General features: G+C 53.3%; 42 protein-coding genes, 1 rRNA gene and 1 pseudogene (2 of these 44 only partly in view). 12 read left to right on the top strand and 32 right to left on the bottom strand.

Annotated features, from left to right (window positions below):
* The 5 genes and pseudogenes from D3H35_RS20660 to D3H35_RS20640 form a co-directional block, all read right to left on the bottom strand.
* Positions 1–116 (bottom strand): 16S ribosomal RNA (locus D3H35_RS20660); it reaches 1,437 nt to the left of the window's first position.
* A 425-nt stretch (positions 117–541) separates the two neighbouring features.
* Positions 542–1,795 (bottom strand): MFS transporter, encoded by a 1,254-nt coding sequence (locus tag D3H35_RS20655; protein WP_119151033.1) that lies wholly within the window; start codon positions 1,793–1,795, stop codon positions 542–544.
* A 117-nt stretch (positions 1,796–1,912) separates the two neighbouring features.
* Positions 1,913–3,159: pseudogene (gene efeB, locus D3H35_RS20650) on the bottom strand (iron uptake transporter deferrochelatase/peroxidase subunit).
* A 17-nt stretch (positions 3,160–3,176) separates the two neighbouring features.
* The gene (efeO, locus tag D3H35_RS20645; RefSeq protein WP_119151032.1) at positions 3,177–4,358 is read right to left on the bottom strand and encodes an iron uptake system protein EfeO; all 1,182 of its coding nucleotides are present in this window, start codon (positions 4,356–4,358) and stop codon (positions 3,177–3,179) included.
* Between the two features lie 16 nt (positions 4,359–4,374).
* A complete protein-coding gene (locus tag D3H35_RS20640; RefSeq protein WP_119151031.1) occupies positions 4,375–5,886 on the bottom strand; it encodes an FTR1 family iron permease in 1,512 nt (503 codons plus the stop codon).
* A gap of 414 nt (positions 5,887–6,300) precedes the next feature.
* Between D3H35_RS20640 and D3H35_RS20635 the strand changes: the two genes are divergently transcribed.
* From D3H35_RS20635 to D3H35_RS20610, 6 genes are all read left to right on the top strand, one after another.
* Entirely contained in the window at positions 6,301–7,608 is a 1,308-nt protein-coding gene (locus D3H35_RS20635; RefSeq protein WP_119151030.1) for an ABC transporter substrate-binding protein, read from the top strand.
* Positions 7,609–7,700: 92 nt separating this feature from the next.
* Positions 7,701–8,582, top strand: a complete 882-nt coding sequence (locus tag D3H35_RS20630; protein WP_119151029.1) for a carbohydrate ABC transporter permease — start codon at positions 7,701–7,703, stop codon at positions 8,580–8,582.
* The gene (locus D3H35_RS20625; protein ID WP_325050116.1) at positions 8,579–9,361 is read left to right on the top strand and encodes a carbohydrate ABC transporter permease; all 783 of its coding nucleotides are present in this window, start codon (positions 8,579–8,581) and stop codon (positions 9,359–9,361) included. Before D3H35_RS20630 ends, D3H35_RS20625 begins: the two co-directional genes overlap by 4 nt.
* Before the next feature lie 44 nt (positions 9,362–9,405).
* Complete coding sequence (locus tag D3H35_RS20620; RefSeq protein ID WP_119151028.1) at positions 9,406–11,193, top strand: sensor histidine kinase; 1,788 nt, start codon at positions 9,406–9,408, stop codon at positions 11,191–11,193.
* On the top strand, positions 11,165–12,781 hold the full coding sequence (locus tag D3H35_RS20615) for a response regulator (RefSeq protein WP_119151027.1): 1,617 nt from the start codon (positions 11,165–11,167) through the stop codon (positions 12,779–12,781). Before D3H35_RS20620 ends, D3H35_RS20615 begins: the two co-directional genes overlap by 29 nt.
* A 173-nt stretch (positions 12,782–12,954) precedes the next feature.
* Entirely contained in the window at positions 12,955–14,634 is a 1,680-nt protein-coding gene (locus D3H35_RS20610) for a M28 family peptidase (protein ID WP_119151026.1), read from the top strand.
* Here D3H35_RS20610 and D3H35_RS20605 read toward each other — a convergent pair.
* Together D3H35_RS20605 and D3H35_RS20600 are read right to left on the bottom strand one after the other, a co-directional pair.
* A complete protein-coding gene (locus tag D3H35_RS20605; protein WP_119151025.1) occupies positions 14,604–15,731 on the bottom strand; it encodes a HupE/UreJ family protein in 1,128 nt (375 codons plus the stop codon). The genes D3H35_RS20610 and D3H35_RS20605 overlap by 31 nt on opposite strands.
* Before the next feature lie 102 nt (positions 15,732–15,833).
* Entirely contained in the window at positions 15,834–22,448 is a 6,615-nt protein-coding gene (locus D3H35_RS20600; protein WP_158594207.1) for a lamin tail domain-containing protein, read from the bottom strand.
* Positions 22,449–22,748: 300 nt separating this feature from the next.
* Between D3H35_RS20600 and D3H35_RS20595 the strand changes: the two genes are divergently transcribed.
* Genes D3H35_RS20595 through D3H35_RS32670 form a run of 3 tightly spaced genes read left to right on the top strand, consistent with a single transcriptional unit; the run spans position 22,749 to position 26,648 of the window.
* On the top strand, positions 22,749–25,001 hold the full coding sequence (locus tag D3H35_RS20595; RefSeq protein WP_119151023.1) for a helix-turn-helix domain-containing protein: 2,253 nt from the start codon (positions 22,749–22,751) through the stop codon (positions 24,999–25,001).
* 5 nt (positions 25,002–25,006) lie between these two features.
* Positions 25,007–25,891, top strand: coding sequence for an extracellular solute-binding protein (locus D3H35_RS32675; RefSeq protein ID WP_233568024.1), 885 nt, complete (start codon positions 25,007–25,009; stop codon positions 25,889–25,891).
* A gap of 55 nt (positions 25,892–25,946) precedes the next feature.
* The gene (locus tag D3H35_RS32670) at positions 25,947–26,648 is read left to right on the top strand and encodes a type 2 periplasmic-binding domain-containing protein (protein WP_233568023.1); all 702 of its coding nucleotides are present in this window, start codon (positions 25,947–25,949) and stop codon (positions 26,646–26,648) included.
* Between the two features lie 12 nt (positions 26,649–26,660).
* On the opposite strand, the gene D3H35_RS20585 is transcribed toward D3H35_RS32670, so the two are convergent.
* Positions 26,661–27,218, bottom strand: coding sequence for an SLOG family protein (locus D3H35_RS20585; protein ID WP_119151022.1), 558 nt, complete (start codon positions 27,216–27,218; stop codon positions 26,661–26,663).
* A gap of 141 nt (positions 27,219–27,359) precedes the next feature.
* On the opposite strand from D3H35_RS20585, the gene D3H35_RS34940 reads away from it, so the two are divergent.
* Complete coding sequence (locus D3H35_RS34940; protein WP_158594206.1) at positions 27,360–27,557, top strand: HTH domain-containing protein; 198 nt, start codon at positions 27,360–27,362, stop codon at positions 27,555–27,557.
* Positions 27,558–28,490: 933 nt separating this feature from the next.
* Positions 28,491–29,297, top strand: a complete 807-nt coding sequence (locus D3H35_RS20575; protein ID WP_119151020.1) for an alpha/beta fold hydrolase — start codon at positions 28,491–28,493, stop codon at positions 29,295–29,297.
* Here the strand turns inward: D3H35_RS20575 and D3H35_RS20570 are convergent.
* From D3H35_RS20570 to D3H35_RS20525, 10 genes are all read right to left on the bottom strand, one after another.
* Positions 29,294–29,704, bottom strand: coding sequence for an SRPBCC family protein (locus D3H35_RS20570; protein ID WP_147355905.1), 411 nt, complete (start codon positions 29,702–29,704; stop codon positions 29,294–29,296). The genes D3H35_RS20575 and D3H35_RS20570 overlap by 4 nt on opposite strands.
* Positions 29,705–29,864: 160 nt before the next feature.
* Positions 29,865–30,206, bottom strand: coding sequence for a DUF1801 domain-containing protein (locus D3H35_RS20565; RefSeq protein WP_119151018.1), 342 nt, complete (start codon positions 30,204–30,206; stop codon positions 29,865–29,867).
* Between the two features lie 69 nt (positions 30,207–30,275).
* A complete protein-coding gene (locus D3H35_RS20560; protein WP_119151017.1) occupies positions 30,276–31,205 on the bottom strand; it encodes an NADP-dependent oxidoreductase in 930 nt (309 codons plus the stop codon).
* Positions 31,206–31,212: 7 nt separating this feature from the next.
* On the bottom strand, positions 31,213–32,043 hold the full coding sequence (bioC, locus tag D3H35_RS20555; RefSeq protein ID WP_119151016.1) for a malonyl-ACP O-methyltransferase BioC: 831 nt from the start codon (positions 32,041–32,043) through the stop codon (positions 31,213–31,215).
* A complete protein-coding gene (locus tag D3H35_RS20550) occupies positions 32,033–32,800 on the bottom strand; it encodes an alpha/beta hydrolase (RefSeq protein WP_119151015.1) in 768 nt (255 codons plus the stop codon). The genes bioC and D3H35_RS20550 overlap by 11 nt, the downstream gene beginning before the upstream one ends.
* A complete protein-coding gene (gene bioF / locus D3H35_RS20545; protein WP_119151014.1) occupies positions 32,797–33,975 on the bottom strand; it encodes an 8-amino-7-oxononanoate synthase in 1,179 nt (392 codons plus the stop codon). Before bioF ends, D3H35_RS20550 begins: the two co-directional genes overlap by 4 nt.
* 12 nt (positions 33,976–33,987) lie before the next feature.
* Entirely contained in the window at positions 33,988–34,986 is a 999-nt protein-coding gene (bioB, locus tag D3H35_RS20540; protein WP_119151013.1) for a biotin synthase BioB, read from the bottom strand.
* Positions 34,983–35,738, bottom strand: coding sequence for a dethiobiotin synthase (bioD, locus tag D3H35_RS20535; RefSeq protein ID WP_119151012.1), 756 nt, complete (start codon positions 35,736–35,738; stop codon positions 34,983–34,985). The genes bioB and bioD overlap by 4 nt, the downstream gene beginning before the upstream one ends.
* Positions 35,735–37,066, bottom strand: coding sequence for an adenosylmethionine--8-amino-7-oxononanoate transaminase (gene bioA / locus D3H35_RS20530; protein WP_233568062.1), 1,332 nt, complete (start codon positions 37,064–37,066; stop codon positions 35,735–35,737). The genes bioD and bioA overlap by 4 nt, the downstream gene beginning before the upstream one ends.
* Before the next feature lie 238 nt (positions 37,067–37,304).
* Positions 37,305–37,682, bottom strand: coding sequence for a hypothetical protein (locus D3H35_RS20525; RefSeq protein ID WP_147355904.1), 378 nt, complete (start codon positions 37,680–37,682; stop codon positions 37,305–37,307).
* 111 nt (positions 37,683–37,793) lie between these two features.
* Here D3H35_RS20525 and D3H35_RS20520 point away from each other — a divergent pair, with 111 nt between their 5' ends.
* Positions 37,794–39,809, top strand: coding sequence for a LuxR family transcriptional regulator (locus D3H35_RS20520; RefSeq protein WP_158594205.1), 2,016 nt, complete (start codon positions 37,794–37,796; stop codon positions 39,807–39,809).
* Here D3H35_RS20520 and D3H35_RS20515 read toward each other — a convergent pair.
* The 14 genes from D3H35_RS20515 to cntE all read right to left on the bottom strand — a co-directional run.
* The gene (locus tag D3H35_RS20515) at positions 39,796–40,581 is read right to left on the bottom strand and encodes a DUF3891 family protein (protein WP_119151008.1); all 786 of its coding nucleotides are present in this window, start codon (positions 40,579–40,581) and stop codon (positions 39,796–39,798) included. The genes D3H35_RS20520 and D3H35_RS20515 overlap by 14 nt on opposite strands.
* A gap of 189 nt (positions 40,582–40,770) precedes the next feature.
* Positions 40,771–42,747: an AraC family transcriptional regulator gene (locus D3H35_RS20510; protein WP_119151252.1), complete on the bottom strand. Its 1,977-nt coding sequence runs from the start codon at positions 42,745–42,747 to the stop codon at positions 40,771–40,773.
* Positions 42,748–42,881: 134 nt separating this feature from the next.
* On the bottom strand, positions 42,882–44,021 hold the full coding sequence (locus tag D3H35_RS20505; protein ID WP_119151007.1) for a toxic anion resistance protein: 1,140 nt from the start codon (positions 44,019–44,021) through the stop codon (positions 42,882–42,884).
* Positions 44,022–44,045: 24 nt separating this feature from the next.
* The gene (locus D3H35_RS20500; protein ID WP_119151006.1) at positions 44,046–45,734 is read right to left on the bottom strand and encodes a VWA domain-containing protein; all 1,689 of its coding nucleotides are present in this window, start codon (positions 45,732–45,734) and stop codon (positions 44,046–44,048) included.
* Positions 45,735–45,747: 13 nt separating this feature from the next.
* A complete protein-coding gene (locus D3H35_RS20495) occupies positions 45,748–46,485 on the bottom strand; it encodes a hypothetical protein (protein WP_119151005.1) in 738 nt (245 codons plus the stop codon).
* Between the two features lie 214 nt (positions 46,486–46,699).
* On the bottom strand, positions 46,700–47,665 hold the full coding sequence (locus D3H35_RS20490) for an NAD(P)-dependent alcohol dehydrogenase (protein ID WP_119151004.1): 966 nt from the start codon (positions 47,663–47,665) through the stop codon (positions 46,700–46,702).
* A complete protein-coding gene (locus D3H35_RS20485; protein WP_119151003.1) occupies positions 47,662–47,925 on the bottom strand; it encodes a hypothetical protein in 264 nt (87 codons plus the stop codon). Before D3H35_RS20485 ends, D3H35_RS20490 begins: the two co-directional genes overlap by 4 nt.
* Positions 47,926–48,802: 877 nt before the next feature.
* A complete protein-coding gene (locus D3H35_RS20475; RefSeq protein ID WP_119151001.1) occupies positions 48,803–51,439 on the bottom strand; it encodes a LuxR C-terminal-related transcriptional regulator in 2,637 nt (878 codons plus the stop codon).
* A gap of 32 nt (positions 51,440–51,471) precedes the next feature.
* Positions 51,472–53,772, bottom strand: a complete 2,301-nt coding sequence (locus D3H35_RS20470; RefSeq protein WP_119151000.1) for an extracellular solute-binding protein — start codon at positions 53,770–53,772, stop codon at positions 51,472–51,474.
* 189 nt (positions 53,773–53,961) lie between these two features.
* Positions 53,962–54,507 (bottom strand): hypothetical protein, encoded by a 546-nt coding sequence (locus D3H35_RS20465; RefSeq protein ID WP_147355903.1) that lies wholly within the window; start codon positions 54,505–54,507, stop codon positions 53,962–53,964.
* A gap of 507 nt (positions 54,508–55,014) precedes the next feature.
* On the bottom strand, positions 55,015–55,725 hold the full coding sequence (locus tag D3H35_RS20460) for an SDR family oxidoreductase (protein ID WP_119150998.1): 711 nt from the start codon (positions 55,723–55,725) through the stop codon (positions 55,015–55,017).
* A gap of 64 nt (positions 55,726–55,789) precedes the next feature.
* Entirely contained in the window at positions 55,790–56,323 is a 534-nt protein-coding gene (locus tag D3H35_RS20455) for a TetR/AcrR family transcriptional regulator (RefSeq protein ID WP_233568022.1), read from the bottom strand.
* Between the two features lie 117 nt (positions 56,324–56,440).
* Positions 56,441–56,956, bottom strand: coding sequence for a GNAT family N-acetyltransferase (locus tag D3H35_RS20450; RefSeq protein ID WP_119150996.1), 516 nt, complete (start codon positions 56,954–56,956; stop codon positions 56,441–56,443).
* 19 nt (positions 56,957–56,975) lie between these two features.
* Positions 56,976–57,671 carry the 3' portion of a staphylopine family metallophore export MFS transporter CntE gene (gene cntE / locus D3H35_RS20445; RefSeq protein WP_119150995.1) on the bottom strand. It continues 510 nt past the right edge of the window, so only the last 696 of its 1,206 coding nucleotides appear in the window; the start codon falls outside the window, past its right edge — the gene reads right to left on this strand; it ends in the stop codon at positions 56,976–56,978.

Raw genomic sequence — 57,671 nt, 5'->3', positions numbered from 1 at the left:
TCACCCGTCCGCCGCTAACCTTATCGGGAGCAAGCTCCCTCCAAGATCCGCTCGACTTGCATGTATTAGGCACGCCGCCAGCGTTCGTCCTGAGCCAGGATCAAACTCTCCATTAAAGTGTTACACTTTATTGAAGAACCTCGATGGCTCTTTCAAAGCTGGTCTTACTTTTTGGTCCTTCCGACTCGGCCTAAGCCTTGTCTTCAGGGATCCGTATTACGCTCGATGTTCAGTTTTCAAGGAGCAATCGCTTGGCTTCTCAGCCTCGCTTTGTTGTCTAGCTTGTCTGCTCCGTTTCCGGCGCAGGAATTACATCATATCGCATTTTCATTTCTCTTGCAACCCTCAATTTTTACCATTTTCGAATTCTTTCGATTTTATTCGATTTCATTCGAGTATGATTTTCAAGAGAGTTACTCACCGTCCGGCTATTGAATCAGCGGGCCGGAATTAGAATATAGCATGGACAGCAAGCCAATTGCAATAGTCCAAAATATTCCATATGCTACTCCGCTATTCGTTACTCTCTATTCATTACTCGCTACTCATTCTTAATCTCCGTTAGTCCGTCTTCTATTGCAGACCGATCCGGATCGATCCCCTTGGTCTCTTGACCGAAGAACAGTACAACCAAAGCCCCAATGACAATAGCAATGAAGAACACCAGGAATATCGTAGCAATCGGAATATTCAGCCCTACTAACAAGCCTACGAGGTATGGACCGATTACGCCTCCGATCCGGCCGAACGCCGCCGCGAACCCGACTCCTGTCGAGCGGATCGCCGTCGAGTACAGCTCCGGCGTATAGGCGTACATCCCGCCCCAAGCGCCAAGATTAAAAAACGACAAGCAAATTCCCGCCGCGATCAGCATTCCTTCGGTTTCCGACCTGCCGAACCATACCGCGCTTGCCGCCGTCAGAAGCAAATAGGAAACCAGCACGAATTTGCGCCCGACTTTCTCAATAAGAAATGCCGCCGTGAAGTAGCCCGGCAGCTGCGCCAACGTAATGATCAAGACGTATTGAAAGCTTTTCACGAGACTGAAGCCTTTCAGCATCATAACGGACGGAAGCCAGAGAAACATCCCATAATAGGAGAAAACGACGGTAAACCACAAAATCCAGAGCGTAAAGGTGGAAAGGCGGTATTTCTTCGACCATAGGGAAGCTAAGCGGTCTCCGAAAGACAGCTTATCGCTTCGCAAGCGAGCGTAGCTGGGAGAATCCTCGATCGAGGTTCGCAAGTAGATGGCGTAGACGGCCGGCAGCGCGCCTATCGCAAACGCCATTCTCCAGCCGAAATGCGGGATGACAAAGTAGGAGATAAGTGCGGAGACGATCCATCCTCCCGCCCAAAAGCTTTCGAGCAGAACGACCGCTCTCCCCCTGTCATTGGGCGGAACGGACTCGGAGACGAGAGTCGAGGCGACTGGAAGCTCCCCGCCAAGACCGAAGCCCGCCACAAAGCGAAGCGTGCATAGAACGGCGAAGCCGGCGGCCAACGCCGACAATCCGCTTGCTGCGGAAAATAGGAGCAGCGTCGCTAGCAGAATGCTTCGACGGCCATAACGATCGGCAAGCGAGCCTGCCACCGCCGCTCCGACGGCCATTCCAACCGAATTGATCGCTGTCAGCAGGCCGATTTGCTGCGATTCGAGCTGCCACTCGACGGCAAGAACGGCAACGATGAATGAGACCATTCCGACGTCCATCGCATCGAACAACCAGCTAAGTCCGGCGCTGAACAACAGCTTTCTATGCTTCGGTTCGCTCAATAAACCGGATTTGATCATCGTTAGCCAACCATGCCTTTTCGCTTAAATGTATTCCGTTCTAGAGTGCGTTTACTCGAATGGTTATATACAAAAAAAAGGTTGAACGGGAACGCTCCCGTCCAACCCTATCGAATTCTAGCCCTCTAGTATATTCTGTCCGATGTATTGACCTTCCCGGAGTCCTCGCGGACAGGCGAATAACGCGCTGGCGACATGCATTGTGTACTCGTTGAGCTTATCCTTATTCTGCATAAGGCGCAGCATCGGAATAAACTGCTCTTCCGGGTTTTTCTGATAGCTGATGAACAACAGGCCGGCGTCGACGTTTCCGGTGCGCGGGTCTACGCCGTCGGTGTAGGAATAAGCTCTCCGATGAATAGATTGCTTGGACTCCTTGGCCAAAAGCACATGGGAGGTGTCAGGCAGCTTGGATGAATCGACCGTGTCGAACTCGCCCTTGGCTCCGAACGCGGCACCCGACTCTTTGAATCGTCCGAAAGTCGCTTCCTGATCGGTAAGCGAGGTTCTATCCCACATCTCGAGCAGCATGCGTATTTTTCGATAAGCCATATAAGAGCCGCCTTGAAGCCAAGCCGGTTCGTCTTTGCCCGCCCATACCACATCGTCGTAGCCGGATGCGGAGTCGTGCAGCCCGTTAGCCGTGCCGTCCTTGAATCCGAATAAATTGCGGGGAGTCTTGCCCGGAGTCGCGCTGATAAAACCTTCCTGCATCCATTTCAACGTGGCATAGCCGGTGGAAAGACGAATGAAATTGCGAACCGCATGGAACGCGACTTGCTGATCTTCCGCGCACACCTGAACGCACACGTCCCCCCGGAAATGGAGGCATCGATGTTTTCACGGGCCATGCGGGGAATATCCTTCAAGTAGCGCGGAGCGAGATGAGAGATGCCGAACCGATCTTTGCCCGCATCGCTAAAAAAAGTCGGCCCGAACCCAAACGTTACGGTCAGGCTGGAGGCCGGCAAATCCAGCGTCTCGCCCGTATCGCTCGGCGGAAGCATCGGATTGTCTCCCGTCTTCATAGTGCCGCCTGACGTACTTAAATCGCTGAACTTCGTCCAATCGCGAAACAAACGTACGACGTTCGCCTTGTCGCCGGCCGTAATCCGGAAGCTCGCGATATACATGTAGGTTTGCTGCGGAGTAATAATTCCGGCCTGATGCTCCCCGTACATCGGGATGGAATCTCCCTTATCCGCATCGGCCGCGTTCGCCGCCGTCTTCGTGGAGGAGGATTTTCCCGTCCCCATGATAGCGCCTAATCCGCTGGCTCCAATGGCGATGCCTACTCCGGCTGCCGCTGACATTTTTAGAAAATCGCGCCGCGACAGCCCTTCTTGCTTCTCTTTTGAATCCATCTATCTTCCCCCTGCTGCTAGAGGATACTTGCGGTCTGAGACATTAAATTGGACAACTGGCTCAATTGATCGCTAATTTGACGAATTTGCTCGGTCGTCAACTCATTATACAACACGAATACGCCGTTTTTTTGAAAACCTCGCAGCGTTTCCTCCATTGCCAAAAATTGTTTGTCCAATTGGTTGCCCAGCTCCGGATTTTTCTCGTTCAGCGCAGGAATAATGGCCAAATATACCGTCTTGGAGCCGTCTACGTTCGCCGCTAGATCGATAAGATCCAAGTGGGAATAGAGCTCTTCCTCGCCTGTAATTTTGGAAGTGGCCGCCTCGTTGAGCAGCTCCATCGCGCCGGCTACCATCGCTTTCGGCTCAAGCTTAAGCCCTTGAATTTGCTTTTGCAGCTCTTCCGTATCCGAAATCAGTTGATCCGCATACTTCTCTTGACCTTGAAGATTGTTGTCAACCCACAGAGCTTTCTCGATCCGGTGATAGCCGGTCCACTCGCTTTCGTTCTCTACGTCGGCGAGGCGGGCGTCGATCTTCGGATCGAGATCGCCGAACGTTTCGGCAATCGGTTCGATGTTCTCGAAGTAAACGCGTCCTTTGGCATACTCCAGCTTCGCCTGCTCGATGTTGCCCGATTTGACCGCCGCGGCGAGCACTTTCGTCTGGTTCGCGAGATTGGCCGCTTGCTCGTCCACGTAAACCTTGTAGTTGGCGACGGCTTTGTTCAACAGCTCGGAAGTATTTGCTGTCGTTTCCTTGGCGTTAAGCAGCTTCGTCAAAGCTTCTTGCAGCTTGGCCGCCGTTACTTTGAGTGCGTCAAAATCGACTTTGTCATAAGCCGATGCCGAGAAAATAGGCATTTCGTACTTCTCGACGTCCGTATATTCCAACGGGAAAATTTGGCGAACCGTGTTCTCGTAAGACAGCCATGCGTCGTTGATCGATTTCCCGATCCGCTTGACCTCGTCGGCATCCTTCTTCTCGATCGCGTCCTGCAGTTTGGTCGTCTCTTCCTGCAGCTTGATCGTCCCTTGCCGGATCGCGCCTTTGTCATCCGACGACGCCCCTTCGGACGGAGCCGCCGATGCGGACGCGGATGCGGAAGCCGGTGAATTGTCGTTCTCCTTGCCGCAGGCGCTGAGCATCAGCAAGGCTGCGAGCGAGGCATAGGCTAGTACGAGTGGTTTTTTCATGATAGAGGTTCCTCCATTAAATGGCGTCTGGCGCCTTATTATTCGATAGAATCGTACTCCGTCGCTTGACCTTCGTTCTCTGCAAGACGATTACCGCAAGAGCGGCAAGAACGAATAAAAGCTGCGGAAGGGTGCTGTACCACGAAGGGTACAGGCTGACCGAGGCGTACTCCGGCAAATAATCATGGACGGTCGAAGGAAGCAAGCCTGCCATCTGGAGGCTATGTATGCCCGATCCCATGAACTTGAAGCACAGATAGAAAACGATAACGCTGGATACTAGAAATACGGGCCGAACAGGGAGCCTCGTTCCCGCTTTGACCATAACGATTGCGCACAGCGCGAGTACTCCGAAGCCCGCTGCGATGCCTCCCGACAGCTCTCCGGCCGACATCTTGCCAACCATGCCGATCAGGAAAATGACGGTCTCAAGCCCCTCGCGAACGATAGCGAAAAAGGCGAGTAAGGCGAGCGAAACCATTCTGCCGCCCGAAAGCGCCTGGCGGCTCTTCGTCTCCATGAACAGCTTCCACCGCTTCGTGTCTGCGTTCCGGTGCAGCCAATAGCTGACGTAAAGCAGCAGGACGCTGGCCAGCACTCCCGTCCAGCCGTTAATGAGAGAGTTATTGTGTCCGAATGCGCTTGACGAAAAGAGGACGGCGACGGCGAAACCGACGGCTATGCAGACGATGACGCCCGACAGCGATCCTCCGATAACCCACTTTCTGGCGGGCTTGGAATCGGCCTTTTTTGCATACATCAGAAGAGCCCCAACGACAAGCAACGCTTCGATCCCTTCCCTTATCGGAATCAGCGCGGCATCCCACCAGGAATATTGCGCATCGATGAAAGGAGTCAAAGAGTCGATCATTCGGTCGACGATCGGCTTGGCTTGCGTCCGCTTGCTCTCGCTGGACAAATAAGCGTCAAGCAGAACGAGATCGCGCTCGGAGTTGTTGTACACCGTCTGGGACTGGCTGACGATATCTCCCTCGACGGACAACCATTGCTGCTGCAATTGCTTGACTTGCGCGCGGGCTTCGGACCATTTTTCCGCATCCATCAGATTCCCGGCTTGCCGAAGCTTCATTACATAGACGCCGAGAGTCATTCCCTGCTTTCCGCTATTGTCCAAATAAGCTCCGTCTCGATAATTAATGAGAGAAAACCGCAACGTACCGGCTTGCTCCAACGCCTGTGCTCCGTCTTCCGTAAGTAGAGACAGTGAAATGGCGGCGATCTGGCGATCGATTTCGGACGACATATCCAGCGAATTCTTTTTCACCGCTTGCTTGTTCGCGTTCCACCATTTCTTAATGGGAGCGAAAGCTTCCGCCGCTTGCTCTAGTTGTCCCGACTCCAAAGACACCTGAAGCTGCTCGGAGTGAATCAGAACTGCGGAAATATTCTCGTCATTCTCGGCCGCGGAAGTCGAAGGCGGGCCAAAAAAGAAAAGCGTCCCCGTCAAGAGAACGACGCAGACTGCCAACAGAATCGCGGAAGCGGTTCTGCGGCTTGTTTGTTTCATACCATCATCTCCCTCAAAGTCCGGCGCGCTTAAGCTATTTTCAAATTGTATGCAAAATTGTGCAATTGATTATTATTATCACTGAAGACTTCTAAAATTATAGTCACCGCATCCGTTTCTGTCAATTGAAAGGAGACTGAAATACACACAGAAAACCCTTACAGTACAAGGGTTTTCATGGTAATGCCACATTTGAACGCCATTCCATTTGGAAGCCGAAACGATTTCGCCGCGCAAGGAAATACTAACGACCGAATGAGGCTCCCCGAAGCTGCGCTCCTTCCATTCGCAAATCGAGTCCGATTAAATTTTGATATATAATGCTTGAATCTTTGCTATGGGTTCGAACCCCTCTGCGTTCTACAATGAAAACGTAAACAATTACAAACAGCAGCCGGAAGGGGTCAGAACATCATGAAACTCAAAAAAAGCGGTATCGTCGCTTCGACGCTCGTCGTCGCTCTCGGATTGTCGGCATGCGGACAAAGCAACGGCAACAAAGCCGAGCCGTCGGCGGACAAGCCGTTCGCCGGACAGAAATTGACGGTCTTCGCTCTTGCTCACCCTTGGACGGACGGCATGAAAGCTTCGCTCGGCGAATTCGAGAGCGCAACCGGCATCAAGGTCGACCTGCAGGTGTTCCCGGAGGAGCAGCTTCAGCAGAAGCTGGCCGTTCAATTCACTTCGGGAGCTCAAACGCCGGACGTCTTCACCTACCGACCTTTCATGGAAAAGCTGCTCTATGACAAAAACGGCTGGACGGAGCCTCTGGACGGCTACGTAACCAAAGACGCCGGTTACACTTTCGACGACTTCTCCAAAGCTTCCGTCGACGGCAGCATGGTGAACGGCAAGCTGATGTCGATTCCTCTGTGGACGGACCAATTCGTCATGTACTACCGCAAGGACCTGCTGGAACAAAACAACATACCGGTACCTAAGACGCTGACGGAATTCGAAGCGGCGGTCAAAAAATTGAACGATCCTTCCAAAGACTTCTACGGCTTCGTCTCCCGCGGGCAACGCAACGCGCTCGTATCGGCGGCTGCCTCGTTCATCTATTCGGAGGGAGGAGACTTCATCGTAGACGGCAAAGCGGCGATCAATACGCCGGAAGCGATCCGCGGTCTTGGAATGTACGCCAATCTGCTGAAAAACTACGGTCCGAAGGGCGCTCTGAATATGGGCTGGCCGCAAGCCGCCGCGCTGTTCGCTCAAGGAAAAGCGGCGTTCTACGTGGACGCTTCCGCCCTATACAACAATACGACCGATCCGGAGAAATCTCTCGTCGCGGACAAAGTCGGCTTCGCTCCGTTCCCTGCTGGATCGGCCGGTCAGAAGCCTTACGCCATCGCGGCTTGGGCGCTCGCCATGAATCCGAAATCGGAGAAGAAAGACGCCGCATGGGCGTTCATGGAATGGTCCACGAACAAAGAGAACGTCCTTCGCATTCAACAAAGCGGCGTACCGGGCGCACGCGATTCCGTCTGGGCCTCTCCAAACGGCATTGAGAAATTCCCTGCCGATCTAGCCGCGGCTATCAAAACGACGATGAGCATCGGCGTCGATCACAGCGTGCCTCAAGTGATGAGCGTAACGGAAGCTCGCGATGCCGTCGGCAGCGTCGTCGTCAAAGCGATGCTCGGCGAAGATATTAACGCAGCCGCAGAGACCGCCAACAAAGAACTGCAAGCGATCATCGACAGCGATAACAAAAAATAAAAAGAATCGAACGCGGGCAAGCCGGGTCGCGCCGGTTTGCCCCTTCGTTCGCTCAGGACCTCATAGATTCGGATCGGAAAGGAGTCGGAACCATGTTCATCAACTGGATCGACCGTCATCTCAAGTGGGTTTTTACGTTACCGGCTGTCCTGTTCATCGTCTTGATGGTCGCTTACCCTCTCATCTATACCGGAAGGCTTAGCTTCTTCGAATGGAGCATGTCCGCGGTCACGCCTCCCAAATGGGTCGGGCTCGATAATTACGTTGCGCTGTTCCAAGACCATCGGTTCTGGAACGCGTTGAAAGTTACCTTCTACCATACGTCCGTCAGCATCGTGCTCGAAACGGTGCTTGGCGTCGGAATCGCCATTCTGTTCTCGCGCAAATTCAAAGGCGGCCGGATCGTGAAGACGGTCATGATGCTTCCCATGGTTGCAACGCCCGTGTCGATCGCCCTCGTATGGCTGCTCATCTACGAACCTTCCATCGGCTTTGCCAACCAGGCGTTGAAAGCTCTCGGCTTCGAAACGCAAGAATGGCTCGGTTCGGTCACGCAGGTGCTCCCGTCCCTTATCGCCATCGATGTGTGGGAATGGACTCCGTTCATCGCCCTTATCGTTATCGCCGGCCTCGCGTCCTTGCCGACCGATCCGTACGAATCGGCCGACGTGGACGGCGCAAGCGCCTGGCAAAAGCTTCGCCACATTACGCTGCCGCTTCTGACGCCGACGATCATTACCGCCGTCACGCTTCGCATTATCGACCTGCTCAAAACGTTCGACACGATTTACGCAACGACGCAAGGCGGTCCGAACTTCGCTTCGCAGACGCTTAACATTCTCGTGTACGATCTGGCGTTCCAGAACTTCAAGCTCGGCTCCGCGTCCGCGCTGCTGGTCATCTTCTTCCTACTTATTCTTGCCGTCATTCTGTTGCTCACTTCTATTCGCAAAAGGCAGGAGGAACGCGTATGAGAACGTCCAAACTCGCAAAAACTGGCTATACCGGCTTGACCGTCGTCATCCTGCTGCTGTTCCTCTTCCCGTTCGCGTGGATGCTTCTCGCTTCGTTCAAGACGCAGCTTCAAGTGCTTTCGCCGGATTACATGTTCGTCTTCAAACCGACCTTCGACAATTTCGCAGCCGTGTTCCAGGAGTACGATTACATGAAATTCATCTGGAATACGCTCGTCATCGCCACTCTATCGACGATCGGCTCCCTCATACTGGGCTTGCCGGCCGCCTATGGAATCGCGAAATACAAGATGCCTTATTTTGCCCTGACGATTCTCGTCGCCAAAATTATACCGGGCATCACCTATCTCGTCCCTTGGTACATTCTGTTCAACAAAGTCCACTTGATCGACTCGTTCGGAGGCATGATTCTGGCGCATATGGTCATCGGCTTGCCGTTCATTATGTGGGTCATGATTCCGTTCTTCGAGGATTTCCCGAAGGAAGTGGAAGAATCGTCGTGGATCGACGGCTGCTCGAAGGTGCGCACCTTCTACCAAATGGTGCTTCCGGTCGCTTTGCCGGGTATCGTCACCTCTTCGCTGCTCGCATTCATTTTTTCGTGGAACAACTTCATGTTCTCTCTGGTGCTGTCCGGCGAAAAAACGAAAACGCTGCCGCTTGCCATCTATAACTTCATGTCGAATACGTCCATTAACTGGGCGCTCTCATGGCGGCTGCCTGTATCATTACGTTGCCGGTCATCGTTATCGCTATGCTCACCCAGAAATACGTCGTAAGCGGTTTGTCGGCGGGAGCCGTCAAAGGATAAGGAGAATGGGCCATGCTCAACGGTTGGAACACGTTCAGCAAAACCGTCCTGTTGATCATTATCGTGCTGCTCCCGATCGGTCTTATTTTCGGCTATACGAATCAAATATCGGTCCAGGTCATCAAGAAGGAGCTTCAAGAGAAAGCGTTGAAGCGCCTTTCTTTTTTTGGAGCCCAGCTCGACAACACCGTCAATCAGCTGTCTGTCATGTCCATCGTCCTTGGCCGCGACCCGGGCGTCGGAACGATGGGCAGCGCAGGGAGCGGCCCCGGAGCTTACGAGCGGCTGCAAAAGCAGGAGGATTTCATCCGCAAAATGAGCGTGCTCAGCGCCACGAGCAGTTGGCCGAACCGGCTGACGATTTATTATCCGGCAATCAAGCAGGCAATATCTAGCGATTATTACGGCATTTACGACGAAGCCTACTTGGCTCGAATGAGCAGGCAGCCTTCGGGCAGCTGGGTGTACCTCGACGATCGGAAAGAGTTCGCCAAACTGCTGTGGAGCCCCCTTCTCGTTAAACGAAGCATTAAGGATGCGGAGACTATTGTCGAAGTCCGTTTCTCGGAGGTCAACCTCGTCTCGATGCTGCGCGATTATTCGGCGGACGAAATAGGCAATACCTTCTTCTATAAGAAAGGCTTCGAGCCGATCTACGACCATGACCTCGGTGCGCAATCGACACCGCTTGGCTTGATCGCGGCCTCCCTGGACAAGGAGCCTCCCGACGAACCAGGGTACCGGGTCGTTCGCGTCGGCAACGACTCGTACATGGTCAATATCGTATACTCGGAAAGCTTGGGATGGTACGCCGTCAATTACTCTCCCTTGAAGCAGGTGCTGGAGCCAATTACGACGAGCCGCAATCTCTTCTATGCGTCCTTGCTGCTCATGCTTCTGATCGGATTGCTCGCCGCCGTTTTTCTCTTCCGGCAAGTGCAATTGCCGATTACGATGCTGCTGCGCGGAATCAAGAAGATTCAGACGGGAGAATACGCCTTCCGGATCCGATACAAGCCGAGAAACGAATTCGACTATTTGTTTCTTAAATTCAATCAGATGTCCGAAGAAATTCAACGGCTGGTGGAGACGGTCCACGCGGAAAACATCCGATTCCGCGATGCGCAGCTGAAGCATCTTCAGGCGCAAATCAATCCCCACTTCTTGTCCAACAGCATGTTCTTCATTAAGAACATGATAGCCGTCGACGATAAGGAAGCCGCCACGAGGATGATTCTGAATCTGGCGTCGTATTATCGGTACGTCACCAAGCTGGAGCATACGATGACGACTTTGCGGGAAGAGCTCGAGTTGATCGACAACTACTTGGTCATTCAAAATTTGCGGCTGGAACGGTTTCATTACGAAATAGAAGTTCCGGAGAGCATGTACCGGCTGCGGGTGCCGCGGCTGTTCATTCAACCGGTTATCGAAAATACGATGATTCATACCGTCGAAAAATCCGGGCGATACGGCATTATCGAGATGAGCGGGCGGCAAAAAGGCGGCGAATGCCTCATTATCGTAGACGATAACGGCGCCGATATTTCCGACGAGACAATTCGCAAGCTTCGGACGAAGGTCGAGCGGCCCGTCGAGGAAGGCGAAGGATTCGGACTGTGGAACGTCCATCAAAGGTTGCGCTACCAGTTCGGCACGGAGGCGGGACTGCAATTTTCCCGCTCGCCGCTCGGAGGGCTGAGAGTCGCTATCTATTGGAAGGATTCGATCTCGGGAGAATCGGCCGAATCGACCGAATCGGGAAAGGACGATGATGATGCAGCTGCTGCTGGTCGATGATGAGATGAACGTGGCGGATACGCTTGCCGATACGATTCCCTGGCATTCCATTGGCATCGATACGGTTCACAAGGCGTATTCCTCTGCGGAAGCGCTTAACCTTCTGAACATGCACGAAATCGATATCGTCATTACCGACGTGCGCATGCCCGAGATGGACGGTCTTGAGCTCGCTCGCCGCATTTTTCTGTATTGGAAGCACATCAAATGTTTGCTGCTGACCGCTCATGCCGATTTCGAATACGCTCAAGCCGCCATCAAACATAATATTCAAGGCTACATGCTCAAGCCGATCGACGATAAGGAGCTCGTCCGTCAATTGAGTGCCGTCGTTGACACCATCCGAACCGAGCGGGAAAACGAAAGCAATTACAACCGGGCGATGGCCGCCATGCGCCATCACCTGCCGCGAATACAGGCGGAGCTGCTGCAAAGCTTGCTTCAAGGAACCCGAATGACGGAAACCAAGCTCGCAGAGCAGCTCAAGCTGCTGGAATTGCCCGTCGGGATCGGCCAAGACATCTTCATGATGCTCGTTCGGTTCAAAGAGCGGCTATGCGACTACAATTCGTTCGAAATATCGTTGATGGAATACGCGATCGGCAATATGGCCAAAGAGACGTTCCAGGATCACTTCGACACTTGGTATTGCCGGGACGTCCACGAATATTTGGCATTCGCTCTCATTCCTCGCGACGCTTCCGACGGCTCCTCGCTGGAGCATCTGAACAGGCTGGCGAATCAATTCCAGATGAACGTGCAGCGATTTTTGAAAATGCCGATATCGGTATTGTCCGGTCAAGCCGGACGCTTCCCCGACGAAGTGACGAAAATGTACAACAACCTGCTGCTCCTGTTCGGAAGAAGGTTCGGCGACGACAAGGATTTGCCCGTCTACATCGCCGGACGAGGCGAGATGGCGGCGATCGGCACTTTAGTATCCTTGTACGAGCCTCCTCTATTCGTCCACCTTATGGAGGCCGGTCACTGGGAAGCCGTGTCCGCGAAGCTGCACGCCGTCATGAACGAGCTGGAGACGGATTGGAGCGAATCCTCGGAGCAATTGACCGAAGCGTTCTTCGCTATATTCTCGGCCTTCTCTTATATCGCCCACAAAAGCGGACGCAATCTCGCCGATCTCATCGGTGCGGAGTACGTACTCGGCAAGGAGCTGCAGCCGGCAAGGACGGTCAAGCATCTGCGAGAGTGGACGGTCAGCGTGCTCGACACGTTCCGCCGGAACGCCCGGAACGAGACTCGCAGCGCCAGAGCGTCCGCCGTGAAGGAAGCTCAAAAATTCATCATTTCCCATCTGTCCGGGGATCTCTCCGTCCAGATGATTTCCGACGTTCTGAACATGCATCCCGCCTATTTGTCCCGCCTCTACAAGCTCGAGACCGGCGAGAACATCAGCGATTACATCGCCCGGTTGAAGATGGAGAAGGTCGTGCTGCTGCTCAAGACGAGCACGAAAAAAATATACGAAATTTCGATCGAGGTCGGGTATCAGAATCCCCACTACTTCATTAAGCTGTTCAAAAAGCATTTCGGATTTACTCCGCAGGAATATCGGAACATGAACATGTGACGGGCTTCCTGACGGTTATCCCATTACCTAAGCTAGCACCTCTTTCTTGCGGCCGACGAGTCTGCGATGGGGGTGTTTATTTCTTTTTAAAGGAGTTAACGTTCTGTTCGAACAACGGATTTATGATGGAGTTGAGCAAATGAAGACGAGTGCGCAGGAGGTTTATTGAACCAATGAATTTCATGGAGAAAAAAACAAAATTTCGGGGCACGGCGATTCTCGCCTACGCAGCGTCTATCCTTGCCGTCATGATTGCCGTAACGGCCAGCGCTCCTTCCGTCAAGGTCGCCCGCAAGGACGCGCCCGCCGCGGAATTTTCGGCGGAACGGGTATACGAGCATCTCCAGATGTTCGCGCAGCAGCCGAGACATCCCGGAACGGCTTATCACGAGCAAGCAAAAACATACATTCTCGACACGATTCGGGGAATGGACGTGCCGGTCGAGGTCGAAAGCTCCGTCGTTACGCATGAGAAGAAAGAGCTGCCTATCCACAATATCGTCGCTAAGCTGGAGGGGACCGAAGCCGGAAAGGAAATCGTCCTCATGGCGCATTACGATTCGGTCGAAGAAGGGCCGGGCGTGAACGACGATGCGGTCAACGTCGGCGTCCTCCTCGAAACGATGCGGCTGCTCAAGCAGGAGAAGCCGTTGAAAAACCCGGTTACGTTCCTTCTTACCGACGGCGAAGAGACCGGGCTGTATGGAGCTAAAGCTTACGTGAAGAAGCATTCGACCGACCGGATAGCAGTCGTCGTTAACCTGGAAGCCCGAGGCTACAAGGGACCGATTGTTCTGTTCGAGACGATCGGGCCGAACGGCCGGGCTATACAGTTGTTCGACGAGCATGTCGATCATCCTTACGCCTTTTCCTTTCTTGCGGACTTGTACCGCATTCTGCCGCACGATACGGATATGACCGTGTTCAAGCAAAGCGGCGGTGTAATCGGGCTGAATCTGGCTTACATGGAAGGGGCGCAAGTATACCACACCGCAAAGGACGATCTTCAGCACGTTCATCTTCCAACCGTGCAAAATAGCGGGCTGCATGCGGCAGCGCTGGCCAAGGCGCTGGGCTCTTCCGATTTGTCGGCGCTCGGGAATGAAGGAAACCGCGTCTATTTCAACTTGTTCGGCCATGTTCTCGTTCAATATCCCGTCTCCTGGAACTATGCGTTCGGAGCAATCGCTTTCCTGCTTGGCGCTCTGGTCATGGCGATAGGGATAAAAAAGAAAACCGTACAGCCGCGAAAGAGCGTCCGATGGGCTCTGTTCGTCGCGTGCTGTGCGGTTCTCCTTCTCACGTTCGGGACTATTTACTCGATTGGCATCGCCGTCTACGAATTCAACGGATTGTCCGCCGCCCTTCTCATGTATACGGCTGTCGCTGCCCTTCTAAGCGCTGCTGTCGTCTGGATTCTAAAAAAGTTCAAAGTGTTTTATCGAATGAGGAAGCTTGTCCATGGGCTCACGTACCTGGATATTAGCGTCGGCGCTCTGCTCGTCATGGCTGTGCTCACGGCATGGACGACGATTGCCCTTCCGGGAAGCCAATATTTGACCGCGCTGCCGCTCGCTCTCTGCTCGTTGAACCTGCTTGGCTATTTCCTGTTCCGGAGATGGCTGACGGCGAGCTTCAGCTTCTCTCTGTCGATCGGGGCGGCTTTTACATTGCTGCTATTTCCGGCCATCCAATTATTGACGATAGGGTTCGGAATAGCAGGTATTCATTACCTGCTTATCGCACTGCTTCTGTACGTCCCTCTTGTCTGGCCGCCTTTTTTGAACGAAAATTTCGATGTGAGCAGCAACGCGGAGCACGGCTACCCGGAAATGCGGATTACGAACCAATAGAGCGCAATCAGCGCAATCAACCCGGAGGCAGCGTAATTAACATACTGGTAGCCCTTGTAGCGTCCCAGCCAAATGAGCAGCGGAAGCAGTACCGCCAGCACGGCGAGCTGCCCGATCTCGACGCCGAGATTAAAGGAGAACAGCGTTAAGATGAAACGGTCTCCGAGCGCGCCGCGAAGCACCTGGGCAAATCCGAAGCCGTGAATCAAACCGAACGAAAGGGCGACGATCCAGCGCCATTTGACCTGCTTCATCCAGATGTTCTCGACGGCCACGTATGCGATGCTCAGCGCAATAACAGGCTCGACGAAGGAAGCCGGCAAATTGAATATATCGAGCGCGGCCAACGCTATCGTAATGCTGTGTCCTATCGTGAAGGCCGTCAGTACTTTCAAGTAATCCCATTTGCGCTGCTTGACGAGGACGAGCGCCGCTACGAAAAGCAAATGATCGGTTCCCGTCCATATATGCTCGATCCCAACTTGCAAGTAATCCCACAGCGTGGCGAGCCAATTCGGCACCGACACCGTCGTTTCCATTAAGCTTTCCTCCGCGTTCGCCAGCGAGGCGGCAAATTGATGGTCATCCTTGGTAAACACGACATCCTTGGAAGAATCGCCCGCCCGAATCGTCGCGTAATTTTGATGGCCCGGGTCTTCCTCGTAAAAAAAACCGTAGTCGATCGAGTAAGCGGCTGCCGTTGCGGGAAGCTCATAGACCAGCTTCATTCGCAAGTAAGGTACGTCACCGCGACGGGAAATCGATAGATCGCCGATCGAGGAAGGCTCGACGGCGGTTTCCCCGCCTTTGACAATGAGCGACTCCGCCACGAGCGGCCGAATATCCTCTTCCGTCCAAGACGTTTCATCGGGAGCCAAGGCTTTCTTCGATTCCAGCACGAATACGCCGTTGGAGCGAAGGTCCATCCATTGCGACACTTCCCTCGGGTCCAAATAAAGATCGTAGACGAGCTTGCTCCCTTCCAGCCGAATGTCGGAATAGCCGAACGTATTCAGATGGGCCTGCGCGGGTTGCGCTTGAAGAAGCGATGCAAGCAGCAGAAGCGGCAGCGCCGCTATGAAGCTGACGACTTTCATCGGGAAGCCATCCTCCTATTAAATACGGGAAAAGCGAAAGAGTCTTGGAGGAAGACCCGAAGACTCTTTCGCCTGTTGCCCGTTCGAAGTGCCTGTCGGTCGTCAGTTGAGCTGCTGCAGCAGCATGTAGACAACTTTCGCGCTTTCCGAGCGTTTCGCCGAAACGGCCGGATCGAACGCGTTGTTTTCCTTGCCCGCAATAATGCCGAGATTGAACGCTTTGCCGATCGAGTCCTTCGCCCAATCGCTGATTTTGTCGCCGTCGGCGAACGAAGCGCCGCTTCCCGTATTGCCGAGCGAGCCTTTGCGGTATTCGAGGGCGCGAACGATCATGACCGCCATCTGCTCGCGGGTAATCGTCTTGGCCGGAGCGAAGCTAGTCTCGCTGACGCCGCTCACGATTCCCGCTTCCACAGCCGCCTTCACGGCTTCCTCGTACCAGCTTCCCGCCTGAACGTCCCTGAAGCTTGTTCCGCCGGACGACGAGCTCTTCATTCCGAGAGCTCTGACGATAAGGGCGATGAATTCCGCTCTCGTCGTCGCTTTGTCGGAGCCGAAGGAGGAATCGCTGACGCCGCTCACGATGCCTTTGAAGGAAAGCTCCTGCACGTAATCGTAAGCCCAGTTGCCTTCCGCCAAATCGTCGTACGGCTTCTTGTATTCCATGACGACGTACATGCCGGCCTGCTCGACGTTCGCCTTGTAGCTGCCGTTCGAATAGCTGCCGCCGATCCAATGCGCGCTGCCGTCGGCATCGATTCGGTAAATGCCCGCCAGCCTGTCGTTACGAACCGCGCCTGTTGTCAGCTCGATGGAAACGGGCTTGCCGGCTCCGTCGATCGCGGTCGTCTTCCCGGAGGAATCCTGCTTGCCGAAAACAAGATCGATCGTAGAACCGGCGATTGTCATGCCGGCTTTCAGCTTGGCGCCGTAGCTCTGCGCCGCCTCTCCCGCGATCGGCTGCGGTACGCTTCCCAGCGACACGGTCAACCGGCTTCCGTCGGCCAACGTTCCGCTCAAAGCTTGAATGACCGAGGCCGGAAGAGTAACGGCGGCGCCTCCGTCCGCTTGCAGCGTAACCGGACGGTCGCCGATTTTCGCCAACGCGTCTGCGGACAAGGCAATCGTCGTTGTTCCTTTTTCGATAGTCAGCAGCACGGAGCTTCCGCTTTCCGGAATATCCTTCGGAGAAATTTCAACGGCGCTTCCTCCCGGAGTCGTCGGGGTTGTGCCGGTTCCGGAGCCGGTGTCCGTCCCGGTTCCCGTTCCTGGATTCGTTTCCGGATTTGTACCCGGGTTCGTACCGGAAATGCTCGTTCCCGTGCTGAACTTCCAAATGTCCGATACCGTTCCTTCGCTGTTGCCGTCTTTGGCCGTCGCGTACCAATAATAGGTCGTATTCGCGGCGAGCGAAGACCACGATACCGTTGCCGTCTTGCCGCTGGCGACCGCCTTCTTGCTTCCGATAACGGAGCTTCCGTACACGTTCACTCCGATATAATCGGTTGCTACTTGCTTGCTTGGATTTTGCGTCTTGTAAGGAAGATCGAAATCGTCCTTGCCCGGCTCCTCGAAGTAATTCGAATCGTCCAAATAAGCCGAATAAGTGCTTACGTGAATTTTGCCCTCGGCCAAATTGAACTCAAGGAACCGCATGTAGCCTAGTCCGCCTTGAGGGCCGGATTGGTAATCGGCAAGCATTTCAACGACGGTACGCTCGCCGACATGCTTCACGTTGTAGGCGACCCCGTGCAAGTGGCCGCACAAAACCATTTGGACATTATCGTTAGGAGCTACGATCTCGTTCCAGATTTTTTCGCCCTGACCCGAATAATCGCCGCTCGGCGAGATGTATTCATGCGTGCCGATAATAACGTAGCGGTTCGGATACTTTTTCAGCACCTCGTTCGCCCATTTTACCGTCTCCTCCTGAACGTTCCATCCCAAATACATGATCAGGAAATCTTGTCCCTTGGCCGATACGAGGTCGAAATGGTCGCGGTTGTTGTTCAAATCGTCTCCGTATGTCGGTTGGTTTTCGAACCGGTCGCGCCCAAAATATTTCCAGTATTCCGTGTAGTTTCCTTCGGCGTGGTTGACGTCATGGTTGCCCGTCACAACACCGTAAGGAATGCCCGCATCCTCAAGAAATCTCATGCTGCGGCTTGCAACCGCCCATTCGTCCGGACGATCCCAGTCGTCGACGAGATCTCCCGTATGAATGGCGTAAGCGATCTTCTTCTCGTCCTTCTTGTCCGCGATGTATTTCATTTCCTTCTCGAAAATTTCCGGATAAGAATCGGCGTAATATTGCGTGTCGCTCGCCCATGCGAAGGTGAAATCCACTCCATCGGCCGCTGTAGGCACGAGATCCTGGATAAGAACGTGGATCGTCTTGTTCCTCACCATATCTCCCGCATTGACTTTCGCCTTCAATTGGAAATCCTTGTCGCCGATTCCGGAGGCGGCCGCCACCCATTTGCCCGTGTTGTAATTCCAAGTATACATCGTCACTTGGCGGTCCGGCAGCGAGTGGCCTTCCCAGACGACTTCGATTTCGGCTATCGCTTGCGGATTCTCGTTAAGCTTGAATTCGTAGCGCTGGTAAGGGAACAGACCGTCCGCGTCGGTAACGAAGTACGTTCCGTCTTTCCGAGATACTTGCGTCACCGCTTCGCCCGAGAAAGCCGTTTCACCAGTCGGGGTCAGCTCCAGCGGCGGCTCGCGATCGGTTGCGTTGGAGTATCCCTTCACGTCCGATTGCTCATTGAAATCGTAACGAAATGCTTGACGGAACGTTACGTCCATCGGATCGCCGTTCGGATCCGTTACGTTAACGCTCAGCGTCGCGTTGCGATTCACGTCCGTCGCTCCAAAAGCAGGCAACGGATTCGACGGAAGAAGCGGATACTCGTTGGCGATGGTGAACGTTGCCGATCGTACCGCATCGTTGCCTGCTTTGTCCTTAACGGTCACGAGGAACACGTGAGCACCCGGCTTCAAGTCGACGGCGTTCGCTTGCGCCGGAAGGGAAATCGCCGTTCCGTCGAGCGTTGCAGTCACCGAAGCAATTCCCGAGGCCTCGTCCTTGGTTGTCGCGTTAAAGTCGATTTTTCCGCGGTACGCTTTGCCCTCCTCAATCGAGAAGGACTCGAATACGGGCGCCGTATTATCGACGATAGCATTGACGACGGTCGACGCTCCGCTTGCGGTCGCTAGGCGGAAGGAATGCTCGCCGTCCGCTAGCTTCGTCGTATCCAGCTTGGCCGATACGCCGTAGAACAAGCTGTCGGGCAGATCGATCGTCAGCTCCAAATATTCGAAGTAGCCCGAGCCGTCTCCTACCTTTTGCCTTTCTTCCGGGTTAATGTCCGTGAAGGCGTTCGTATCCAGCTTCTTGCCCCGCGCCGATGCGATCGGCTGCTTCATGCCGTTCCAGAGAGTAATCTCAATGTTCTCGATACGATAATCGTCGTTATTCCCTTCCGTTCCCGTCGGGGAAATGCTGTTGCCCGCCGTGATCAGGATTTTGTTCTCGCCCGGCTTCAATAAGCTTTTCGGGAGAACGACATATTTGGGATCCAGATTTTTGCCGTCGGGCAGCAAGCCGGCCAGTTCCCCGTTGACGATCAAGCCGTTCTTGAACGCGGACTGCATGTCATCGGCCCGGAAAGAAAGGATAGCGTCTTCATGCGGAGATTTTTGCGACGGAAGAACCGTCTCATCCACGCTCAAGCTCAAATTTTGTCCGGCAGCCTGCGAATTGCCTTGAACGGTCGTCGTTCCTCGCAGGAATGCTCCCGGCTGGATATCGAACCACAGCGGTTCGCTCTTTTGATCGAATGTCATTCGGTAGACGGCCGCTCCGTTATCGGTCGTTCTTGCGACGTTCTGCCCGTCGGAAGCTTCGAAGTAATAGTCCATTGAGGCAGCCCCCAACAGGAACTTCTTCGCAATCGTTTCCGACACGTATTGATTCGGATCGGTCTTCGAACGAATCATATTGGCAGCTCTGTATTCGCTGTCGATATTGCGCTTGTACATAAGAGTTACGTGTTGAACGGTTTTATTGTCGGTCACGTTCGCAGAAAGCGTAATGGAATCGAGCAGTCTTGCGCCTTCGGGAGCTTGATACGAAATAACCGGCTTGGCCGAATCGTCGGCGACTTGGACCGGCGTCTCCGGAACTTGCCCTTCGATCAACGCTCCGGGGGTAGCGAGCATACCCGCCGAACGCTTGTACATTTTGTTGGAGCCGTCCTTCGGGTATTCGTAGACGACGCTGGCGCCATCGTCGTTCACTTCGTCTTCCCCGACGTTGTACCACGCTTGCGAAATCGCGTTGCGGGCGTGATCGACCGGATTTGCCGCATCCGGAGCGATCAGAATTCTTCCCTCGTCGCTGTTGCTCATTCCGAGCGCATACAGCGGCGCTACCTTCGTGTCGGGGAGATTGACGCCCCAATGGGCGTTAAAATCGGCAACGGGCTTGCCCATGCTCAGATTGGATTGAACCCATACGACAGCCGTTTCCTTCGAAGGAAGCAGCAGATCGTTCGCGATGTCCCAACGGATCGTGCTGCCGTGGAAAAACTCGTAGACGATTTGATAGTCTTTCAAGTTAACCGTGCGGCTCGTGTTGTTGTACACCTCGACGTATTCGTAGGCATCGCTGCCTTTGTTATCCGGTACGAGCTCCGTGATGAGGAGATCGGGCGTAACCGATGATACGGAGTTAAAAACACGAATGTCGTACGGCTTCTTCGATGCGCCGGGATTAGAGACCGTATGAAAGCCGTCCGTCGCTTCGAAGTAATAGTAGAAGTGCTCAACATTGTCTAGAACGGTTGCCGGAACGACTGCCTCATATCGGTTGCCGGAAGCCAGTTGCATGGAGACGGAGGCAAATTCCGACGTTTTGTCCGTTTTGTAAAACAGCTTAACCGCTTGAACGGCCGTTTCGTCCGTCACGTCGGCCGAAATCTTCAATTCCTTGACGGACGTAGAGCCTACCGACTGCTTATGCTCGATGATGGGCGACAGAAAATCTGCCGGAAGCTGAACCGGCGTCGCCGGAGCTTGTCCGGCCAGAAGCTTGCCCGGCGTCGGAGCCGCCTTGCTTCCGATCTTGACCATCATAAGTCCGCCGCTCTCGTCCGGACGGTATGTAACAGACGTATTATTCAAATCGTCCGCGTTGCTGCCGGCTACGTTGTAGGAAGCGGACACGATCGTCTCTCCCGACTTCGTCACGATCGATACTATGCGGCCCGGCGCGTTTTCCAGATTACCTTCTCCGGTGAAATCCGAAATGTCGGAATCGGTTAGCGCTGGCGATAATTTATAGATTTCGTTGAACTTGGCCAGCGTTCCGTTGGCGTCGGAAGAATAGGCGCGAAGCACCATCGTCTTGCCGGGCATAATCGTTTTGTCGTCCTTGAATTCCCAGGTGCGGACGGTTTTGCCTGTCAAATCCGCGTAATTGATCCGATAGTTCCGCAAAGGAATAGGCTTGTCGCTGTTATTGTACACTTCGACATATTCCCAAGCGTTAACGTCACCGCCGTTATAGTTCGGACTGTTGAACACGATTTCGGTGATGAGCAGATAAGGAGCCGGAACGGCTTGCTCAATGTTCAGCTCGTAGGCTGCATCGGCCGCCTCGGGGCTGCGAACGATGCCTGCCGCATTCTCCGCTTCCAAATAATATTGAATCTTGCCCGTTCCTGTCATGACAGCTTGCGGAATGACGCCAGTCGCCGTCGACACACCGTCAACCGCCGCTCCTACCGTCATCGGCGCCGATGCGTAAGATGCGTCGCCGTCTTTTTTATAATGAAGGACGACCGACGTCAAAGCAGCCTCGCTGCTAACCTGCGCCGAGACGGCCAAATCCTTCGCGGTCGTCGTGGAGACGGACGGCACATAAGTGATGGCCGGCTTGGCAGCCGGTACCGGATCCGGACTCGCACTCGGCGACGGACTCGGCTCCGGACTTGGCTCCGGAACAGCAACCGGAGGTATTTGCCCGGCTACCAATGTACCCGGAGTCGGTGTCTGCTTGGACGCCAGCTTCAGCATCGCCGTGCCGCCGCTCGGATCGTATTTGTACACGACGCTCTTGTTATTGCCGTCATCGCCGTTCTCCGTAGAGTTTACGGCATTGTCGTTATAGCGGGCGGATACGACCGTCTGATCGTCCGTGACATTTTTGACCGACACCGTATAAGTCCCGGTATTGGGAAGATTGCCTCCGCCGGATTGATCCATCGTGGCGACCTGGTCTTCGCTCAAGCCCGGATTCAATGCGTATGCGGTATTGAAAGCGGCCAATAATCCGTTGTCTCCGACCGTCGTCCCCCTTGCTACGATGGTCTGGCCCGGCAGTAAAACTTTGTCACTCGGCAGAGACCACTTGTAGTTGGTCGAGCTGTTATAGTTCTCCCGATAGATGTAATAATTGCCTAATGCGACCGGCGTGTCGCCGTTGTTGTACAGCTCGACGTACTCCCACGCATTAACGTCCGCTGCCGGCGTCCCCGTGTTAGGCGAATTGAACACGATTTCGGTAATTAACAAATTCGGATACGACTCCGTCGCCTCGGCATGAACCTGACCGAAGGACAACAAGGAACCGCCGGGCACGCCCGTCGCGACAAGCGCAGCCGCCGCCAAGCCCGTCAGGAACCGGCTTGCTTGCCTTTTAACTCTTTTCATCTTCCGTTTCATCTCCCGCTTTTTCGATATTTGATCGTGAAACATCCCGATCATATACCGTGCACGGAGCCGAGCCTATTAACATGTTGTTAGATTTCTGGCGATTATTTGGACAAAACGCCGCCCTGCGAACAAATCCAATGCATCGGCAACGATCTAAAATAAAGACAAGCCTTCCTTAACCTCGCATTTACATTCCGAACACGCAGCCTTAACTCTTTTTTCGTATGATGAAATTCATGCGCCCCCGTCACTTACGCGCCTAGTCCTTCATCTTAGAATAGGAAGGGGAATTCCTGAATGATACGACTCGGGATCCGCAATACCTTCTTCATAAAAGTGTTCATGTGCTTCCTTGCTCTAACGGTCTTGTTCTCTCTGTTCTACTCGGTAGCGTTGTCTTTCTTCAAGCAAAGGATCAAGAACGAAATTCTGCATACGAACCGAACGGTTCTTCGCAATGCGTCGGAACGTTTCAACTCTCAATTAAACCGTATCAAAACGCTGCTCATCGAAACGAACGACAACGCGGATCTTATCGGCTTTAATCAGCAGCTATTATCGAAGCCTGAAGCCGATGTCGATTACTTAAGAGCCAAACGCGTCATTCGTTCGCTTCAATCCGAAATCTACAAGCCTCAAACGTACTTGGAGACGATTATCGTCCAATTCAAGTCCGTATCCTTCTCCTTTTCCCACAAGGGCAGCAGCTCCGCCGATCTCATGTTCGGTCAATTGTACGCAAGCGAGGCTTATTCCCACGGGTTCGGGAACGATGAGCCGAGCGGACTGACGAGCTTCAAGCTGCTTCCCGTCGGCCGTTTCTTCATAAACGGCGTATCCAAGCCGATTTTGCCTATTACGTTCGAGCAGCGAGGAAGAAACTATCGGCTCACGGCGCTGCTTGACATCGAGGAGGCATACGACGCTTTAGTTGGGTCCCTTACTTCTCCCGGAGAGCTCGTCATTCTGGACAAAGACGGCAACGAGCTGTACCGTCGCGGGGAGCTGCCATCCGTAAGCCTTCCGGCGCTCGATACGGATCGGGAATATCTCTATCGGGCAGGCAACTATTATTTCTATGAAAGAGATGCAGCCGGCACCTCCTACGTCTATGTCCTTCCTTATAAGAAAGTAATCGCGGAAATGCGCGGTCTGACCGACAGGTGGCTGCTTATTTGGGCCGCCGTCCTGACCACGGGAGTCGTCGCCGCTTACTTCTTCAGCAGACGCATCCAAATTCCGGTCAAAAACCTGCTGTCTGCCGTCTTGAATCGAAAGCCGGCAACGGCGAGCTCCTCCATTCAAGAGTTCGACTTGATCCGTTCGAAGATCAACGATCTGCTGGACGAAAGAGAAAAAATAGCCGATACGGTCGAGAAGCAGAGCACGGCTCTGACAAGCTACAGCTATATTAATCGGCTTAAGGACATCAACGCGGAAAGCAGCGAATGGCAAAGCCTTCTGTCGGCAGAAAAAAGCTATGTCGTCGTACTCTACTCGTTCCGGTCTCGCCGTTCGCATCGCTCCGGCTCATCCTCTCTTGATCACGGTCAAGAGGAAGGTCGCCGCGCCATGCTGGAGCGAATGGATCGGGTCGTTACCGAGCGCTTTCCCGATTCGAGCACCTTTCAGATCGAACGCGATCAGTTCGTATCCGTCATTGCCGAGGCTGAACGGGAGCCTATCATCGCATTAATGAGCGAATGGAAGAATGATCCCGACCTAGAGCCGCCGGACGGCGTTCTCACGATCGCGATCGGTACCCCGTTTGGGCACCCGTCCAAGTTCAGCGGCGCTTATAAGCAGGTACAGAAAATGGTCGGACAAGCTCCCTTGTCCGAAAAAACGGAGATCGTTACGAATTTGGCCGGGGTCTCCCCCTTCACTCTTAACCCGAAGCAGGACCATTCGCTCAACGCCTTCCTTCAGAGCGGCAACGAGGACGGAGCGTATCGACAGCTTGAGCAGCTGCTCGAGCAAATGAGCCGCGACAAAGCAAGCTGCAGCCATTTCGCCGAATTGTCGGACATCGTCCTCTCCAAGGTTTCGGTAGCCGTCGAGCCGCTGCAACGGAACTCCGGGGCTTCCGAGAAGCTCCAAGCGTTCCCCGCTTTGCTGAAAGAGTGCTTCACTCAAGCCGAATACAAACAAACGTTTCGCGAGCTGGTCTCCGTCGTATGCGAGCTGATTCGGGAAGACAAAGAGGAGCAGGATCCGGTCGCGGCTCTAGTCATGGACATTCTTAACAAGCGATTCGCGCAAGATCTTTCCTTGAGCTATTTGGCCGACCTCTTGAACATGTCGAGCGCCTATTTGTCCGTCTACATCAAGGAAAAGACCGGCTCCAACTTCAGCGAGCACCTTAACGGGATTCGCGTACGCAAGGCGCAAGAGCTGCTGGTAACGACCGAAATGAACATTAACGACATCAGCCTTCAGGTCGGATACACCAACTTCACTTCCTTCAACCGCATGTTCAAAAAGCAGACGGGCATGACGCCGGGCGAATTCCGCAGGCGGCAAATTATGCAAATTCATAAGAGCGGGTGATGCGGATGACTCTACTTAATCGATCTGGCGCAGGCGCACGAATTCGGACCGGCCTATTGAGCTTGGCAGCCGGCGCGATGCTTGCCGCGTCGCTGGCCGGATGCGCGAGCGCCGGAAGGGGCGGCGGAGGCCCCGTTCGGAACGACGAGCTCGGCAGCGAGGTCAATCCGACGGGAATGCCTCTCTTGAACGAGCCTTACTCTTTAACCTTTTTTACCGGCAGCGCGCTTTCCAATCGGTATGAGGACACGCTCGTCTGGAGCAAGTATGCCGACATGACCAACATTACAGTCCGGTTCGAGCTTGTACCGTTCGATGCCCTCGCGGCCAAACGCAATTTGGCGCTTTCGGATGAAAGCTATCCGGACGTCTTCTATTCCGCTCGCCTATCGCCGAAGGAATTGGATACGTACGGACGGCAAGGCGTATTAATCCCACTCGACGATCTGATCGAACAATACGCTCCCCATTTCAGCAAGCTCATGGAGCAATACCCGGACATCCGCAAAGGATTGACGATGTCGGACGGCCATATTTATTCCCTGCCTTCCTTCTACGATCCGAACATGCTGTCCATGCTGATCGGTGTGCCCCTATGGGTGAACAAAAGCTGGCTCGACAAGCTCGAAATGCCGGAGCCGACCTCGATCGAACAATTTTACAATTACTTGAAGGCGGTCAAAAGCACCGATCTGAACGGCAACGGAATTCACGACGAAATCCCCTACAGCGATAACGGAATAACCGACTTGATCAATCAGCTCAAAGGGGCTTGGGGATTGGGAACGCGGGGTTGGGGCATCCGTTCGTGGACGTCGCCCCGGCTCGGACGAGCTGCGCTTCACGAGAATCCAGCCGGGCTACAAGGAGCTGCTTCAGTTCATTCATAAGCTGTACGAAGAAAATCTGCTGGACAAGGAAATTCTCACCCTCGACTACGACGCCTTGCTGGCCAAAGGAAAAGCCGGTCTGTTAGGCTCGACGATTGTGCCGAACCCGGAAACGCTCATGAACCGGAAGGAATACATCGGCCTCGGAGCGCTCGAAGGGCCTCACGGAGATCGGCTGTATTCGCATATTAAAGTGCCCATGGTGCACCCGGGCGCCTTCGCGATTACGTCCAAAAACCCGATTCCCGAAGCGACGATGCGGTGGATCGACTATTTTTACAGCGAGGAAGGGGCAACCCTGTTTTTCATGGGAGAGGAAGGCGTTACCTATGAGAAGACGGAAAACGGGGAGTTGCGGTATTTAAGCGACATTACGAACAATCCCGAAGGATTGACCCATGACCAGGCGCTTGCCAAATACGTGACGTGGATCGGAGGAAGCTATCCGGGCTTCGTGCGGGCCAAGTACTTCAAAGGGTCCGAGACGCTGCCCAACGCGATGGCTGCCGCCGAGAAGGCGAAGCCTTACGCCGTTCCGGAAATCTGGTACAACTTCAACCTGAATGAAGAAGAGCAGCAGACGATGTCCTCGGTCGGATCGGATATTCAAAGCTACGTGACCGAGATGGAAGAGAAATTCATAAGCGGAGCCGTTCCGTTCGCTTATTGGGACCAGTATTTGCTCGACATCGAGCAGAGGGGCCTGGAGCAGTATATGGCCGTTTACAAAGCGGCTTACGAAAGGTACCGCAAATAGCGGAGCAAGCTCTTACTCGAACGCCGGATATTCGTGCTCGTCCGCGATGCTCTGAATTTCCTCCGAGCCGATGCCGATGTACCGATACTCCCCGTTCGCGTTTTTGCGCAGCGCCTTTTCCTTGAAATATTTCGGGCTTCCCTCGCCGGCGTCTTCGTCGTATACGAGCAGAATGCCATCCGTCTTTCTTAGCAGCAGATCGTCCCTGGCCGTGAACTGCCATACTCCGCTATACGGCTGCTTGCTTACCGTGCCATAGTAGTCTACATCTCTTAAAATTTCGCGGTAGTGTTCTTGCTTGTCCTCGTTCCATTTCTCTTCCGGATTGCTAAAAGCAGTCAGGATGGATAGCTTCAATTGGGGATATCGCTTTTTCAATTCGATGACCGCCTCGCAAGCCCACCAATCGACGCCGTATTGGCCCGGAGTAATAACCCACTCCACGCCTTCCTCGACAAGGGGGACCAGCTTGGCGGTTATCGCTTTTTTGATATAGCCGATCCCCGGATGCTTCCGGTTGAAAATGCCAAGCTCATGGGCCCGATAGCCCGTAACAAGCAGATTCTTCATGCACGGCTCCTCAATTGGCGGTCTGTCGTCTGGTTGTAGCCACTTCGACACGATCCAATAAAACTCCTTCTTCGCGGCTGCCGTACTGTACTAAGCGACTCCTATCGCGTACCATCTCTAGATATTAAGAGGAAGGACGATTTGCTGTCCCTCCTATGGTTGTTGACTTCCAACGAAAAAATGACGGCAGAGCGGCTGGCGGACAAAATGGAAGTGAGCGTTCGGACGATCTACCGCTACGTTGAGGTACCATACATTCGGCGGGATGTGTGGTCGAGAGCGCATCAGTGGGACGAGGTACCATACATTCGGCGAGAAGTGCGATCGAACGCGCATTAGTGGGACGAGGTACCATACATTCGGCGAGAAGTGCGGTCGAGAGCGCATCAGTGGGATGAGGTACCCTTCATTCGGCGGGATGTGTGGTCGAACGCGCATCAGTGGGATGAGGTACCATACATTCGGCCGAAAGTGTGATCGAACGCGCATCAGTGGGACGAGGTACCATACTTTCGGCGGGATGTGTGGTCGAGAGCGCATCAGTGGGACGAGGTACCGTACATTCGGCGAGAAGTGCGGTCGAGAGCGCATCAGTGGGACGAGGTACCATTCATTCGGCGAGAAGTGTGGTCGAAGGCGCATCAGTGGGACGAGGTACCATACATTCGGCGGGATGTGTGGTCGAGAGCGCATCAGTGGGATGAGGTACCATTCATTCGGCGAGAAGTGTGATCGAGAGCGCATCAGTGGGATGAGGTACCATTCATTCGGCGAGAAGTTTGATCAGGAGCGCATCAGTGGGACGAGGTAGCATTCATTCGGCGGGAAGTGCGGTCGAGAGCGCATCAGTAGGACGAGGTAGCATTCATTCGGCGGGATGTGTGGTCGAGAGCCCATCAGTGGGACGAGGTACCATTCATTCGGCGAGAAGTTTGATCAGGAGCGCAACAGTGGGACGATGTACCATACATTCGGCCGAAAGTGTGATCGAACGCGCATCAGTGGGACGAGGTACCATACTTTCGGCGGGATGTGTGGTCGAGAGCGCAACAGTGGGACGAGGTACCGTACATTCGCCGCACGGCCCTGCTCCGTAAATCGCAAGCCTTGCCTTTGGCATTGTTCCGCGCGGATCGGATTTGAATAGTACGCACAATTTCGTACGGATGTTCCTTATTCGAACTTTAGGCACGGAAATGGTACGACCCTCCGGCATATAATAGGTTTAACGGGACTCATCCGTGTAATTCCAACAATTCGGGAGGCTAACGTATGGAGCCCATCGTCAAAAGCATCTCCTGCAAACAAACCCCAATCACGTATTACATATGGGGGAATAGCAACGCGGATACTCTTCTGTTGCTGCATCCGGCTTTCGCCGATCATACGATTTTTGAGCCGCAGACGGCTTTTTTCCAAAATCGGTTTCGAGTCATTGCCTTAGACATGCCGGGACACGGGGAATGCCGGACGAAGGGCGCCCAAGCGACTCTCGGGGATATGCCCGACATTCTCGACCGGATTTTGGCGGACAATCGGATTTCATCCTGCCATCTTATCGGCGTTTCATTGGGATCGCTGGTGGCTCAAGCTTTTGCCGACCGTTATCCCCGCGCCGTACGAACCGTCACCGCTGTCGGCGGCTATTCCATCCATAAAGCGAACGATGCGATACTGAAAGAGCAAAGAAAAGAAGGATGGAGATGGCTTCTCTACTTGCTGTTCTCTATGAAGAAATTCAGAAAGCATGTCGTCTCGGTTTCCTGCAGCACAGCCGAAGGGCGCGCCGCCTTCGCGAGAGGAATCGAACGTTTCGGGAGAAAATCGTTTTTGGCGATGGCCGGGATGAACGCTTTTTTTGTCAAAAAGGATTCTCCCGTACCCTATCCGCTATTAATATTGACCGGAGAGCATGACCGGCAGTTGGCCCATGACGCCGCAGCCGAGCTGCATCGGATGGAGCCGCTCTCAGAAAAAATTACGCTGCCGAGGGCGGGGCATTGCGCCAATGCAGACGCTCCCTATGAATTCAATACTATAGTTGAGAAGTTTTTGTTGGCTAACAGAGCCAATATCTAAATCGTTCGTTTTTCCAAGACGCTCTTTAAGGCGAGCAAATCTTCCTCCACATTGCGAAAAGTCGTTGCGTATTCCCGATCCGCCTCGTCCTCCGCTTGAAATACGGTAAAAATCACCTTGCTGCCGGAAGCGTCGGGAATGACCCGTGCGGGGTTCGGCTTTTCGTTGCCCGCTCCGGCTCTTACGTAATGATCCATAATCCCGTAAGGGTTGCCGTCGGCGAACCGAAGACTCATCGGCCCTTCCGCCGTCTCGATGCTCCATCCGCTATCGGTCTTCTTGACCGAGCGGCAGAAGGAAATCGCCCATTCGGCGAAATTTTCCGGGTTCATTATATATTCGTATACTTCTTCCGTTCCGCGTTCAATCGTTACGCTGAACGTCTTCCATTGGATGCGCCCCATCATGCCCGCCTCTCTTCCTCAAAATCGATGCTTATTAAAGCTTATTAAGACAATCCGCCGTTAAATACCGGAAACAAGAATCTAGTCCCGACTGCACACGAAAAGCCTCCAAAACCACCGCTAGAGTGGGGAGGCTGGCTTTTTGCCCGTTGGGAGCTACTTCTTACAGCGAAGCCGAGGCTTGGCTAACCAACGACGACAATTGATCCGCATCGAACGATTGACCTTGCTTCAGCTTGATCGTCTTCCTCTCCGGAGGGCCGTCGAACAAATCTTCCGGAAGCGTAAGCTCGCTCGCGTTAAAAATGGTGAAGCTAACCGCTGCTTTCGACGTCGAGATGACGGCGGCGTATTTTCCGTTTTTTAGAAAATGAGGCTTCTTGTACTGAATCCGTTCTTGTACGGCAGGAATCGCTTGGTAGACAACCTCGCGAAGACGAGCGCTAAGCTCCCGTTGCCACGGCTCTTGCAGCGCTTCAATAAAATCGGTCACTTCCTGATTCATCCATCCCGCTCCTTTATCCTCGTTTGATTCGAGCATATCGTTTGCCTAACCAATTGTAAACAGCAAGGCTCATACATCGGCGACTCGAAGCACGATTCGCCCGCGCCCATGCCCGCTCTCGCTTCTTTCGTGCGCTTGCCGTGCTTGGTCCAAAGGAAATACGCTCTGAACGTACGTCTTGACGTGACCTTCGTCGATCAGGGCCGCGATTTCCGTCAAATTCTGACCGGACGCAAGGGAAGACCTCAACACCCGAACCCCCAGCTCGCGCCCCCTCTCCATCGGCGGTTGGCCCGTAATCGTAATAAGCGTGCCTCCTCTTTTTACGATGGACCATGAACGTTCAAGCGTCTGGCCTCCGACCGTGTCCAGTACGAAATCGACATCCTGCGCGGCTTGCTCGAACGGCACGGACGTATAATCGATCGCTGTATCGACTCCCAAGGAACGGATGAAATCGATGTTGGCAGGCCCGGCCGTACCGATGACGTGCGCACCTCTCCATTTGGCGAATTGAGCGGCGAACAAGCCGACGCCGCCGGCCGCCCCGTGAATGAGCACGCGATCGCCGCTCTTTACTTCTCCATCGATGATCGCCCGCCAAGCTGTCGAGGCTCCTCCGGACAACGTCGCCGCTTCGACAAAGCTGAGCGACGAAGGCTTGAGAGCAATCGCCTCCACGGGGGCTGTCGTCAATTCCGCATACGTCCCTTTCGAGCTTCTGCCGAATACGGCCTGCCCTTTCTTGAACGAGGTTACGCCGGGTCCTGCCTCCTCCACGATTCCGGCCATAGCGGTGCCGGGAATAACCGGGAACTGCACAGGCAGCGGGAACAGTCCCTTGCGTATTTTCCAGTCGACCGGCAGCACGCCAGCCGCGAGTACGCGAATAAGCACTTCCCCGGGCTGCGGCTCCGGACGAGGCGCCGGTTCCAGCAGCAACACTTCCGGTTCTCCGAACTGATGATATCTGATCGCTTGCATCGTAAGATCGGCCATGATCGACTCATCTCCTTTTCAGTTCGGAACGGATTAACAGAAGCTCATAAGTGGCCGTGACGCCTCCCGGCGTCCCGAACCTCTCCTCGTATTCCTTGTACATGTCGGCGAACAGTCGGCGCGGCCCGAGACCCCGGCTGCCGACAGCTTCCGAGGCACTCGCTCCCATCGCTTTGACCGCATGAAGAAAATCTCTTGCCGAAGCGTGCGTCTCCGTATGAAGCCGACGCTGGCATTCGATGTTCGACCATCCTGCGTCCTTCAGCATATCTACCCACTGGTTGGAGGATTGAAACGACAGTCCATGCCGCTGCGGCTCAAGTCCGTTGATACGATACGCTTCGGCAAATGCCTCGTGCAGCTCGCAAAACGTAGCGGGCCCGAACGTCGCGAAGATCAACGAGCCGTCGATACGAAGCAAGCTTCGAAGGCGACGCATCGTTATCCCGGGAGAGGCGAGCCATTGAAAACAGGCGTTGGATACGATGAGATCGAACGAGGCCGCCTTGGCAACGTTAACCCAAGCTTCGGCATCCGCATGAATAAAACAAGCGCGATTCGAAGACACGCGCCGCTTCGCCCGCTCGATCATCGCTGGCGCAAGATCAAGCGCCGTAATATGCGCTGCCGGCCATTCGTCCGTTAGCCTATGAGTCAATGCCCCCGTGCCGCAGCCGATTTCAAGAATGTCGAGCCTGTCCGCAGCCCCATCGTTCATCGGCTCAGCAATCGAAGCCATAAGCATGTCCGCCATCGTTCGCTGAACATCGGAATGAGCGTCATACGAATCGGCGCTGCGGTCGAACCGGACTCCAACCCCGTTTATTTTACCGGTCATGCCACCATCTCCTCAGTTCATCGGCAATGAAGATTTCCTTCCCCAGAAACGGCGCATGTCCGCATGCGGAGATAGACACCAGCTTCGCTCCGGGAAGTGCGGCCATGAGCTCCAAGGCAGCGCCGTAAGGACATATTCGATCCTCCGTCCCATGCACGAGAAGAACGGGACAGTCGATTGCGGGCAGCATCGGCAGCACAGACTCGGTTCTCAATAGCTGAAGACCCGCGACCAAAGCCGAAGCGCTCCAGCCTCCGGCCGGGGGAAGTCTTCGCCCAAGACCGCTCGCCCATTCGTCCTCCGTCAGCACGAGCTTTCGAAATGACGTCTCAACGGTTTGCCGATCCTTGGTCACTCCCGAAATCATCCGTCTCACATAAGCGTCCGCCCAGCCCCGGTTCGACTCTTCTCCGGATCGGGTGAACCGAGCCGTTGCCCCGAACAGCACAAGGCCGTCGGCCAGTCCTTGAGCCGCCAGCCTCAGAGCCAATAAGCCTCCGAGCGACCAGCCGGCGATCAGCATCGGGCCGTCGCGCATCTCCGAATCCATGACACTCCTTGCCGCCTTTTCCGTTAGAAGAAGCATGCTCTCCGGACATTCGGCGCTGCTGTAAGCTGCCGAAACATGCTGAAAATCCGGCAGCCACCGGCGAAGCTCGTCCAAAACCGTATCCGGCATGCTCCATCCGGTCAGCCACAAAATTGAGCCTCTTGTCTTCGGCCGGACTTGCGAGAGAAGGTTATCCGATGCTTTCATCGATTCAGCACCCCGAATTCCAGCCCGAGCCTGCATATGACCGAGACGGCATCGGTCAACTCTGCCTCGGAATGATCGGCCGACAGGGAGAAGCGAATTCGAGCCGTACCGTCGGGAACGGTCGGCGGCCTTATGGCAACCGCTGCAATGCCGTTCTCTTCAAGCGCCTCGCTGAACCGGAGAGCTCTATCGTTATCCCCGATAATTACCGGGACAATGGGAGAATCGCCATGGCCGACATGAAAGCCGGCCGCGGATAGCGAAGAGCGAAACAGCAAGCAGGACGCGACGAGCTTGTCCCGCCGCCATCGTTCCGTCTGAACGAGCTCCAGCGCCGTTGAAATGCCAGCCAGAATGGAAGGAGGCAGCGCCGTTGAATAGATTAGCGGTCTCGCCTTATTAACGAGCCAGCGAATCAATGTGCGGCTGCCGCATACGTAAGCGCCGTATACTCCGAACGATTTGCTGAACGTTCCCATATGGATGTCCACCTCGTCCCCCAGTCCGAGCTCGGAGCACAAGCCTTCGCCCCGCTCGCCGTAAATGCCTCCGCTGTGCGCTTCGTCCACCATCAGATTAGCTCCGTACTCCCGTTTCAGCTCCACCAACTCGCGCAAGGGAGCCCTGTCGCCATCCATAGAGAAAACGGCATCCGTCACGATCAGCTTGCGCCGCTTATCGCGGTGCTTGTGCAGCAATTGCCTCAAATGCTCCATATCGTTATGCCGATATCGCGCATGCTCCGCGCGGCTCAGCACAATGCCGTCCACGATGCTCGCATGGTTGAGCCGGTCGCTGAACACTGCGTCTCCTCGCCCGACAACCGCTTGGATGACACCGCAGTTAGCCATATAGCCGTTCGCAAAAACAAGAGCGGCTTCCCTGTTCTGCCAAGCGGCGAGCGCTTCTTCAAGACGGCTGTAGGGCGACCGGTTGCCGGTCACCAGACGCGATGCGCCCGCCCCGCCTCCTTCGGCTGGAAGCGATTGTCGAATCGCTTCCAGAATGGCGGGATGCTGCGACAGTCCGAGATAATCGTTGGAGGACAGGTTGAGCAATCGCCGTTCTCCTCGCACCGCGTATCCCGCCCGGCCCGGCACCGGGACGGTGTCGCGCAAGGAACGCTCCAAAGAGGCACCGGCCAATAGCGCCAGTTCATCTTCCATCCATTTCATTGCCTGACCGCCTTATAGAGCATTAAGCTCAATTTCAAAGCCCAAATCTTCGATAATCTGATGATCGGCCGAAACGTCTTGGCCTGCCGTCGTCAAATAATCTCCGACAAAGAGGGAGTTGGCCGCGTACAGAGACAATGGCTGCAACGTTCGAAGGTTAACCTCGCGGCCCCCCGCCACGCGAATTTCCTTCGACGGGCAAATGAATCGAAACAGCGCCAGCACCTTGAGCGCTTTCATAGCAGGCGTGCGTCCCGCTTTTTCCAACGGCGTTCCCGGAATGGCATTCAGGAAGTTGATCGGAATCGAATCCGCATCGAGCTCGCGCAGCGCATAAGCCATCTCCACGATTTCCTCATTCGTCTCTCCCATGCCGATGATGACGCCGGAGCAAGGGGACATCCCGTACGTCTTGACCTTCTCTACGGTTTCGACTCGTTGATCGTACGTATGCGTTGACGTAATCGAAGGGTAATTCGCTTTGCTTGTGTTCAAGTTGTGGTTGTAGCGATGCACCCCCGCTTCCGCCAAACGTTCGGCTTGGCCGTCCTTCAAGATGCCCAGGCATGCGCAAATTTTAAGCGCCATCGTATCTCGAATTTCCTTGACCGCTTCGACGACTTGATCGAGCTCTCTTTCCGTCGGCCCTTTCCCGGCCGCTACGATGCAATAGGTACCCGCGCTGCGCGCCAGCGCTTCCCGCGCCCCTGCCAGCAAGGTTTCTTTGTCGAGCATCGTATATTTGGAGACGGGCGCCGTCGAGACGATAGATTGCGAGCAGTAACCGCAATCTTCGGGGCAGAGGCCGCTCTTGGCGTTAATGATCATGTTCAGCTTTACTTTTTTGCCGTAATAATGCTTTCTGACGTTAAATGCGGCTTGCATAAGAGGCAGAAGCTCGTCGTCGTTCGCTTCGAGCACGGCCAGCCCCTCTTCTACGGTTAAACGATCGCCGTTCAGCGCTTTTTGCCCAAGCGACGACCACTCCAAATTAACGCCAATTGTACTCATCCTCGTTCATCCTCCTTGGATTGCATCTCTATTGCCTCTCTGATCGGCGCTATCCGAATCTTTTGGCATACGGCATTCACTAACGCTTCCCTATCGGTTCCGCCGGGCAAGCGGGGAAACCGTCCCAACACTGGAATGCCGCTGTATCGTTCAATCTGCTCCGCATTCGAAGCGACGCTCGGGTCGTCCTTCCCCGCGCCGCATTCGCCGTCGTTAAGAATAATTCCGGTGATCGGAACCTTAAGCTGCCGAAGATAGGACACCGTAAGAAGCGTATGATTAATCGTGCCGAGCCCCGAACGGGCTACGATCAGAGCGGGAATCCGAAGCTCTGCGATCAAGTCCGCCACAAGAGCGTCTGCGGTCAAAGGAACCGCGACGCCGCCCGCCCCTTCGATAAGCAGCGATTCGTAACGGCGGACTAACGGTTCGCCCGCCGCAATAACCTCCTGCAGCGTTAGGCTCAATCCGGCTTTCTGCGCGGCAAGCAGCGGTGCCAGCGGAGCTTCGAACGTATAAGGCGACACCGCCCCGGGCCGCTCCCGTATTCCCGTCCATTGCAGCAATCGTTCTGCGTCGGTAGCTCCGCTGCCGAGAAGCGCGCCGGATTGCACCGGCTTCCATATCCCGACATTGCGCCCTTCGGCACGAAGCACGGCGGTTATCGCCGCCGTCACAATCGTCTTCCCTACGTTCGTGTCCGTGCCGGTTACGAATAATCCGCGCAGCTTGCGAGCGACCCCGCGACTCATGAAGCGGTGCCGCCTTCCGTTGCATGAACGATCGAAGCTGCCAAAATATCCGTCATCTCATCCAGTTCAGCCTCGCTGCTCGCAAGCGGCGGAATGAAGACGATCACATTGCCGAGCGGCCTCGTCAGCATTCCGAGCTCTCTGGCCCGCAGACTTGCGCGAACTCCGATACGCTCCGTCCAGCCGTACGCTTCGCGCGAAACCTTGTCGCGCACAAGCTCGATTCCGATCATGAGCCCCTTTTGCCGGATTTCGCCGACATGAGGACGATCGTTAAGAGCCGCAAGCTTGCGGGCCACGAATGACGCTTTAGCTTCTACGCCCTCAACCATCCTGCGCTCTTCCAGCAGCTTTAAGCTTGCCAAAGCGACGGCGCAGCCAAGCGGGTTGCCTGTGAAGGAATGCCCGTGAAAAAATGTTTTTTGCTCCTCGTAATCGGCATAAAACGCTTCGTACACCTTATCCGTCGCAAGAGTCGCCGCCACAGGCAAGTAACCGCCCGTCAGTCCCTTCCCAACGACCATCAAATCGGGTGCGACCCCTTCGAGCTCGCACGCGAACATCGCCCCCGTCCGGCCGAAGCCGGTCGCCACCTCGTCGGCGATCAACAGCACGTCATGCTTGCGGCACAACGCCGCCATCTCCCGCAAGCAGCCCGGCGGCATAACAATGATGCCGCTTGCTCCTTGCACGATCGGCTCCACGATAAGAGCCGCGATCCGATCCGCTTCCGTCTCCAGCAATTGGCGCAAGGCGGACAGCGTCGACTCCATCGCTCCCTGCTCCCCGCCCTCGTGACGGTAAGCGTACGGATACGGAATAACGCGGGAAGGAAACAGCATCGGGCGGAACGTCTCATGGTACAGCGGAATCGCACCGACGCTAACCGCGCCGATCGTATCCCCGTGATACGCTTGATTCATCGTTGCAAAAGTCGTTTTCCCCTTCGTCCCCCGGTTGTGCCAGTATTGAAACGCCATTTTGAGCGCAATCTCGACTCCGGTTGCGCCCGAGTCGGAGTAGAACACCTTCGTCAAGCCTTGCGGCGCGATTTCCGCGAGCTTTCCCGCCAGCTCGATGGCTGGAATATTGGCCATTCCGAGAAGAGTGGAATGCGCGACGCGCCCTAGCTGGTCTGCGATCGCCTCGTTCAGCTCGGGGACGTTATGTCCGTGTACGTTAAGCCAAACCGAAGAAAACCCATCGTAATAAGCGCGTCCCTGCATATCGAATAATCGAATACCTTCGCCTCGTTCGATAATTAGAGGCTCGGAGTTGTTGTAATCTTTCATTTGCGTAAAAGGATGCCAGACATGAGCTTTGTTCATAGCCGCAAGCCGTTCTCCGTACGTTGTCACATCTTCTCACCGCCCGTAAATTGCATAATTGTTAACCACAAATAAATTTGTAGGTTAACAATTAAGTCAAGTCATTCTACCATATGAAAAAATTTTGGTAAAGATTCTTTCCTGCCTGTGCCCCGTAACGAAAGAAAGAGCCGCATAGCGGCCCTCATCACGAACGGTTGTAACATGATAAGACGGGATGAGATGGATTTGTCTGCATTTATCTCTCGAATAAAACTCTATACCTGCTTCGAAACTTCCAGATCAAGATCGCTTCCGCGACGACCATCAGCAAAGCAACGGGCACGAAGCCCGGATCCCAAACGATATGCATGAAGAGAATGTTGCCGACAACCGGCGAGAGAATAAGCGCGCCTAGGCCGACGTACTTATTGAGCAGCAACAGCATGGCTCCGGCCGTTTCGAAAATTTTGACCAGCGTATACAGGTAATGAGTTTCCAAAATCAGGTTCGTCGCTTTTTCGTTAAGAGGCATGAACGAAGCATGCCCCAATACGTGAATCCACACTGCATTGACGGCGCCCGTTATAAAAATAATGCCCAGCAATAAACGCGACGCGTGATAAACAATTCGCACCGATCCGACAACTCCCATTATGTTTTCAATTTTTGTTAATCTCACTATAATAATGACTATAGAATCCTATAATGTGCCTGTTGCGGCATAATGAATTTCGTGAGGGAACCGATGAGCGAACGTTTCATATACGATGCTATAAATCGTCTTGAAGAACATTATTTTGTCGGACGGACGGAACAAACGGAGCGCTTCGTCTCATTCCTGAGAGAGTCCGGCTCTTCCGAGATCATCTTGAACGTTTACGGAACCGGAGGAGTGGGAAAAAGCTATCTTCTTAGGGAATTTGCCCGCATAGCCGCAGCCCAAGGCAGAATAGTATGCCAGTTGGATGCACGGACGTTTCGGCATACTCCGGAAGCCTTTATCGCAGCCGTCATGACATCCCTGCAGCAGCCGGCCTCGAACGAGGTCTCCGCCGACTTTCCGGAAGCCGTAGCTCTGCATAACTGTCTGAATATTATGAACATTTTGGCCGATCGTCATCGTTTCGTCCTCTTCCTCGACGAGTACGCAACGATGCGCGGACTGGACGGCTGGCTTCAGGACGCTTTCTTTCGCGGGCTGCAGCCTAACGTCCGAATTGTCGTGGCGGGACGCACCCCGTTGGACGGTTCCTGGGTTTCGTCCCCTGCCTGGCGCCGGTTTATAGCGTCGATGCCGCTTGAACAATTCTCAAAGCATGACGTGTCGGAATATTTGGCGAGAAACGATATCGTGGATGAAGCCGCGATAGAAAAGGCTTGGGTTGTTTCAGGCGGGCACCCGCTATATTTGTCGCTGACCGTCCCGTTGCTGTCGCGTTGCCCCGATCTGGCGAGCCTGCCTTTCGTAGAGCTGAATTCCGAGCTGGTGAAGCATTGGCTTAAAGAAACGACAACGGAAGAGATGCGTTCTCTTATCGAATACATGTCGATCCCCAGAACTTTTAACCAAGAGCTTCTGGGGTACATGCGCGGATTCCCTGTAACGGATGTCGAATTCGCTTCCATCACGAGGCTGTCCTTCGTCAAGGCGAGCGCGCGAGGATGGGTTATGCAAGATCGGATAAGGGAGACGATTCACAGCGAATTCAAAAAGAGAATGCCGAAGCAGTATCAAGGCGGCTTGATTCGATGCGCGAACTATTGGTACGCGCTTATCCATCGAAGGGCAAGCTCGGTTCATTCGGCGGCGGATATTCGCGATTACATCTGCTGCGTGTCGGATTCGATGGTTCGGTCGGTATTTCAGCATAGCGGCATCAATTCCAAAAACCGGCTCGAGACGATGGACCGCCGCAACTTTCACGAGGTCAAGCGATATTTGAACAAGCGGAAATTTCAAGCCAAAACCAAACAAGCGTATTACGTCGATAATCAAAAACAGCAAACCTATACCTTCCATATGGATCCCCGGCAAGATGAAAAGCGGGCGGTTCTCGCACGTCCCGAGGATTGGCTTGCCCTGGAGCTCGATTCCGTCAAGCTGCTTCGCAACGATACCGGCTCGATGATCGGTCTTGTCGCCGCCATTCCGATTAACCGGTCAACATTGAATTATTTATCGGAGCAACCTGTCACAAGCTCCTTTTTCCGGGCTTTGTCCGAAGAGGATCGAAGCGCTTTGGCGGCTCCTCGCCATACTCAGGCCGGATGGGTTCTCCGTATGCTCGACGTAGAGGACGGGAACGACAGCGAAGCGCGTTCCGAGCTGCTAAATTATTGGCTCGAATACTTGCAATACGGTAATTTGCTGCTAGTCTCGACGCCGGATTCCTTTTACCGGAAGCTGCTCTTGGCGCTCGGATTCCGTGAAGCCGACGTCCCCGCACATTATGATTACGGCGAGAATACTCCGGCTCCGACCTATATGCTTGATTTGCGTAAAGACCGGTTTCTATCGTACTTGCACGGGATGTCCCATATGGCCGGCATTCCGTTATCCGTCCCCAACATTGCGCTGTCCGGCAGGGAGTCGGAGATCGCAAGTCTTGTTTTACAGGGGCTGACCAATAACGAGATTGGAAAATCGCTGTATCTCAGCGAAATTACGATTAAAAAGCACGTTTCCAATATTTTCAGGAAGACCGGCACCAAAAACAGATCGCAGCTCATCCGGAGTTTGATGGAAATTAGCCCACCGTGAACGCTCTTATTTGTAATGGCGCTTCCGAATAGGCCGCAGCCAATCCGATATCTCCGATTCGATCCTTCGAAACGTATTTCGCGGCATAAGTAAGCTGAACCGGCTTACAAAGAGGAAACGGAGTAAGCTTCAAGTGTCCGGGCTCCGTCCATTCGGCCGAAAGCTTTACACCGTCCAAAAAGGAAACCGATCGTTGAAATCCGTCCTTATAGGGCAGCAGTTCCTTATCCTTCGGCGTTCCGGGGTCTTGAAAACAGAGATAAAGAGACAGCTCGTCGCAAAGCTGCAGCAGATTCAGATGGTGTTCGAGCAGCCGGGCCCGGTCCCCTTCCATCAATTCCAGCCTTGCGCGGATTTCAAGCTGTTCCCGCTTTAAACGTTCCAGATAGGGCAGGGCGCGCTCATGAAATCCTCCGACCATATGGGATAATACGCCCGGCTGAAATGTCGTATAGTGCATGCTGACGAGCAACGCGGCATATTCGCTTGTTTCCGCGATCTTTTCCAGAGCCCGCCGATAGAAGGGAAGCCGCAACAACAACGGCAAATCCTCCACTCCGAACGGTTTATTGCCGACGTCATTCCAGAGCGGCACTTCGTCTAGATCCATCCATCCGCTGTCGTGCTCGCTTACCGCCAGCCTGAAATCCTCCAACCTGTCGTTGCTGCCCACTATTTCCGGCTGAAGCCGCTTCGCCAATTCGCCGGCCAGTTGGCCGTGATCGTGTTGCTTTACCATAACGAAATCATGTTCCCTGTTATATGCGATCATTACGTTCTTCCTTTCCCCACTTCATTTGCACAATCCGAATATAGCACAGGGATGCATGAGGCGATATTATACGATCGTATACGATCTTGCACAAACGCGAAGTTCCATTAATCAATCCCATGAACAAAATAAAGACTGCCGAGAATTTCTCGGCAGCCCGTACGGCATTTTTGCCGTTTCCTGTTCGTGCTATTTGCCCAACAAAAGATTGACGATCGTATCAAGCTGAAGCTCCAGCGAGTAGGGGTCTTCCATGACGAATTCATCGTGGAACGAATTGCCGTACAAATAAACGTGATTCTTTTTCACAGAGGGTATGCCCTTCCATAAATCGCTCTCCATTGCCTTCCGGGTTGCCTCGACATCTCCATTGTATACAAAGATATAGTCTCCCAAGTAGTCGGGCAGAATCTCCATGGAAATAGATTTAAATCCTTCCTCCATATTCGCCGCGGCATCCGTAGGCGGCAGCTTCAGCATCTGATAGATGGTGGCAGACCCGTAATTCCCGCCTTTTGCAGCCAGAACGTAGATCGCTTTTTCCGAGAATTGCACAACCGAGACCGTTTCGCCGTCCTTAATAACGCCCTTGAGCTTTTCCTGTGCTTCGGTCACTTTTTGCTCGTATTCGGCAATCCACTTCTCCGCTTCCTGCCGCTTGCCGAAAATATCGCTGACCTTCCTGAATTTATCCAGCGGTCCTGCCGTAGACTTCCCTTCCCAATAGGGCAGAAAAACCGTTGTGCCGACCTTATCGTATTGCTCGTAGTTCTCTTCCACCGAGCCGATAATCAAATCCGGCTCCATACTTACCATTTTCTCCAAATTCATCGGAAAGCCGCCCATATCCTCGATCTTCGCCAACGTTTCTTTCTCAATGCCGGCCTTATCCATCCAGCCTTCGGTCAGCATAAAGGTTCTTACGCCGATCGGTACAATTCCAAGCTTCAAAAGATGCCCCATATATTGATCCGCCACTACGCGCTTAGGCTCGGTCGGAACCTCTACGTCGCCTTTTGGAGTTGACACTATTCTCGTCTGCTTCGGCGTTTCCGCCTGCGGAGCTTTGGAAGCTTGCTCGGATTGGGTTCCCGTCGGCTGGCTTGCCTCAGCTTGCGCGTTCCTATTTGTGTTCGCCGCACCCGAGCATGCGCTAAGCAATAAGGTCACGCACATCGCCACGGTCATTGCCGCGATTTTGGTTCTTTTTTGCATGAATAACTCTCTCCCCGTTATTTGTTGATAATGATTTTCAATATCATTATAAGGGCGAGCTTTATTTTGCAACACGGCAATTCCTTGCATAAATTCGGGCAAATCGCGATCTTGCCTGTCCATACTATTCTTTTTCCTATAGCGTCCAGGAGACGTGCCTTTATATTTCTTGAAGCTGCGGCTTAATGAATGGGCATCCGGAAATCCGACGCGTTCGGCGATCTCCTGCAAAGTGGCGTCTGTCCGCATAAGCAGTTGAACCGTTCTGTCTGCCCGCACCTGACCCAGATAATGAATGGGGCTGCTTTGTATTTTACTCTTGAACAGTCTGGACAAATGTCCTGCGCTGCATTCGAGCGCCTTCGCAAGAGCGTCCAGCGTTAGGGGCTCATCGTAATGCTCGTGAATATAGCGGGTGGCCAATTCAACCAGATCGGGCTTGAACGGTTCGATATCCTGCCGCCGCAGCTGCCAGAGCAACTCGTGAACAAACTGAAAAAATATCGCTTTTACTTGCAAATGGTCAAGCATAGCGGACTTGCGCCATTCTTTGTCCAGCCGTTCGACGCTGTCAAATAACGACAGCGGATAGATCGGGACAAATGCATATTGATAACGGAAAAGATTGTCCTCCTCCATCAGCTTTACAAGCTCCTGACGGCCAGGGAGCGCAAGGATCGCCTTATATAAAATCAAGTAGTATTCCAGCACATCGTCGGCTAAGATGGTCAGACTTGTCCCTTTTCCGCCATGAAAAAGATGAAACCGATCAACCCTATGCGGCTTACAATCCATCCAAATTCGGGCATTGCCGCGCACGGCGTAGAGGAATCCGCTTCCTGGCAGCCGGTAGTCGCGCAGCTCCTCCCCCTTATCCATTGCCGTATGGCGAACATCAACAACTTTTATAAACACATGATTCCATATCATGATATGCTCGTGTAATTTCATTGCTTCGTACCGCTCCCTTGCCTCAGCCATGACAAGCCCATTATAAATGATAACGATTCTCATTACAATGAAAAAGCAAGCCTCCATCCCCACTTTAATGGTGGTTATGGAGGCTCATTCGATTGTATTGGATCTTATAGCCCGAGCTTATGCCCCTTCTCCAGACGCTGAATTTGCTTCTCGCCCGTTTCGGCAAGCTCCCGGAACTGGCCGATCGTCTCGCGCATCTTCGGCAGCGCTTCCTGCTTGTAGGTGCTGATCGAATCGAGAGCCGCCAGCACATCCGTGAAGGCTTGCTTCAGCGTATCAACCGATATGCTCGTCTCCAGCGATTGCTTGTGAATCGCCGCTCCTTGCTCCTTCAACATTTTGGACGTGCCGGCAATCAGCTCGTTCGTCGTTTGATTCAACAGTTCAATCTTCTTCAACACGATCTTCTGATTATAAAGAGCGCTGGCGACGGTCACGGAAATTTTCAACGCCGAGATAGTCACGTTCTTCGCCCGGTCTACCCCGCGGATCAATTCTTTGTTGTTTCGGATGACCACTTCGATGGCCATAATCCCTTGTTGATTGACGACCAGCATTTGCTGCAGGTCCATAACCCGTTGGCGCAGAGGGAACAGCACTTCTTCGGTTATGAAACGAATTTTGTCCGCATCTTCATTGCGAAGCTTCGCCGCTTCGATTTGCGACTCGATGGACTCATCCATCAATACGCCAAGCTGGATTTCCTTTTGCAGCCTCTTGGTCAGATCCCGCAGCGCCTGTTGCTCGATTTCCAGCGTCGTGTTGTCGTTCTTGAGCGTCGATTTCCCTTTGTCGAGGGAGACGACAATGTCGGCAATGACGGCGTCGGCTTTTTGATACTTGAGGAAGTATGCTCGGAGCGGATTGAACAGCTTGCCCAGAAACCCTGTCTTGGCGAAGTCTATGACGCTCGGATCCAAATCCTTCAACTGAGTATGGAGCTCGGCCAACCCCTTGGCTACTTGACCGCCCTCGTCTCCCGTCTTGGATAGATTGCCGACGGACACTTGAAGCAGGGAATTTTTGTCCGAGGACGATTTCATTGTATTCAGACCGAACGTGTCGATCGATTGCAAAATTTCTTTCCGCTTCTCAAGCGACTCCAGGTCCAGCGCCATGATCGTCGCCACATTGGAATCGGCCGCCTCTTTGAGCTTAGCAAGCTCCTCGGGCACCGGCTTAACCTCTTGCTCGATCGCCGTCTTGATTTCTTCCGGGCTCGCTACTTCCATCGAAAATGACATCGTAATCCTCCTCGTGATTTGTATTTATACTTGAACGTTGAACAAATTGCCGATCTTGTAGACGACATCGTCCGTATCCGCATTGATGCTGGCCGCCTCGTTGATGCTCGAAATGCTTTGAAGCGCCTTAATGTTGGCGTTGTAACCAATCGTATAAATAGGCACCTTGTAGTTCTCAATCAGCCCTTTGATTTCTTTAAGCGAGTTGCCCTTGTTCGTCTCGCCGTCGCTCAGGACGAAGATGACAGGCTTGACGGCGGGATTGACGGCGAGCTCGTCTTGGAGCATTTTCAACGCTACGATAATGCCGTCGAAGGTAGCCGTGCCGCCGCCCGCTTGAAGGCTGTTGACCGCGCCTACGAACATCGACTGCTGATTGGTGTCGTACTTCCCGATCGGGAGATTGATCGTTACGTCGTCCGAGTAAGAGACGAGGCCGATGCTGTTGTCTTTACCTAGAAACTTCTGTCCCTTCAGCAAGGACTCTTTCAGACGGTTCAGAGGCTCGCCGTCCATGCTGCCGGAGACGTCGGTTACGAAGACGGCGGCAATAGGCTTGCTGCCGTTCTTCTTCTCTTTCCAGAGCTTTTGTGCGGACGACAGAAGATTGCCGTCGACGGCGGCCAGCTCCGACTTGTACTCCTCCAGCTGGTTAAAACCTTTCTCCTGTGCAGCCTTCTGATAACTATCCTGGCCGACAAATTCCGTAAACTTGTTAATGATAGCCAGCTTGTCTGGAGAAAGATCGCCTAGCGCATACAACGGGCTGTCGTGCCTTACGCCGAACGGCGTGAACACATAGCCGCTTTTCAAATCCGCCGCATTGACATAGGTTTGGTACTCCAGCACGAATCCATCGAGCCTTCCCGACTTGGCCGCATCGCGCATCTGGATCGTTGTGGAAGCAATAAAGGGGACGTTGGCTTGGAATTTCTCGAACTCCTGAACCGCTTTATCTCCCAGAATGTTCGAGCTGTCGAACGTGTTGAGCGCCGTTACGAGAAAGTTCAGACCTGTCGAGCTGGCAAAAGGATCCGTATATCCCATGGAGAACTCGTTGTTCGCTATCGCTTCGGTGACGGTTTTGACATTCACCGCGCCATACTTATCCACCAAAGCATCGTATTTGGCTTTGGCGATCACAATGCCGGGAACGTTCCCGACGAGACGCTTCGTTATTAGCTGCGTTTTGACGCCGTTCGCCTTGACCATTTCTCCCCACAGCTCATTGGAAGGGGTGTACGCGTCAGGCACATATTTTCCGGATTTAATATAATCGGCGGCTGTACCGGAAGCGATATTGCGAATTTTGACGGAAGCCGGCTTTCCGTTCACATCTATCTTCGCCTCATTAAATGCAGTCGCGGTCTCGGTGAGCCAGCCGTCAACGCCGGTTCCCGACTTCTCCGTGGAAGAGAAAATTTCGACGAATTGATCCGTCGTATTGTTCACGGTTATCGGAAACTTGGAAATATCGGGGAGAGACTCGGCGATGTCGGCAGGATCCAGGTCGATTTGCCCCTTTACCGGCGCGGCCGTATTGATCGATAGATCGGAGTACAGATTGTTCAACTGCTTGCCTGCGTCTTCCGACGCTACCTCGGTTTTGGACTTCCCAACGTTGGAAGTCAAGTTCACACCTACATAGACAAGAGCGAATACGATGACCAGAAGGAAAAACGATATGAGGAAAAACTTGCTTTTCTTCGCCAACTTAGCGCACCTCTCACTGTTTATAATATTTGGTTTGTTTAATCAACGAGTCGATTTCCTGCATGCATGGCATATTTTCTATATCCCCCGGCTCAAAGCTGTCCAAGCGGGAAATTTCCAACAGCAGCTTATCCAGCTTCAGCAAGATTTCCTCGTTGGAGCCCAGGGAGCTTTTTACGAAAGACAAGTACTCATTGTATACATTCGTCTTCTCTTGCAGGAGCTCCCGCGAAAAAGAAGCGGAGTTCTTTCTCATAACACTCTTATACTCCGACTCGTCAAAAACGTGGAGCCTGTTCAGAATACTCCTGACGTTAAGATAGAACAGCTTCTCAACCTCCTGCGCGACGGAAGCGAATTTCTTGAAGCTTAGCTCCGTCGGATCGAATCTCTGGCTTAGAACGCCGAACAAAGTGTCCTTCTTCTTCGTCATTCGGTCCATCTGCTCCAGGGCGAGTGCGATATCGTCCTCCAGCACTTTTACTTGTCTGTATCGAGACAATGCTTCCACATAGTCTTCATGCGTCTTGATTTGCTTGACCGGTATAACGACCGGCTGTTTAAACAGCAGCGCATAGCTCCCGTATAGCAGCACAAGCGCGCTGGCGGACAGCAAGGTTACCCCGGACGCCGTTGCGAGGGCGCTTCCGCCTATCTCCAGCCCGATAAATCCGGGCGAGAACACCAGAATATCCGATATTACGACAACTAGAATAAGTCCTAGAAGCTTTAAATACTTTGTGCCGGTCAACGCTTTACCTCCTCTTCCTAATAATAGGAATACGCAGCTGCACTGCTTTTCGATTCATTCCATGTACTAAGGTCATTCGACATATTCCCTAATTTTCCTTTGTAATCAGGGAGAGAATGAAGCAAAAAACACACCTTTCGGTGTGTTTGAGCGGGTTCTTGCGGAATCGAGCCTCTTATGCCGGAATGAATCGGAGGCTCAGCTCCTTGAATTATTACTGTGGCAAAGTAATGACAACGTTTCCTTTTTTGCGCCCTGTTTCTACGTATCTGTGCGCTTCTGCGATCTGTTCCAAGGAGTAGCGCCTATCGATGACCGATTTGATCTCCCCCGCCTCGGCGAGCTCTTTGAGAAAGATCAGATTTTCTTTGCTCTGCTTTAGCCCCGTTGCCGAAAATATAGCTTTCTTGCTGCCGAATTTTGAAGTCCATAGCGTTTGAAAAAGGATGGCCAGCGTAGGGACGGTTCCAAGATACATTCCTCTTGGTTTGATCGAGCCCTTGCAATGCGAAAATGAACTTTTGCCCACCGCATCGAAAATAATATCGTAAGTTTGTCCGGTTTTCGTAAAATCCTCTTTCGTATAATCGATGACTTTATCGACGCCGTAGAGCTTGACCAATGCTGCATTCGTAGTGCTGCAAACTCCCGTAACCTCTGCCCCATAGTACCTGGCCAGCTGTACCGCATACAAACCGACCGCGCCGGAAGCGCCGTTGATAAGAATTTTTTGTCCACTCTGTATTTTCGCGATGTCTCTAAGGAAAGTCAGTGCGGTCAATCCCCCGTCGCAGACAGCGACGGCTTCCTCGCAGGACATATTGGACGGTTTGAGCGCCACAACTCCCGTCTCGGGCAAACATTTGTACTCGGCATGCGCGCCGAAGCCGGTAGCGGCCGCTCCAAAAACGGAATCGCCTCTCTTAAACAGCGTCACATCTTTGCCTACCGCTTCGACCTCCCCGGCCAGCTCGACTCCAGGTACGAATTTGGGCTTCGTGAGACCGCAAAAAAATCTCGTAATAAAAGGGTCGGCCTTTCGAAAAGCGCAATCTGCCGGCGTGACTACAGTCGCGTTTATTTTTATCAGGACTTCGTTGTCCTTGGGCGTCGGTTTTTGTACCTCTCCGAGCCGAAGAACATCCGGCGTTCCGTATTTCGCGCATTTGATTGCTCTCATGGGATTCCTCCTAAGTTTTCTTCGGTGACATGGACGACCGATAGCAAAGACATGCCAAGATCGCGTACTTTTCTCAGCAATCCGTGCAAGGCGGCTTGGTCGGCTACCGGGCCGGTCAAAAGCGTATCGCCGTTGTCTGCCAGAGTGACGGTCAGACCGTCAAACCAGTCCGACCATTGGCGGTCGAGGTGGCCTCCGAGCCTGATTTGGTATACGATCGCCCCGTTCGGACTCGCCTTCGAGCTATGTTTGTTTGTCATCGCCTTGCACCTTTCGGAGCCGCTTCCGGCAATCGCTGGCGCTGGCTCAATTTACAACCAGTTTACTGGCAAAGCGCTTAGAGGGGTACATACTAAAGTATGGTTTGAGAGCATTGCCGGGAGGAATGCAAGAGCAGGAGGATGCCCCGAATGGTTCATATAGGCCAATGGGATAGCTCTAATAAGCGTGATGGGCGGGCAGCAGTGGTACGGGGTACCATTCTTCGAGCGGGAAGTGTGTCCGAGCGCGCAACAATGGGACGAGGTACCATTCTTCGAGCGGGAAGTGTGTCCGAGCGCGCAACAATGAGATGAGGTACCATTCTTCGAGCGGAAAGTGTGTCCGAGCGCGCAACAATGGGATGAGGTACCCTTCTTCGAGCGGGAAGTGTGTCCGAGCGCGCAACAATGGGATGAGGTACCATTCTTCGAGCGGAAAGTGTGTCCGAGCGCGCAACAATGGGATGAGGTACCATTCTTCGAGCGGAAAGTGTGTCCGAGCGCGCAACAATGGGATGAGGTACCCTTCTTCGAGCGGAAAGTGTGTCCGAGCGCGCAACAATGGTACGAGGTACCCTTCTTCGAGCGGGAAGTGTGTCCGAGCGCGCAACAATGGGACGAGGTACCATTCTTCCAGCTGAAAGTGTGTCCGAGCGCGCAACAATGGGACGAGGTACCATTCTTCCAGCTGAAAGTGTGTCCGAGCGCGCAACAATGGGATGAGGTACCATTCTTCGAGCGGAAAGTGTGTCCGAGCGCGCAACAATGGGATGAGGTACCCTTCTTCGAGCGGGAAGTGTGTCCGAGTGGGCAACAATGGGATGAGGTACCCTTCTTCGAGCGGGAAGTGCATCCCAGTACGTGTAGCTCCCGAAGGTCAAAGCAATCCAAGCTCGCGGGCGCGCGCCACCGCTTCGGTTCGTCTATGAACTTGCAGCTTGTCGAAAATAGTACGGTTGTGTCCCTTTACCGTACTCAAGGCAAGGAAAAGACGCTCGCAAATCTCATGATTCGAGAGCCCTTCGGAAATGAGCCGCAGCACCTCTAACTCGCGCTCGCTCAATGGCTCGATTAGAGGCTGGGCAAGCGGCAAGGGGCGCGATAGGCTTGCAGCTTCAAATACGGCCAGCAGCTTGGCCGCATAGTCCGTCCTGATCCCGCGTGCGGACGCTTCGATCAACAGTCGGGCCATCGGAACTCCTTCGTCGACAAACAGACGAATGAAACCTCCCGGCTCTGCCAGCGCCAGCGCGTCGCCGAGCAGTCGAACAGCCCCGCCCTTGTCGCCATGCTCATACAGGGCGACAGCTTGCAGGATCATGACTTTGAGCCGTTCGTCCTCCCAACCGCGCGCCTCCGCATGGCGGCGCAACGGCTCCAACGCCGCCAATGCCGCGGACGTATCTCCAACGGCCAGACGTACCCGGGCCAGGCTAACGGGGAGATCGTACTCACGAGCCAGACGCTCGGCTGCCGTCGGATTGCCCTGGCGCAGCAGCGCAAGCGCCTGGATGGCCGCAATCTCGGGCATCAAATGCATAAAACGATGCTGGCGCGCAAGCTGGCCGGCCTTGGCTAATAGAGCCGCCGCGCCGGCTGCATCTCCCCGAGCAAGCTTCAGGCGGGCGAAAAATACGTCGCAGGCAACGAATCGGTCCGTATTTTCTATCAGTCGAGCAAGCTGTACGCTCTTTTGTCCGTGCCATTCGGCGGCATCCAGCTCGTTCCGTTCATAGGCTAATTTAGCCAGACCCAGATGCGCTTCGCAAGCAATCGGCATGGGCGGATCGCCTGCCAGCTCCAGAGCTCGCCTGTAAGTCTGTTCCGCCAGCCCAAGCCTATTCTCCGATTGATGCAAGCTGCCGAGACCGATAGTGGCCGAAACGAGAATGATGAGGTGACCGATCGTCTGGCTGATCGATATAGCTTCTGTATAGGCCCGATTAGCCGCAGTACGATCCCCTTGAAGCTGGCAGGCATAGCCCAGCGTCCAGGTCGTGGCCGTGCGGACAGGCAGGTTGTCGGGATGCAAATGCTCCAAGGCGCGGCGCGACTGGGCAATAATCGTCTCGACTTGATGCTGGCTGACAGCTATCGCCGCCCTTATTGAAGCAATATGTCCGACAAGGTCGCGAGTTTTTTCGTCCAGCTCGACGCCTTGCAGCGCCGCTTCGGCAGCCTGAAGCTTCTGTTCGACTGCTGGCAATTGTCCGATCAACAACAACGCGGAGGCATGCATCGCCAATAAGGAAGGCATCGCGGTCAATACCGTCGCCGGCAGCGACTCAAGCCAGTTCAATACGGGGCCGACCGCTCCGCGAAAAAGCAAGGGCATTCCTTTTCCTTCCACCAGGCGAGCTGCGCGCTCGATATCGTTCGCGGCCGCAGCATGTTGAAAGGCCTCAATCTCCAAGCCGTTATCTTCGTACCATATGCTGGCGCATATATGCAATTCGGCCGCACCGCTCCCCTTCCCTCCTGCGGACGAGGCGGCGCTTTGGCTCAATCGCTGCCGCAGCAATTCGGCAAAGAGATGGTGATAGCGATACCAACGACGCTCATTGTCCAGAGGGACGATGAACAGGTTGGCGCGTTCGAGAGCTTCCAACGTTTCTTGTCCGGACGTCGAATCATCGGGGCGCTGAACGGCATCGCAAAGAGGACCGCACATGCGGTCGAGTACAGAGGTGCGCAGCAAGAAAGCCTGCACGCTATCCGATTGCTGCTGCAAAACTTCTTCGACCAAATAATCCAACACAAAACGGTGGCTGCCGGTAAAGGATTTGATGAAGCCGGCGGCGTCTTTATGCCCCTGCATGGAGATGGCGGCTAATTGCAAGCCGGCGATCCAGCCTTCGGTGCGGGTTTCAAGCGCGGCGACGTCTTCCGGCGAAAGGTGCAGCCCCATCGCTTGATTGAGAAATCCGGCTGCTTCGGTCAGAGTAAATCGCAAATCCACAGCGCGAAGCTCTGTCAGTTGACCTCGGACGCGCAGCCGCGCCAAGGGAAATTGCGGATCCTCGCGCGTAGCGACGACCACGTGCATCTGAGGGGGCATACGCTCAAGAAGAAAGACGAGGGCTTGGTCGATCGGATTGGCATCGATAACATGGTAATCGTCAAGGACGAGGACGAAGGGGTTCGGATTGGCATGAATTTCGTTAAGGAGAGCCGTCAAAATCGATTCAATAGGCGGCGAGTGCGACGATTGGAGCATGCCGAACACGCTTTCTCCGACATTCGTTCCAATCGTCTGCAAGGCAGCGGTCAGATAAGTCAGAAAGCGTGCGGGATCGTTATCCCCCTCATCCAGCGACAGCCAAGCGGCCGACCGTCCGCAACCGGCGATCCATTCGCTTGCCAGCGTCGTCTTGCCGAAGCCTGCCGAGGCGGAGACGAGGGTCAGCTTGCGATGCAGACCCTCGTTTAAACGCTCGGTCAGGCGGCTGCGACTGATAGCGTTAGGCCGAGGCGGAGGTATATAAAGCTTGGTGGATAAAATTGGCATAGTCATGCATTAATTATAATAATTCCGGCTTTTCTTCGTCAATTGCCGGGATACGCGCGCTCGATCTCCCGTAATTTGTCCTGGATCGTTCGAACAGCGGTTTCTTTATCCGTTATTCCATTAACGTATTGCTCCGTCCTGCTTAATACCGCGTCCGTAATTCGATTATCCAAATCGCGCAAGGCATTCAAGCTCGCGACAATCGTCCTGAGCTGTTCAATCGCATTTCGGCGTTGATCGGACGTTCCTAATTGCTCCTTCAAATTGTCAAAGGATTTCTTGAATATAAGGTTGTTCGGATCGACACTTTCAATAAGGAACAGCATGAATTTCAAAGCTTCTTCCTTTACTTTGCTGTCTTCATTGATAGAATATCCTTCCTGTAAGGTGAAGGAATGCTTGCCCGATTTCGGCGAAGCGGGACTTGGAAGCAGCATTTTCTCGTTCCCTATTAATTCAATGTAGTTCGGGAAATGCGACGGTATGAACGGCGTTAAATGAAACAAAGGATTGTCGCCAGGAGGCTGCGCATGGTCCCCCTTTATGCCGATCGCTTTCATCGTATCCAAAAATTGGGTCAATAATTGCTTCTGACCTTCCGGACTGCCTTGTGCGGACAAGAGATCGGTTTGAAATGAATCCATTATTTCTTCATAAGTAAACGGAAACTGGTAGCCGTTCGAACCGAAAAACGACCATGACTTTATGCCGGAATTCGATTTTTTGGCATCGCTGGAAAGCCGGATAAGATCGCTCCATTTGTACTGAAGCGGCGGTAAATCCCGAGCCGTCTTCTTATCGGCCAAATTGACATGCATCGCTATCCTTGCGGGAACAATCATCAGTTTGCCGTCTACTCTGACGGAATCGATAATGTTAGGAAAAAACCGTTCCTTTCCCTTGATCCATTGTTCCGAGGCAATTTGGTCGATATCCGCAAGGTATCCTTTTTTAATATAATCCTCATAGGGCAATAACTGGACAGCCATGATATCCCAACGAGTTTTGTTCGAGAGCAGCTGAGAATCGGCATACTTTGAATATTCGGCAGGGTTAAATTCTTCTGCATCTTTTCGATAGGATATGAGATTAATTTTTATATGTGGATTCAGCCGTTCATATTGAGCAATTTTTTGTTCGAGACCGTACTCAATGAAAGGTACGAACAAGGTTACATTCGTCTTTTTTGCTTGCTCTTTTTCAATCGCCGCCATCCGTTCGGCCTTTTCGTTCCCCGTCAGCGTTCGATAGGAATATATTTTATTAATTTGAGGATCTATCGGAGAAGTAACCATATATACATTCATGAAATCAGGCTGTTCAAAAACGAAATACCCCGGAGCAAGAGCTTTGTCGCCATTCATTATTGTCGAGTTATCGATTCCGGCGGCATACTGGTTGAAATCTATAACCTCTCCCGTTTCCGCCCCATCTGCGCCGAACGATATAACCTTGTCGTTAGACGCGACGAAAATTCGATCTTGCTCCTTTTCAAATTGAATCTTTACCGGCAAGAAATGCTCCCTGAACGTTTTTGTCCATACGTTTTTTTGGTTCGATAAGTTATACGCAATTAAATCTATGCGATCCATTTGATCTTGAAGGATAACCATTTCATTCTTATTGATAAGAGCTGCATCGATAATTCTTCCGATCGACACAGTCTGTTCCTGTTTGTTCACGACATCGACGGCTTTATTGGAAGGGACCGCAATCTCCCCTATCGTCTTCCCCTCTAAATCGACCATCTGAATTCCGGTTCCGGCAACGATAATAAATCGGTTGTCTTGCGCGATTATTTCGCCCGGCTGCATATCAGGAATTCGATCTGAGTTTTCAATTGAAATTTTTCTCGTCAAAACTCCGTCTTTATTGTAAGCAAAAATCATTTTTTTACCGTAGGGATAAGGCAAATCGTCCTTTTTCACGGTTTCATACTGCAGGATGTATATATTCCCATTATCGTCCAAATCGTAAACGAGGCGAGCACCGATATTGAACTTCCCGTAAGGGTTCTCTATATCTAAAAGCTCGGCAGCAGGAATCAAGTTGCCCGCGTCATTCAAGATCGGACTGATTTTCGTAAATTTGGAATCCGTATAAGCCAAATGATAGGAATGATCTTGCGGGTCCCTATAGGAACAAACGAATTTATCGTTCGCCTTCCGGATCGAAAGCAATTCAAAATCCGTTTGAATCGATATTTCCTTCTCCTCGAACAAGCTGCCGGATTCGACAGCCGGGTTATTTCCCGCGTTATTACACCCCGTAATCAATACTATCAAGATAAGAAGCGCGCAAATCAAACGTCGGGCGCGTTGGGCTTTGTTACCGTTCATCAATTAATCAACTCCTCTACTATACAAAGAGGTTCCAAGAAAAAACAGCTTCCTCGGAAGAGAAAGCTCTCCTAAAGACATAGCGTCTTCTCCTTGGCAGAGTTTGTTGAGTCGGCTGCTTATTGCCGCAAGGAGAAGCGCTTGTCCCTAATCTATTCGGAAGCAATCCGCTCGGAGCGAATCAGTTCCTTATACCAGGTCGTACACGTACCCTTTGTAAAATCCAGTGAAGGTAGTGTCAATATAGCAGTAGCTGCTCGTCCAATAATGGTAAGGCGAGCTTGAAGAAGCGGCGAATTTCGAAAGTGTTCCGTAATGATCATGTCCGCTTGCAGTTACAAGAACGGATATGGAAGGGTGATAATCGGTGTTGTCCCAGCTATAGGTTGTAAGCAATAAACTGCTATGGCTGTGGCTTGCGCTATACGTATAAACCTGAGTTCTGACATTATCACGCGTAGTGCTGTACTCGAAAGAATGCGCAAACACACTGGTCGAAAAGCTTAAGCAAAGTACGGCTGCAGCAAGCAATGAAAAAAGTTTCTTCAAATTTCCCGCCTCCCTAATTTGGAAATAATTAATAAATATAGGGTATTCTGGCCAGTGATCCCTGACAAGAATATAGTTTATCGCGACTTCTATGTCAACCATTTCCAGATCAATTTTGGTAAAAATTTCATAAAGAAAAATCACACCCTCAGGTGTGATGAAATGCCGTCCCTCCGTCATTTTCAATATAAGCGCCCCAATCGCCCAACGTCAGCATAGGCTCAATGGTAAGGACCATGCCATTCTGCAATTGCACGCCTGTGTCCTTAACGCCGTAATGTTGCGCTCTCGACCGCACTTCCTGCCGAATTTATGTACTGCGTCCCACTGTTGCGCCCTCGATCACGCGTCCCGCCGAATGTATGGTACCTCGTCCCACTGTTGCGCTCTCGACCACACTTCCCGCCGAATGTATGGTACCTCGTCCCACTGTTGCGCTCTCGAACGCATTTCCCGCCGAATGTATGGTACCTCGTCCCACTGTTGCGCTCTCGACCGCACTTCCCGCCGAATGTATGGTACCTCGTCCCACTGTTGCACTCTCGAACGCACTTCCCGCCGATTGTATATGTGAGTTATATATGAAAAGAAAGCGACTTCGAAGCTTAGGGGATCGCAAATAAAAAAAACGGCCTCTCTGCCGCAATGGTCGGAACCATGGGCGAGTGCCGTTTTTATATTAAAGAATCCGTATTACCAAGGGAGAGTCTCCGATCCATGAAACAAGCCGCCCGTCGGTCCATCGCTCGGAAGTGTCGCCAAGGACACGGCCGTCTCAGCCCCTTCATGGATTTCCATGTCGGCATCTTTTCCGCCCAAATCGGTTTTAACCCATCCCGGGTGACAGGCGTTTACCTTCACGTTCGTTCCCCTGAGCTGGATGGATAGCTGCGCCGTCCATGCGTTAAGCGCCGCTTTCGATGCCGTGTACGCGGGAGCGGCGGCTTTGGCGTACATCTCGTTAGTCAGAATAGTCGCAACCGAACCAAGTATGCTCGATTGATTGACAATTCGCCCTTCTGGGCTGGCATTCAATAATGGAAGAAGAGCTTCGGTCAATGCGTGAGCGCCGAAAATATTGACTTCAAAAGTCCGCCGCATCACATCCGTGTTATTGCCTTCATGATCCAAAAAAATACCCGCATTGTTAACGAGAATATCCAGTTTCCCGTATTCCGCCTTAATCTTTGCGGCAACAGCCCGGATATGCCGATCATCGGTCACGTCCAATTCAACCGGGTAGGCCTCGATATTTTCAGCTTTCAATTGCACCGCTGCGTCTTCCGCCTTGGATAGGCTTCGGGCTCCGAGAAGCACGATAATGCCTTGCCGTCCAAGCTGCCGCCCGATCTCCAAGCCGAGTCCCCTGTTTGCTCCCGTTATCAATGCGATTTTGTTATTCATCTAAAATAAAACCTCCTGTAGATTATATATTTCATACCAAACGGTACAAAATGAGCAAAAAAAATCATTCTAGTAATGAAAGGATTTCCGCTGTCGCATTTTCAACATATGAACGATCGGGCCCGGTCTTCATCGTAACGGAAAGACCGATAGCCGAAATCGTCAATGCGCGAGCGACGGCTTCAGCATTCAACCGATTGGAGAGCTCTCCCGTTCGAATGCCGTTCTCAATCGTTTGTCGAAACAGCTCGGTAAGCTTTGTCTGATAGTCTTTGGTAAATTGGGCATATATCTTGTCATGAGGCGCCAGCTCAACCATCGTATTCACGCACAAACAGCCCAATTCGGGTTTGGAACCGCCGACCCCTTCTATAATCCCTTGAAAATACGTGCGTGCAGCTTCCTTAACCGAAGGCGCATTCCGCATTCCGTTCTCAATAAAGGAAAGGCTCATTTGCGCAAACTTATTAAGCGCAGCTTCAAACAGCTCCTTCTTTCCTCCAAAAGCGGCATACAAGCTTGGACGCTGAATGCCCATTCGCGAGGTCAGATCGCTTATCGAGCTTGCCTCGTAGCCTTTCTCCAAAAATACTTGCATGGCTGCAGCCAATGCTTGCTGTTCATCAAACTCCGGGGTCTTACCATAGGTACGATCACTCTTTCTGTACTTATCGGTACATAACAATATTACAACCATTACCGGAAGTCGTCAAGCCTATTTTCTCCATCTTTTGCTCATGTGCACAATCCGCTCCGATTCCCAATAACGTTCGCAGTACCCCCGGGATTGCCAGAAAGGATACCCTCCCGGCAAGTGCAGAGAAGTATGCAAGCAGTTCTCCTCATACCCGGCTTCTCTCGCAAATTGTTCGGCTTTCTCATAGAGGCGACTTCCGATTCCCATTCTTCGGCTCTCCGGGTGGATATAAAATTTGACGATTTCGCAGACCGGCCCATTTCCGATAAAGGGCTCCGCTTCGGGAAACCGCCTGTCGTACGGCTTGACCGCCGCTGTGCCGACGATGCGGCCTTTCCTATCTTCCGCTATGAAAAAATTAGCGTTCGCAGGCTGTATGTACACTTCCTCGAAGAAAGCCAGATCGTACGGATTCTCATAATAAGCGCCTCGCGGGTATAGGTTGCTCATCATCGCCAGTACAAAATGTTTAATTTCCGCACTCCTCCCCTTATCCGCCGACAAAATTCGAAACTCTATTCCTTGCTGCTTCATAAGCGCATTCCTCCTCGTTTTATTCGCATTCGGCTTGCTGTAAGCGACTTTTCATCCTGCGGTTCAACAACGCTATGCAGACGGCGATTGCCGCCAATCCCGCAGTTGCCGCATACATCGTGCTGTAGGAGAAAATATCGGCAATCGGCCCCATCGCCATCCCTCCCATCGAAACGCCAAGATCGGCCGTTGCAATGAACAATCCAATGAATAGGTTGCGGGAAGCTCCGGGCAGTACAAAGGTCAAATACGTCGTCAGCGTCGGATACAGCATCGCCTGGGCTATGCCGATCAGAACCGCCGCCGCATAGAAGACGAGCGGGCCAAAGGCTTGCGACAACGACAGCAGCAAAGCGCCGACGGCTCCGAACGAACAGATCGCTCCAACATACCGCGAATGCCAGTGGCCGTCGGACGGAATACGCTTGCGGAGCGCGAACCGGGCGACAACGATAATGAAAGCTTGCAGCATCAAATAGAGTCCGGCATGTCCATACGAGATTTGCCGGGCATACAGCGGGATGAACGCAGTGACCGCTCCGAACACGACGGATGCTATCAGCATCAGAGCGCTGCAGATCACTAGCGGGCGATGGCTTGCTATTTGGCTCAATGCGCCGCGCAGTCCCGTTCGTTGCTCGGAGCTCTCCTCCCGCTTCCGGACGATGGAAGGCATCGGAACTCGAAAGCCGAACACCCCCGTCGTCAGCGCCAT

This window comes from Cohnella faecalis (assembly GCF_003570905.1).
GTDB classification, from domain to species: Bacteria; Bacillota; Bacilli; order Paenibacillales; family Paenibacillaceae; genus Cohnella; species Cohnella faecalis.
Note: the sequence above shows the minus strand (reverse complement) of the source record. Positions and strands in the feature narration are given on the sequence as shown.

What these genes read in the sequence shown, in the direction of transcription:
- D3H35_RS20605 (WP_119151025.1), bottom strand. Translation starts at nt 15,731, where the DNA reads ATGAAAGTCGTCAGCTTCATAGCGGCGCTGCCGCTTCTGCTGCTTGCA.
- D3H35_RS20600 (WP_158594207.1), bottom strand. Translation starts at nt 22,448, where the DNA reads ATGAAAAGAGTTAAAAGGCAAGCAAGCCGGTTCCTGACGGGCTTGGCG.
- bioF (WP_119151014.1), bottom strand. Translation starts at nt 33,975, where the DNA reads ATGAAATGGATGGAAGATGAACTGGCGCTATTGGCCGGTGCCTCTTTG.
- bioA (WP_233568062.1), bottom strand. Translation starts at nt 37,066, where the DNA reads ATGAACAAAGCTCATGTCTGGCATCCTTTTACGCAAATGAAAGATTAC.
- efeO (WP_119151032.1), bottom strand. Translation starts at nt 4,358, where the DNA reads ATGAAAAAACCACTCGTACTAGCCTATGCCTCGCTCGCAGCCTTGCTG.
- D3H35_RS20550 (WP_119151015.1), bottom strand. Translation starts at nt 32,800, where the DNA reads ATGAAAGCATCGGATAACCTTCTCTCGCAAGTCCGGCCGAAGACAAGA.
- D3H35_RS20560 (WP_119151017.1), bottom strand. Translation starts at nt 31,205, where the DNA reads ATGGCCGATCTTACGATGCAAGCGATCAGATATCATCAGTTCGGAGAA.
- D3H35_RS20655 (WP_119151033.1), bottom strand. Translation starts at nt 1,795, where the DNA reads ATGATCAAATCCGGTTTATTGAGCGAACCGAAGCATAGAAAGCTGTTG.
- D3H35_RS20620 (WP_119151028.1), top strand. Translation starts at nt 9,406, where the DNA reads ATGCTCAACGGTTGGAACACGTTCAGCAAAACCGTCCTGTTGATCATT.
- D3H35_RS20455 (WP_233568022.1), bottom strand. Translation starts at nt 56,323, where the DNA reads ATGCAAGTATTTTTGGAGAAAGGCTACGAGGCAAGCTCGATAAGCGAT.
- bioB (WP_119151013.1), bottom strand. Translation starts at nt 34,986, where the DNA reads ATGAGTACAATTGGCGTTAATTTGGAGTGGTCGTCGCTTGGGCAAAAA.
- D3H35_RS20615 (WP_119151027.1), top strand. Translation starts at nt 11,165, where the DNA reads ATGATGATGCAGCTGCTGCTGGTCGATGATGAGATGAACGTGGCGGAT.
- D3H35_RS20565 (WP_119151018.1), bottom strand. Translation starts at nt 30,206, where the DNA reads ATGAATCAGGAAGTGACCGATTTTATTGAAGCGCTGCAAGAGCCGTGG.
- D3H35_RS20490 (WP_119151004.1), bottom strand. Translation starts at nt 47,665, where the DNA reads ATGAGAGCAATCAAATGCGCGAAATACGGAACGCCGGATGTTCTTCGG.
- D3H35_RS20450 (WP_119150996.1), bottom strand. Translation starts at nt 56,956, where the DNA reads ATGAAGCAGCAAGGAATAGAGTTTCGAATTTTGTCGGCGGATAAGGGG.
- D3H35_RS20570 (WP_147355905.1), bottom strand. Translation starts at nt 29,704, where the DNA reads ATGATGGGGCGCATCCAATGGAAGACGTTCAGCGTAACGATTGAACGC.
- bioD (WP_119151012.1), bottom strand. Translation starts at nt 35,738, where the DNA reads ATGAGTCGCGGGGTCGCTCGCAAGCTGCGCGGATTATTCGTAACCGGC.
- D3H35_RS20470 (WP_119151000.1), bottom strand. Translation starts at nt 53,772, where the DNA reads ATGAACGGTAACAAAGCCCAACGCGCCCGACGTTTGATTTGCGCGCTT.
- D3H35_RS20475 (WP_119151001.1), bottom strand. Translation starts at nt 51,439, where the DNA reads ATGACTATGCCAATTTTATCCACCAAGCTTTATATACCTCCGCCTCGG.
- D3H35_RS32675 (WP_233568024.1), top strand. Translation starts at nt 25,007, where the DNA reads ATGACTCTACTTAATCGATCTGGCGCAGGCGCACGAATTCGGACCGGC.
- D3H35_RS20505 (WP_119151007.1), bottom strand. Translation starts at nt 44,021, where the DNA reads ATGTCATTTTCGATGGAAGTAGCGAGCCCGGAAGAAATCAAGACGGCG.
- D3H35_RS20625 (WP_325050116.1), top strand. Translation starts at nt 8,579, where the DNA reads ATGAGAACGTCCAAACTCGCAAAAACTGGCTATACCGGCTTGACCGTC.
- D3H35_RS20585 (WP_119151022.1), bottom strand. Translation starts at nt 27,218, where the DNA reads ATGAAGAATCTGCTTGTTACGGGCTATCGGGCCCATGAGCTTGGCATT.
- D3H35_RS20515 (WP_119151008.1), bottom strand. Translation starts at nt 40,581, where the DNA reads ATGATCGCATATAACAGGGAACATGATTTCGTTATGGTAAAGCAACAC.
- D3H35_RS20485 (WP_119151003.1), bottom strand. Translation starts at nt 47,925, where the DNA reads ATGACAAACAAACATAGCTCGAAGGCGAGTCCGAACGGGGCGATCGTA.
- D3H35_RS20630 (WP_119151029.1), top strand. Translation starts at nt 7,701, where the DNA reads ATGTTCATCAACTGGATCGACCGTCATCTCAAGTGGGTTTTTACGTTA.
- D3H35_RS20510 (WP_119151252.1), bottom strand. Translation starts at nt 42,747, where the DNA reads ATGAAATTACACGAGCATATCATGATATGGAATCATGTGTTTATAAAA.
- D3H35_RS20610 (WP_119151026.1), top strand. Translation starts at nt 12,955, where the DNA reads ATGAATTTCATGGAGAAAAAAACAAAATTTCGGGGCACGGCGATTCTC.
- D3H35_RS20460 (WP_119150998.1), bottom strand. Translation starts at nt 55,725, where the DNA reads ATGAATAACAAAATCGCATTGATAACGGGAGCAAACAGGGGACTCGGC.
- D3H35_RS20595 (WP_119151023.1), top strand. Translation starts at nt 22,749, where the DNA reads ATGATACGACTCGGGATCCGCAATACCTTCTTCATAAAAGTGTTCATG.
- D3H35_RS20575 (WP_119151020.1), top strand. Translation starts at nt 28,491, where the DNA reads ATGGAGCCCATCGTCAAAAGCATCTCCTGCAAACAAACCCCAATCACG.
- D3H35_RS20635 (WP_119151030.1), top strand. Translation starts at nt 6,301, where the DNA reads ATGAAACTCAAAAAAAGCGGTATCGTCGCTTCGACGCTCGTCGTCGCT.
- D3H35_RS20640 (WP_119151031.1), bottom strand. Translation starts at nt 5,886, where the DNA reads ATGAAACAAACAAGCCGCAGAACCGCTTCCGCGATTCTGTTGGCAGTC.
- bioC (WP_119151016.1), bottom strand. Translation starts at nt 32,043, where the DNA reads ATGACCGGTAAAATAAACGGGGTTGGAGTCCGGTTCGACCGCAGCGCC.
- D3H35_RS20520 (WP_158594205.1), top strand. Translation starts at nt 37,794, where the DNA reads ATGAGCGAACGTTTCATATACGATGCTATAAATCGTCTTGAAGAACAT.